60 protein-coding genes and 1 pseudogene (1 of these 61 only partly in view) are annotated in these 57,671 nt (G+C 37.3%); 25 read left to right on the top strand and 36 right to left on the bottom strand.

What is annotated here, in order from left to right:
- From ACP3VS_RS14885 to ACP3VS_RS14870, 4 genes are all read right to left on the bottom strand, one after another.
- A protein-coding gene (locus tag ACP3VS_RS14885; RefSeq protein ID WP_031416970.1) for a peptidoglycan D,D-transpeptidase FtsI family protein crosses the window boundary here: on the bottom strand, window positions 1–1,206 show its 5' portion. Its footprint begins 999 nt before the window's first position; only the first 1,206 of its 2,205 coding nucleotides appear in the window; its start codon is at window positions 1,204–1,206; its stop codon lies beyond the left edge, outside the window.
- 239 nt (window positions 1,207–1,445) lie between these two features.
- Complete coding sequence (locus ACP3VS_RS14880; RefSeq protein WP_012295184.1) at window positions 1,446–2,051, bottom strand: superoxide dismutase; 606 nt, start codon at window positions 2,049–2,051, stop codon at window positions 1,446–1,448.
- A gap of 174 nt (window positions 2,052–2,225) precedes the next feature.
- Window positions 2,226–2,705, bottom strand: coding sequence for a DUF456 domain-containing protein (locus ACP3VS_RS14875; RefSeq protein WP_012295185.1), 480 nt, complete (start codon window positions 2,703–2,705; stop codon window positions 2,226–2,228).
- Between the two features lie 67 nt (window positions 2,706–2,772).
- Window positions 2,773–4,404, bottom strand: coding sequence for a Na/Pi cotransporter family protein (locus ACP3VS_RS14870; RefSeq protein WP_031416973.1), 1,632 nt, complete (start codon window positions 4,402–4,404; stop codon window positions 2,773–2,775).
- Window positions 4,405–4,598: 194 nt separating this feature from the next.
- Here ACP3VS_RS14870 and ACP3VS_RS14865 point away from each other — a divergent pair, with 194 nt between their 5' ends.
- From ACP3VS_RS14865 to ACP3VS_RS14850, 4 genes are all read left to right on the top strand, one after another.
- Window positions 4,599–5,117 carry a DUF1189 family protein gene (locus ACP3VS_RS14865; RefSeq protein ID WP_008178344.1) on the top strand — a complete coding sequence of 173 codons (519 nt, stop codon included), beginning with the start codon at window positions 4,599–4,601 and terminating at the stop codon, window positions 5,115–5,117.
- Between the two features lie 52 nt (window positions 5,118–5,169).
- Window positions 5,170–5,511, top strand: a complete 342-nt coding sequence (locus ACP3VS_RS14860; protein WP_012295188.1) for a hypothetical protein — start codon at window positions 5,170–5,172, stop codon at window positions 5,509–5,511.
- Between the two features lie 97 nt (window positions 5,512–5,608).
- Window positions 5,609–6,724 carry a flavodoxin-dependent (E)-4-hydroxy-3-methylbut-2-enyl-diphosphate synthase gene (gene ispG, locus ACP3VS_RS14855; protein ID WP_012295189.1) on the top strand — a complete coding sequence of 372 codons (1,116 nt, stop codon included), beginning with the start codon at window positions 5,609–5,611 and terminating at the stop codon, window positions 6,722–6,724.
- Between the two features lie 12 nt (window positions 6,725–6,736).
- On the top strand, window positions 6,737–7,309 hold the full coding sequence (locus tag ACP3VS_RS14850) for a 5' nucleotidase, NT5C type (RefSeq protein WP_012295190.1): 573 nt from the start codon (window positions 6,737–6,739) through the stop codon (window positions 7,307–7,309).
- Window positions 7,310–7,432: 123 nt separating this feature from the next.
- On the opposite strand, the gene ACP3VS_RS14845 is transcribed toward ACP3VS_RS14850, so the two are convergent.
- The gene (locus tag ACP3VS_RS14845; RefSeq protein WP_257216265.1) at window positions 7,433–7,564 is read right to left on the bottom strand and encodes a hypothetical protein; all 132 of its coding nucleotides are present in this window, start codon (window positions 7,562–7,564) and stop codon (window positions 7,433–7,435) included.
- A gap of 195 nt (window positions 7,565–7,759) precedes the next feature.
- Here ACP3VS_RS14845 and ACP3VS_RS14840 point away from each other — a divergent pair, with 195 nt between their 5' ends.
- From ACP3VS_RS14840 to ACP3VS_RS14815, 6 genes are all read left to right on the top strand, one after another.
- A complete protein-coding gene (locus tag ACP3VS_RS14840; protein WP_206700956.1) occupies window positions 7,760–8,251 on the top strand; it encodes a hypothetical protein in 492 nt (163 codons plus the stop codon).
- A gap of 141 nt (window positions 8,252–8,392) precedes the next feature.
- The gene (locus tag ACP3VS_RS14835; RefSeq protein ID WP_306552461.1) at window positions 8,393–8,797 is read left to right on the top strand and encodes a MerR family transcriptional regulator; all 405 of its coding nucleotides are present in this window, start codon (window positions 8,393–8,395) and stop codon (window positions 8,795–8,797) included.
- A 32-nt stretch (window positions 8,798–8,829) separates the two neighbouring features.
- Entirely contained in the window at window positions 8,830–10,170 is a 1,341-nt protein-coding gene (locus ACP3VS_RS14830) for a hemolysin family protein (protein WP_036162133.1), read from the top strand.
- 99 nt (window positions 10,171–10,269) lie between these two features.
- On the top strand, window positions 10,270–10,674 hold the full coding sequence (locus ACP3VS_RS14825; RefSeq protein WP_008178358.1) for a hypothetical protein: 405 nt from the start codon (window positions 10,270–10,272) through the stop codon (window positions 10,672–10,674).
- Window positions 10,675–10,802: 128 nt separating this feature from the next.
- Window positions 10,803–11,252 (top strand): helix-turn-helix transcriptional regulator, encoded by a 450-nt coding sequence (locus ACP3VS_RS14820; RefSeq protein WP_426389098.1) that lies wholly within the window; start codon window positions 10,803–10,805, stop codon window positions 11,250–11,252.
- A gap of 269 nt (window positions 11,253–11,521) precedes the next feature.
- Window positions 11,522–12,256, top strand: coding sequence for a metallophosphoesterase (locus tag ACP3VS_RS14815; protein ID WP_281487046.1), 735 nt, complete (start codon window positions 11,522–11,524; stop codon window positions 12,254–12,256).
- A gap of 16 nt (window positions 12,257–12,272) precedes the next feature.
- Here the strand turns inward: ACP3VS_RS14815 and cyoE are convergent, their stop codons facing one another.
- The 5 genes from cyoE to ACP3VS_RS14790 form a co-directional block, all read right to left on the bottom strand.
- Window positions 12,273–13,223, bottom strand: a complete 951-nt coding sequence (gene cyoE, locus ACP3VS_RS14810; RefSeq protein WP_036162134.1) for a heme o synthase — start codon at window positions 13,221–13,223, stop codon at window positions 12,273–12,275.
- A 278-nt stretch (window positions 13,224–13,501) separates the two neighbouring features.
- Entirely contained in the window at window positions 13,502–14,155 is a 654-nt protein-coding gene (locus ACP3VS_RS14805) for an alpha/beta hydrolase (RefSeq protein WP_012295197.1), read from the bottom strand.
- A 42-nt stretch (window positions 14,156–14,197) separates the two neighbouring features.
- Complete coding sequence (locus tag ACP3VS_RS14800; protein WP_426389096.1) at window positions 14,198–14,755, bottom strand: hypothetical protein; 558 nt, start codon at window positions 14,753–14,755, stop codon at window positions 14,198–14,200.
- A gap of 140 nt (window positions 14,756–14,895) precedes the next feature.
- Window positions 14,896–15,597: a tetratricopeptide repeat protein gene (locus ACP3VS_RS14795; RefSeq protein WP_197149955.1), complete on the bottom strand. Its 702-nt coding sequence runs from the start codon at window positions 15,595–15,597 to the stop codon at window positions 14,896–14,898.
- Between the two features lie 97 nt (window positions 15,598–15,694).
- Window positions 15,695–16,174, bottom strand: a complete 480-nt coding sequence (locus tag ACP3VS_RS14790; RefSeq protein WP_012295200.1) for a thioredoxin family protein — start codon at window positions 16,172–16,174, stop codon at window positions 15,695–15,697.
- Between the two features lie 193 nt (window positions 16,175–16,367).
- Here ACP3VS_RS14790 and ACP3VS_RS14785 point away from each other — a divergent pair, with 193 nt between their 5' ends.
- Window positions 16,368–18,662 (top strand): YhgE/Pip family protein, encoded by a 2,295-nt coding sequence (locus tag ACP3VS_RS14785; protein WP_426389093.1) that lies wholly within the window; start codon window positions 16,368–16,370, stop codon window positions 18,660–18,662.
- A gap of 80 nt (window positions 18,663–18,742) precedes the next feature.
- Entirely contained in the window at window positions 18,743–19,255 is a 513-nt protein-coding gene (locus tag ACP3VS_RS14780; protein WP_012295202.1) for a PCYCGC motif-containing (lipo)protein, read from the top strand.
- A 519-nt stretch (window positions 19,256–19,774) separates the two neighbouring features.
- On the opposite strand, the gene ACP3VS_RS14775 is transcribed toward ACP3VS_RS14780, so the two are convergent.
- The 8 genes from ACP3VS_RS14775 to ACP3VS_RS14740 form a co-directional block, all read right to left on the bottom strand.
- Complete coding sequence (locus ACP3VS_RS14775; protein ID WP_031416993.1) at window positions 19,775–21,814, bottom strand: cellulose biosynthesis cyclic di-GMP-binding regulatory protein BcsB; 2,040 nt, start codon at window positions 21,812–21,814, stop codon at window positions 19,775–19,777.
- Window positions 21,814–23,085 carry a glycosyltransferase family 2 protein gene (locus tag ACP3VS_RS14770; RefSeq protein ID WP_325881827.1) on the bottom strand — a complete coding sequence of 424 codons (1,272 nt, stop codon included), beginning with the start codon at window positions 23,083–23,085 and terminating at the stop codon, window positions 21,814–21,816. Before ACP3VS_RS14770 ends, ACP3VS_RS14775 begins: the two co-directional genes overlap by 1 nt.
- Window positions 23,078–23,695 carry a hypothetical protein gene (locus ACP3VS_RS14765; RefSeq protein ID WP_426389090.1) on the bottom strand — a complete coding sequence of 206 codons (618 nt, stop codon included), beginning with the start codon at window positions 23,693–23,695 and terminating at the stop codon, window positions 23,078–23,080. The genes ACP3VS_RS14770 and ACP3VS_RS14765 overlap by 8 nt, the downstream gene beginning before the upstream one ends.
- The gene (locus ACP3VS_RS14760) at window positions 23,661–24,512 is read right to left on the bottom strand and encodes a hypothetical protein (RefSeq protein WP_426389088.1); all 852 of its coding nucleotides are present in this window, start codon (window positions 24,510–24,512) and stop codon (window positions 23,661–23,663) included. Before ACP3VS_RS14760 ends, ACP3VS_RS14765 begins: the two co-directional genes overlap by 35 nt.
- Window positions 24,502–24,951 (bottom strand): diguanylate cyclase domain-containing protein, encoded by a 450-nt coding sequence (locus tag ACP3VS_RS14755; protein ID WP_426389087.1) that lies wholly within the window; start codon window positions 24,949–24,951, stop codon window positions 24,502–24,504. The genes ACP3VS_RS14760 and ACP3VS_RS14755 overlap by 11 nt, the downstream gene beginning before the upstream one ends.
- Window positions 24,952–24,959: 8 nt before the next feature.
- Window positions 24,960–25,358 carry a hypothetical protein gene (locus ACP3VS_RS14750; protein ID WP_426389085.1) on the bottom strand — a complete coding sequence of 133 codons (399 nt, stop codon included), beginning with the start codon at window positions 25,356–25,358 and terminating at the stop codon, window positions 24,960–24,962.
- Complete coding sequence (locus ACP3VS_RS14745) at window positions 25,339–26,400, bottom strand: hypothetical protein (protein ID WP_230591262.1); 1,062 nt, start codon at window positions 26,398–26,400, stop codon at window positions 25,339–25,341. Before ACP3VS_RS14745 ends, ACP3VS_RS14750 begins: the two co-directional genes overlap by 20 nt.
- Before the next feature lie 274 nt (window positions 26,401–26,674).
- Entirely contained in the window at window positions 26,675–27,211 is a 537-nt protein-coding gene (locus ACP3VS_RS14740) for a hydrolase (RefSeq protein ID WP_036164206.1), read from the bottom strand.
- A gap of 513 nt (window positions 27,212–27,724) precedes the next feature.
- Between ACP3VS_RS14740 and serC the strand changes: the two genes are divergently transcribed.
- Both serC and ACP3VS_RS14730 read left to right on the top strand, forming a co-directional pair.
- Window positions 27,725–28,813 (top strand): 3-phosphoserine/phosphohydroxythreonine transaminase, encoded by a 1,089-nt coding sequence (gene serC / locus ACP3VS_RS14735; RefSeq protein WP_012295210.1) that lies wholly within the window; start codon window positions 27,725–27,727, stop codon window positions 28,811–28,813.
- A 267-nt stretch (window positions 28,814–29,080) separates the two neighbouring features.
- A complete protein-coding gene (locus ACP3VS_RS14730; protein WP_031417000.1) occupies window positions 29,081–29,440 on the top strand; it encodes a hypothetical protein in 360 nt (119 codons plus the stop codon).
- Window positions 29,441–29,510: 70 nt separating this feature from the next.
- Here the strand turns inward: ACP3VS_RS14730 and ACP3VS_RS14725 are convergent, their stop codons facing one another.
- From ACP3VS_RS14725 to ACP3VS_RS14715, 3 genes are read right to left on the bottom strand one after another with little or no spacing between them, the layout of a single operon-like run.
- Window positions 29,511–29,939 (bottom strand): Fur family transcriptional regulator, encoded by a 429-nt coding sequence (locus tag ACP3VS_RS14725; protein ID WP_012295212.1) that lies wholly within the window; start codon window positions 29,937–29,939, stop codon window positions 29,511–29,513.
- The gene (locus ACP3VS_RS14720) at window positions 29,936–30,799 is read right to left on the bottom strand and encodes a metal ABC transporter permease (RefSeq protein ID WP_031417001.1); all 864 of its coding nucleotides are present in this window, start codon (window positions 30,797–30,799) and stop codon (window positions 29,936–29,938) included. The genes ACP3VS_RS14725 and ACP3VS_RS14720 overlap by 4 nt, the downstream gene beginning before the upstream one ends.
- A gap of 14 nt (window positions 30,800–30,813) precedes the next feature.
- Window positions 30,814–31,560, bottom strand: coding sequence for a metal ABC transporter ATP-binding protein (locus ACP3VS_RS14715; protein ID WP_012295214.1), 747 nt, complete (start codon window positions 31,558–31,560; stop codon window positions 30,814–30,816).
- A gap of 164 nt (window positions 31,561–31,724) precedes the next feature.
- Here ACP3VS_RS14715 and ACP3VS_RS14710 point away from each other — a divergent pair, with 164 nt between their 5' ends.
- Window positions 31,725–31,961, top strand: coding sequence for a Nif11 family protein (locus ACP3VS_RS14710; protein WP_012295215.1), 237 nt, complete (start codon window positions 31,725–31,727; stop codon window positions 31,959–31,961).
- A gap of 49 nt (window positions 31,962–32,010) precedes the next feature.
- Here the strand turns inward: ACP3VS_RS14710 and ACP3VS_RS14705 are convergent, their stop codons facing one another.
- Together ACP3VS_RS14705 and ACP3VS_RS14700 are read right to left on the bottom strand one after the other, a co-directional pair.
- Window positions 32,011–32,904 (bottom strand): deoxyribonuclease IV, encoded by an 894-nt coding sequence (locus ACP3VS_RS14705; RefSeq protein WP_031417006.1) that lies wholly within the window; start codon window positions 32,902–32,904, stop codon window positions 32,011–32,013.
- 12 nt (window positions 32,905–32,916) lie between these two features.
- Window positions 32,917–34,218 carry a DEAD/DEAH box helicase gene (locus tag ACP3VS_RS14700; protein WP_031417008.1) on the bottom strand — a complete coding sequence of 434 codons (1,302 nt, stop codon included), beginning with the start codon at window positions 34,216–34,218 and terminating at the stop codon, window positions 32,917–32,919.
- Between the two features lie 293 nt (window positions 34,219–34,511).
- On the opposite strand from ACP3VS_RS14700, the gene ACP3VS_RS14695 reads away from it, so the two are divergent.
- Window positions 34,512–35,567 (top strand): 2,3-butanediol dehydrogenase, encoded by a 1,056-nt coding sequence (locus ACP3VS_RS14695; RefSeq protein ID WP_031417010.1) that lies wholly within the window; start codon window positions 34,512–34,514, stop codon window positions 35,565–35,567.
- A gap of 49 nt (window positions 35,568–35,616) precedes the next feature.
- Here the strand turns inward: ACP3VS_RS14695 and kdpC are convergent, their stop codons facing one another.
- Genes kdpC through kdpA form a run of 3 tightly spaced genes read right to left on the bottom strand, consistent with a single transcriptional unit; the run spans window position 35,617 to window position 40,047 of the window.
- On the bottom strand, window positions 35,617–36,261 hold the full coding sequence (gene kdpC, locus ACP3VS_RS14690; RefSeq protein WP_031417011.1) for a potassium-transporting ATPase subunit KdpC: 645 nt from the start codon (window positions 36,259–36,261) through the stop codon (window positions 35,617–35,619).
- A 12-nt stretch (window positions 36,262–36,273) separates the two neighbouring features.
- The gene (gene kdpB, locus ACP3VS_RS14685) at window positions 36,274–38,337 is read right to left on the bottom strand and encodes a potassium-transporting ATPase subunit KdpB (protein WP_036164208.1); all 2,064 of its coding nucleotides are present in this window, start codon (window positions 38,335–38,337) and stop codon (window positions 36,274–36,276) included.
- Between the two features lie 15 nt (window positions 38,338–38,352).
- Window positions 38,353–40,047, bottom strand: a complete 1,695-nt coding sequence (kdpA, locus tag ACP3VS_RS14680) for a potassium-transporting ATPase subunit KdpA (protein WP_036162141.1) — start codon at window positions 40,045–40,047, stop codon at window positions 38,353–38,355.
- Window positions 40,048–40,414: 367 nt separating this feature from the next.
- Here kdpA and ACP3VS_RS14675 point away from each other — a divergent pair, with 367 nt between their 5' ends.
- The 4 genes from ACP3VS_RS14675 to ACP3VS_RS14660 all read left to right on the top strand — a co-directional run bounded on the left by ACP3VS_RS14675 (window position 40,415) and on the right by ACP3VS_RS14660 (window position 45,518).
- Window positions 40,415–43,102 carry a sensor histidine kinase gene (locus ACP3VS_RS14675; RefSeq protein ID WP_197149946.1) on the top strand — a complete coding sequence of 896 codons (2,688 nt, stop codon included), beginning with the start codon at window positions 40,415–40,417 and terminating at the stop codon, window positions 43,100–43,102.
- A gap of 8 nt (window positions 43,103–43,110) precedes the next feature.
- Complete coding sequence (locus ACP3VS_RS14670) at window positions 43,111–43,815, top strand: response regulator (RefSeq protein WP_012295223.1); 705 nt, start codon at window positions 43,111–43,113, stop codon at window positions 43,813–43,815.
- Between the two features lie 153 nt (window positions 43,816–43,968).
- Window positions 43,969–44,472 carry a VrrA/YqfQ family protein gene (gene vrrA / locus ACP3VS_RS14665; RefSeq protein ID WP_036162144.1) on the top strand — a complete coding sequence of 168 codons (504 nt, stop codon included), beginning with the start codon at window positions 43,969–43,971 and terminating at the stop codon, window positions 44,470–44,472.
- 74 nt (window positions 44,473–44,546) lie between these two features.
- Window positions 44,547–45,518 (top strand): 4-hydroxy-3-methylbut-2-enyl diphosphate reductase, encoded by a 972-nt coding sequence (locus tag ACP3VS_RS14660; RefSeq protein ID WP_012295225.1) that lies wholly within the window; start codon window positions 44,547–44,549, stop codon window positions 45,516–45,518.
- Window positions 45,519–45,565: 47 nt separating this feature from the next.
- Here the strand turns inward: ACP3VS_RS14660 and ACP3VS_RS14655 are convergent, their stop codons facing one another.
- Window positions 45,566–46,267: a response regulator gene (locus ACP3VS_RS14655; protein WP_012295226.1), complete on the bottom strand. Its 702-nt coding sequence runs from the start codon at window positions 46,265–46,267 to the stop codon at window positions 45,566–45,568.
- 27 nt (window positions 46,268–46,294) lie between these two features.
- Complete coding sequence (locus ACP3VS_RS14650; protein ID WP_031417016.1) at window positions 46,295–47,875, bottom strand: sensor histidine kinase; 1,581 nt, start codon at window positions 47,873–47,875, stop codon at window positions 46,295–46,297.
- Between the two features lie 112 nt (window positions 47,876–47,987).
- On the opposite strand from ACP3VS_RS14650, the gene ACP3VS_RS14645 reads away from it, so the two are divergent.
- From ACP3VS_RS14645 to ACP3VS_RS14635, 3 genes are all read left to right on the top strand, one after another.
- Window positions 47,988–49,037 (top strand): TRAP transporter substrate-binding protein, encoded by a 1,050-nt coding sequence (locus ACP3VS_RS14645; protein WP_031417018.1) that lies wholly within the window; start codon window positions 47,988–47,990, stop codon window positions 49,035–49,037.
- A 264-nt stretch (window positions 49,038–49,301) separates the two neighbouring features.
- Window positions 49,302–50,561, top strand: a complete 1,260-nt coding sequence (locus ACP3VS_RS14640; RefSeq protein WP_012295229.1) for a dicarboxylate/amino acid:cation symporter — start codon at window positions 49,302–49,304, stop codon at window positions 50,559–50,561.
- A gap of 384 nt (window positions 50,562–50,945) precedes the next feature.
- Entirely contained in the window at window positions 50,946–51,482 is a 537-nt protein-coding gene (locus tag ACP3VS_RS14635) for a tubby C-terminal domain-like protein (RefSeq protein WP_012295231.1), read from the top strand.
- A 66-nt stretch (window positions 51,483–51,548) separates the two neighbouring features.
- Here the strand turns inward: ACP3VS_RS14635 and ACP3VS_RS14630 are convergent, their stop codons facing one another.
- Complete coding sequence (locus tag ACP3VS_RS14630; RefSeq protein WP_012295232.1) at window positions 51,549–52,172, bottom strand: hypothetical protein; 624 nt, start codon at window positions 52,170–52,172, stop codon at window positions 51,549–51,551.
- A gap of 229 nt (window positions 52,173–52,401) precedes the next feature.
- Between ACP3VS_RS14630 and ACP3VS_RS14625 the strand changes: the two genes are divergently transcribed.
- Entirely contained in the window at window positions 52,402–52,581 is a 180-nt protein-coding gene (locus ACP3VS_RS14625) for a hypothetical protein (RefSeq protein ID WP_012295233.1), read from the top strand.
- Window positions 52,582–52,690: 109 nt separating this feature from the next.
- Here the strand turns inward: ACP3VS_RS14625 and ACP3VS_RS14620 are convergent, their stop codons facing one another.
- On the bottom strand, window positions 52,691–53,230 hold the full coding sequence (locus tag ACP3VS_RS14620) for an NADPH-dependent FMN reductase (RefSeq protein WP_012295234.1): 540 nt from the start codon (window positions 53,228–53,230) through the stop codon (window positions 52,691–52,693).
- 225 nt (window positions 53,231–53,455) lie between these two features.
- Window positions 53,456–53,704 carry a DUF2164 domain-containing protein gene (locus ACP3VS_RS14615; protein WP_012295235.1) on the bottom strand — a complete coding sequence of 83 codons (249 nt, stop codon included), beginning with the start codon at window positions 53,702–53,704 and terminating at the stop codon, window positions 53,456–53,458.
- 126 nt (window positions 53,705–53,830) lie between these two features.
- Between ACP3VS_RS14615 and ACP3VS_RS14610 the strand changes: the two are divergent.
- A pseudogene (locus tag ACP3VS_RS14610) lies at window positions 53,831–54,110 on the top strand (IS3 family transposase); the annotation flags it as partial.
- Between the two features lie 59 nt (window positions 54,111–54,169).
- On the opposite strand, the gene ACP3VS_RS14605 reads toward ACP3VS_RS14610, so the two are convergent.
- From ACP3VS_RS14605 to ACP3VS_RS14585, 5 genes are all read right to left on the bottom strand, one after another.
- On the bottom strand, window positions 54,170–54,394 hold the full coding sequence (locus ACP3VS_RS14605) for a hypothetical protein (protein ID WP_012295236.1): 225 nt from the start codon (window positions 54,392–54,394) through the stop codon (window positions 54,170–54,172).
- A 15-nt stretch (window positions 54,395–54,409) separates the two neighbouring features.
- Window positions 54,410–55,531, bottom strand: a complete 1,122-nt coding sequence (locus ACP3VS_RS14600) for a Nif3-like dinuclear metal center hexameric protein (RefSeq protein ID WP_036164220.1) — start codon at window positions 55,529–55,531, stop codon at window positions 54,410–54,412.
- On the bottom strand, window positions 55,532–56,224 hold the full coding sequence (locus tag ACP3VS_RS14595) for a tRNA (adenine(22)-N(1))-methyltransferase (protein ID WP_031417022.1): 693 nt from the start codon (window positions 56,222–56,224) through the stop codon (window positions 55,532–55,534).
- A gap of 164 nt (window positions 56,225–56,388) precedes the next feature.
- The gene (gene cccA, locus ACP3VS_RS14590; RefSeq protein ID WP_012295240.1) at window positions 56,389–56,748 is read right to left on the bottom strand and encodes a cytochrome c550; all 360 of its coding nucleotides are present in this window, start codon (window positions 56,746–56,748) and stop codon (window positions 56,389–56,391) included.
- A 312-nt stretch (window positions 56,749–57,060) separates the two neighbouring features.
- A complete protein-coding gene (locus ACP3VS_RS14585) occupies window positions 57,061–57,624 on the bottom strand; it encodes a hypothetical protein (protein ID WP_036162150.1) in 564 nt (187 codons plus the stop codon).
- Window positions 57,625–57,671: the final 47 nt, after the last annotated feature.

The raw sequence follows: 57,671 nt of genomic DNA, 5'->3' as shown, positions 1-57,671 counted from the left end.
TGCCTCATAAGCTGTCGTAAATGTTCCGTATCCATAATCAACAATTTCACTTTTCCCCGTCTCAGGGTTTTTTTCTATTTTCTTACCAACCATAGATAGGACATCCCCTGTATGAGGGTCCATCATAATTAAAAAGGCACGATCTAATAAATACGATCCAGGAAGAGCTTTTAAATTAAGCAGTTCTTCTTCTACAATCTTCTCAGTTTCAGCCTGTAGCTCACTATCCAGTGATAAAACTAAATCTTTACCTGGCTCACCTTCATAAGTTGTAATAGTATCGACTACCTGCCCTTTTTTATTGGTAATATTTTTGACAACTGTTTTTTGACCTTGGAGTAGTTCTTCATACTGCGCCTCAATATAACTTTCCCCTACTCGATCATTTCGTGAATAATCTCGGGCTAAATAATAATTCAGCTTTTCTTTTGGTATCCCTTTTGTTGGGACAGTTGTACGACCAAGAATCGATAGAGAAGATAGTTTTACGCGTTTCCAATCTGTTGTTGTGTTAACTCCTGGTAGTTCCGTTAAACGCTCGGAGACACGTGCAAATTCATCTGCCGAAACATTTTCACTTTTTATAATTTGAGGTGATAAATTATAACCAGATGTCATCTCCCTAAAGATTGCTAATACTTCTAAATCTTTCTCTGACAATTGCAATAGCTCTTCATTGGTAATGCGTTCACGTACTAGTTTATCAACCTCTGCATTGATTTGACTTGTCGTAATATTTTCTTTCGCTCGAATTTTAGCTTCTTCTGCCTTTGTCACTTTTTCGTAGGCCGCGTCATGATTTTTGATAATCCAAAAATCTTGTTTATCACGCAATGTGACACGATTTGTTGGTTGTTCAATTAATTGTGCCAGCTTTTCAGCTATATTTAGCATTTCATCTGTTGTAGTCGTTTGCATTTTCGTATACGTAATCGCATTTTCTGGGTGATTATCTACTAAAATACGACCGTAACGATCATACATTCTACCCCGAGGCACACTCGTATTGACAGGAACTTCTTCTGTACTCTCTAAAAGTCGTACATACTCTTCCCCTTTCACGATTTGCATATACCCCAGTCTAAAAATCAACATTGAAAATACGATAAATATTGCAAAGAAAAGGATATTCATACGAAATGTTAAATTAGAGTGATGTTTTGCTTTAACACTCGCTGCGCGATTTTTCCCTGGTGCTTTGCGCATATGTATTCCCCTCCTTATCTTTTTTCATTTCAATACACGATACTTAGTATACCATTCGTAGGTTTGACAGGAAAGCATGCACTTGACAATTATTACGGAAAACATCATTTATTTGACGGTATCAAAAGTGGAAAGGTTGCCCTATTTGTTCTATCCATTTCTTTTTCATTTTTATCCAACAAAAAAAGGCTATACCTTAGTGATTTCTCACCTTAGCATAGCCATTTACTATTCAATCATTATTTAGCAGCTTGGAATTTAGCTTCTACTACATCCCAGTTTACTACGTTCCAGAAAGCACCAATATAATCTGGACGACGGTTTTGGTAGTTTAAGTAGTATGCATGCTCCCAAACATCAAGGCCTAGAATTGGTTTTTTACCTTCCATTACTGGAGAGTCTTGGTTTGGAGTTGACGTAACAGCAACTGAGTCACCATCCACGATTAACCATGCCCAACCTGAACCGAAGCGAGTTGTAGCAGCTTTTGCAAATTCTTCTTTGAAAGCATCGAAAGAACCGAATTTCGCATCAATTGCTTTTGCAACTTCGCCAACTGGAGTATTAGAACCGCCTGGAGCGATTACTTCCCAGAATAGTGTATGGTTAGCATGTCCGCCACCGTTGTTGCGTACAGCAGTTTGTTTGTCAGCTGGAAGAGCGTCAAGGTTTGCGATTAAGTCGTTAATGTCTTTTTCTGCAAATTCAGTACCTTCTACTGCTGCGTTTAAGTTAGTTACATAAGTATTGTGGTGTTTAGAATGGTGAATTTCCATAGTTTTTGCATCGATATGTGGCTCTAATGCGTCGTAAGCGTAAGTTAATTGTGGTAATTCGTAAGCCATTGTTAAGTTCCTCCCTAAAATAAGAAATATTTAGTACATCAATAGATTATCAAAATTGGTCAAACCATTCAATGAAAAATACTTCATTTAGAAGATTTCAGCCTTTTGACTGAAAAACCAATACGTTAACTATCTTACCCATTAGCTTGATTCATTAAACCCCACTCGTAGACATTAAATCGCGAAGAAAAATACAATAATCATCACAATTTGAATGACAGCCTTTGCAATAGTAGAAGTTAAAAACCCTACTAACGAACCAACACCACTTTTCACAGCCTCACTAAATGTTCGTTTCTCCACAATTAATTCGGCTATGACAGCCCCTAAAAATGGGCCAATTAATATTCCAGCCACAGGAATGACGAATGGGCCAAATAATAATCCAATGGTGCTTCCCCACATTCCTGCGCTAGAGCCACCAAACTTTTTAATGCCAAATGCATTTGCCAATGTATCTGCGCCAAATAACAGCACTACAAATAATATTTCAATAATCCAGAACCACCAGCTTAACTCTGCGAAGGAGAAAAATAAGCCATATAGTAGGAATCCTCCGACTAAAAATAAGACACCTGGAATGATCGGATAGACTAAACCAACAAATGAAATAATAAAGCAGGCTACTACTAAAATCCAGCCAACAACTTCCATAAAATTTCTCTCCTTTTATCGTACGTTGTCTTTCATACGGACAAACAAAGTGAAAAGTTTCACTTTGTTAATGGCGTATACCCAAAATAGAGTCTGCAATATTGACCGCATGGTCACCAATACGTTCCAGGTTACTTACAATGTCCATATAGACAATCCCAGCCGCCCCACTGCATTCATTCGTATTCAGACGTGCAATATGTTTCTGACGAAGTTTATCCTCCATATCGTCAATCAAGCTTTCTAGCTCCGTCACCTCTTGAGCTAAACTTAAGCTAGCTGTATCCAAGGCCTCTATACTTTTACGGACAGCCTCAATGGCTAAACTAAACATGCCAATTAAATCTTGTCGTGCCGATTTACTTAGGGTCACTTCATGATGGTCCTTGTATTGTAAAAGCTCTAAGATATTTTCAAAGTGATCACCAATTCGTTCGAAATCTCGTACATTTGTTAATAGTGTATGATGTCTTACTGAGTCTGCACGAGAAAGGGGCTGCTTAGACACCATCACTAAATAATCGGTAATTTCATTATCTAAATGATTAAGGCCAGCCTCTAATTGTAAAACTGTAGGAATATGTTCGGCTTCCCCTGATTTCATATAGAGAAATGTTTCTTCTAAGCCTCGTAAAGCATGTTCACCCATTCGTAATACTTCCTCTTTAGCTTGACCAAGTGCAATTGCTGGGGAGGAATCAATAAAAGATGGATCTAAATGCTTTGTTGTGACATTGATATGACCATCATGTCCTGGTATCAATTTCGTTACTAATGCTGCCAATCCTGCAATAAATGGAAGTTGAATCATCATATTAAGTACATTGAATGAGCCATGGGCAATTGCAATTTGCATACGAGGCTCTAAATGAAATAATTCGCTGACCCATTGAACATAATGCATAAATGGGGTAAAAAAAATCATGAAAATAATCGTACCGATCACATTGAAGAGTACATGTGCTGCGGCTGCCCGTTTCGCATAAATAGAAGCGCCCAGTGACGCTAATACCGCCGTAATCGTCGTTCCGATGTTTTCTCCAAATAAAATCGGTAAGGCATTGTTCAAACCAATCAAATGCTCAGCATATAAGCCTTGAAGCACACCGACTGTGGCCGTAGAGCTTTGTACAAGCAAGGTAAAAACGGTACCTAAAAATATACCTAAAATGGGTTGATTACTTAAATGAAGCGTGAGCGATGCAAAATCTGCCAGTTGATGTAGTGACTGCATACTTGCACTCATTAGCTCTAGCCCTAAAAATAAGCCACCAAAGCCAAACAAAATTTGACCAATATGTTGGTATGTTGCCCTTTTGAGGAAAAATAAAAAGCCTGCCCCGATTGCTAACAAGGGATAAAAATAGATACCGATATCAATGCCAATAATAAATGCTGTAATGGTTGTACCAATATTTGCTCCCATAATTACGCCGATTGCTTGACGTAACGTTAAAAATCCGGCACTCACTAACCCTACAGTGATGACTGTCGTTGCAGAACTTGACTGAATGCAAATGGTTACAAATATGCCTACTAAGACTCCCATGATCGGGTTAGTTGTAAAGCGATTTAACCATTCACGTAATCGATCATCCGCTGATTTCTGAAGCCCATCACCCATAAATTTAATGGAAAATAAAAAGACTCCTAACCCACCTAAAAACTGAAAGAGTATGCTTTGCCAATCTATTGTCAATTATTTTCGCTCCAATTCCTACGTCTCTACTACTCTAATTCTAATCTTTAATTGATTACAAACAAAAAGTAAAGAAATCCTTTAACTTCTTTACATAATGTTAACATTTTATCATTAAGTGTCCCTTCATTCATGCTTCTTTCATACCCTATGCTCTTTGAACATGTTAATATATTGATTGGAGGAGATATAGTATGAAACACTCACAGCTATTTATCGATAGTCTTATTCATCCTAAAAAACTAGCAGCCTATCGTTTACTACCTATCGGAAAAGTTATTCAATATACTTTTCTGCTCATTACCCTTGTAACCGTATTCTCTTTAGGTAGATTTGCAGCAGGTATGTCTGTTGATACGATTGATATGAATAGTTTAAATGGTTTAACTGAATACATAGATGGCATTAAATGGCTCTTATATCCATTCACATTCTTAATGCTTTTTGTCTTTACAACCATGCTGATTTTTGCCCAAATTGCTCTCTATGCTTTAGCCGGTTTATTTATTTTAAAAGTCATGAAACGTCGTGGTGAATACCGTCATATTTGGCGCACAACAACTTTTGCCATCACGTGGGCAACATTATTGTCGATGCTAGCAGAATATTTACCGATTAACAGTACAATTATCTCTGTTTTTTCTTTATTACTGACTATTGTTCTATTAATTGTGGCCTTTACAAAATATCCTAAACAACCAATATCAAAATAATGTGCATGAATCCCCCCTCTTCTAAATATAGTGTAGAAAAGGAGGGGTTTTTTTGCGGGCATTCATCTTAACAGCTATCATTATTGTCATTGCTTTTGTCGTGAAGGTAGATTTAACTGAGGGATCGATCCCACTTGCAGCTTTACAAACAAAAAGTACTAATAGCCAATGTGTACAGCAACGTGAGCCAAATTATATCACCGTACAAACTATTGAAGGAGATACTATTCATAGTTTATTTGCCTTACACCCTGCAAAAGTTCCCATGACATTCCCAGAACGCTTACAATTATTTTACAACTTAAACCCACACTTACAATTACAGGAATTAATTCCTGGTGGAAATATTAAGCTTCCTCTTACGTTTGAATTCGAAAACAAATGTGGAAAATGAAAAGTTAACGTTTCTTCCTTGTCCTTATTTTCTTACACTGCTAAAATAAATGACAGTGACGGCTGAAAATAGTGGCCCGAAAAGGAGAGAAAGTTAAATGAGTGAAATTTGTCACCGTTCAAATACACGTCCTGTACGTGTCGGTAACTTAACAATTGGTGGTAGTAATGAATTATTCATTCAAAGTATGTGTACAACAAAAACACATGATGTAGAAGCAACAGTGGCAGAAATTCTTCGACTTGAAGAAGCAGGCTGTCAAATAGTTCGTGTTGCAGTTCCAGATGAGCGTGCTGCAGATGCAATTGCCGAAATCAAAAAACGTATCCATATTCCATTAGTAGCTGATATTCATTTTGACTATAGATTAGCATTAAAAGCCATTGAAAATGGTATCGATAAAGTACGTATTAACCCTGGTAATATTGGTCGTAAAGAGAAAGTGGAGGCTGTCGTGAATGCAGCTAAAGCAAAAGGTATCCCCATTCGTATTGGGGTAAATGCTGGTTCATTAGAGCGTCATATTTTAGAAAAATACGGCTATCCTACTGCTGATGGTATGGTTGAATCTGCACTTCACCATATTAAAATTTTAGAAGACTTGGACTTCCACGATATTATTGTATCGATGAAGGCATCTGACGTAAATCTTGCCATTGAAGCCTATGAAAAAGCTGCTAAGGCCTTTAATTATCCGCTACATTTAGGTATTACAGAATCAGGAACACTATTTGCTGGTACTGTAAAATCAGCGGCTGGACTTGGTGCCATCCTATCAAAAGGAATTGGTAACACGTTACGTATTTCACTTTCAGCAGACCCTGTTGAGGAAATCAAAGTAGCACGTGAACTATTAAAATCTTTTGGTCTAGCTTCTAATATGGCAACACTAATCTCTTGTCCAACATGTGGGCGCATTGAGATTGATTTAATTTCCATTGCTAATGAAGTAGAAGAATATATTTCTAAATTGAATGTACCTTTAAAAGTAGCGGTGTTAGGCTGTGCGGTAAACGGTCCTGGTGAAGCACGTGAAGCGGATATCGGTATTGCGGGTGCGCGTGGTGAAGGCTTGTTATTCATGAAAGGGAAAACTGTTCGTAAAGTTCCTGAAGAAACAATGGTTGAAGAGTTGAAAAAAGAAATTGATAAATTAGCGGCAGAGATGGAAGAAAAGCGCGCAGCAGAAGAAGTACAAAAAGCGAATGCCTAAGGAGGTACTAGCATGAAAAAGCCCCGCTTTGGTATTGATATTGATGGGACTGTAACATGTCCAAGTACACTCATACCACATATTAATAAACAATATAACGTAAATATTACGCTTGATGATGTTTGTGAGTATGATTTTTTATCGGCCTTTCCTCACCCTGTAGATCGAAGTGCCTTTAATACATGGTTTAAAGAAAATGAGCCTTATATGTACGAAGTGTCAGAAGTAGCAAAAGATGCAAAAAATATTCTAACTGCCTGGCAAAATACGTTTGAGCTCTATTATATATCGGCACGAGGCGAAAATGTAGCAGACATTACAGTAAATTGGTTTGAAAATCAGGCGATTCCTTATGACCATATCGAACTTTTAGGCAGCCATGATAAGTTAGCGGTTGCTAAAAAGCATCATGTAGATGCTTTCTTTGAGGATAAGCATGATAATGCAGTGATGCTGGCAGAGGAGCTAAAAATACCTGTCGTGTTGTTTGATACGCCCTATAACCGTCTTGCTGTTCCTGACAATGTAGTAAGGGTGTATAACTGGCAAGAAGCCAATCAATTCATCACAAATTATTTCAAATAAAATAAAGGAGAGTCGTGTTCAAATAAAGAACACGACTCTTTTATGTGCCTCCTACGATTGGCATAGTTTTGAGCAACCGCCGTTCAAACAAGCTTGTTTGACGGTAGGTCTGCTTATTTTACTCTATACTTCCAAAATTCCCCGTATCCAACGCTCCACAAAGTTTTCAAAGGTAATCCCATAATTATCGTAGACGGCATGATAAACAAAATAAGTTCCTAAACGATCAAGCATTTCATCATTAATTTTCATCACAAACCGCTCCCTTTCTCCTTGGTTTTTACCAAATTTCCATACTTCTATACTTCCCAAATGACGAACAATCGAGTGGAGGTCGCATCGTTGCAAAACCGTCACAATCTACCGCTTTCATGCCCTTTCTTCGTATTTTTCTTTTCGATAAGATAGTAGTAACAACTTGCTAGACTGGAGGGACTACTTGTGAAATGGATGACAAAATTAGCTTGTATGACTTGCATCTGCGCACTACTGACAGGCTGTGGTGGTCGATTATCAGAAATCAAAGATGCAGCTTCTGGCATCAATACAGCGGCAAACTCCGCGGCTAGTGCAGTTAGTCGAGATGTTCATGCCATACGCGCTATAGACATTAACTATAAAGAAACAACTTTTACGGTTAATGACCTATTTAAAACTATTTTACGTGACATACGCTGGGATTATGACCCTGAAAAAAATGAGCTTCATGTGAGAGGCACTTGGCAACCCCCACTATTTTCTGATCAACAATGGAATGATGAGTTGAAAGAAAAGCTTGCTGAGTCAGGCATTGTATACGTTACATGTAAAATTATTGATGATAAAATTGATAGCTCTCAAACTACAATCACAGTTATTTTTAATAATGAAAATCTCCTACAAAAAAATGGAGAAGAAGCACTTCATCACCTATATGATACCTATTTAATTTCAACACACTAAAAACGTTTCTGCCAAGAAGACTGGCAGAAGCTTTTTTTATAATAAGTCTTACAATTTTGAAATATTAGGTGCTTTCATTTGAATAAAATAAAACCATCACGTTATAATCAAAGTACAACGTGATGGTTTGGAGGTGTTTGCATTGGGACAGAAAAATTAAAAATTGGCGAGCTTGCTGAAAAAACTGGCATTACAAAACGAACAATCGATTATTATACAAACATAGGCTTATTGGTTGCAGAACGCTCTGCAACAAATTATCGATACTATGATCCCGTCATGATTGAACGACTTCAATTCATTGAACAGCGCAAACAACAAGGGCTTTCACTCGTGGAAATCCAACAGGAATTAAACATCACACCCTATGAAGAAATCGATGTACAAATGCTTCGTTTGAAAATGCAAGATTTAGAGCATGATGTAGCTTCTCTGCTAGAACAAATGAACAAGCAAGATGATAAAAAAATTGAAACCATAAAAAAAAATGTTTCGCCTGAAAGCATTGCATTAATGCAATCCTTACTTTTACTTATTCATAATTAGGAGGTGACGTTCTGTTTTTACAGAACGACTATTTGGATACCATAATAAACTTATCGATTTTTACCATTTTAATAGCTTTAACAGGTTTTTTCGTGGCAACAGAATTTGCCATTGTAAAGGTTCGTTCCTCAAGACTTGATCAGCTTATTGCAGAGGGCCATAAAAAAGCCATTGCTGCCAAGCAAGTGGTCAATCATTTAGATGAATATTTATCTGCCTGTCAATTAGGGATTACAGTAACAGCTCTTGGTATCGGTATGGTTGGTGAAAAAACGTTTGAATTTATGCTGCACCCTCTTTTCGAAATGATCGGTATTTCAGATAAATATATGACCATCTTTACCATTGGTACAGCCTTTGCAATCGCTACATTTTTACATGTCGTTGTCGGTGAATTAGCCCCGAAAACAGCAGCTATTCAAAAAGCAGAAACAATTACCCTTCTTTTCGCAAAGCCAATCATGTTTTTCTACAAAATCATGTACCCATTCATTTGGTTCTTGAACGGCTCTGCACGCGTTTTGATTGGTTTATTCGGTATGAAGCCTGCAAGTGAGCATGAGCTTTCCCATACGGAGGAAGAACTACGACTATTACTGTCTGAAAGCTTTAAAAGTGGTGAAATCAATAAAACAGAGCTTAAATATGTAAATAACGTCTTTGAGTTTGACGAACGTATTGCTCGTGAAATCATGGTTCCTCGAACAGAAATTGTTGGGATTGAACGAAATGACTCGTTTACAACTATCATCCATCATTTTGCCGCTGAAAAATATACACGTTACCCTATTTATGAGGGCGACCGTGACAATATTTTAGGGTTTATCAATGCCAAGGAATTGTTTACGCACGGTTTACTTGAACAGCTTACAGATGAGACATTAGTCATCGAAGATTTTATTAATCCAGTTATTCGAGTGATTGAAACAATCCCTATTCAAGAATTACTTGTACGAATGCAAAAAGAACGTATTCATATGGCTATTTTAATGGATGAATATGGTGGGACATCTGGTCTGGTAACTGTTGAAGATATTTTAGAAGAGATTGTTGGTGAAATTCGAGATGAATTTGACGATGATGAAATTGCAGATATTCGAAAAATCACAGAAAACCATTATATATTAAATGCTAAAATGCTTGTTGAAGATGTTGAAAATCTACTAAATATAACATTAGAATCTGAGGAAGTTGAAACTTTAGGTGGCTGGTTCTTATCTGTGAATAATGGCATAAAAGCATCTACTAATATTGAGCTTGCCTCTTATATCTTCAGTATCTATGAACAACAAGGACATCAGATACATTATATCGAGGTTCGACCTCTACGAATTAGTGCACCGACACCTGTCATTACAAAGGCACAGCTATAGCCCTATTATCTTAAAACCATATTTTCTCCATTCCATTATTAGCCATTTCAAGCTATAATGAATATAGGAATATGATTCTAGTTTCAGGGGGCTATACACATGACATTGTTTAAACTATATCATTCAGATGGTATACACATTATTACAGACGTAAAAAAACATAAAACAAATATTGAATTAAAAACAATTACAGGTGAAGTATTATATATTATCGTCGTAACAGATGAAAACTACACAGTGTACGACGATCGTTTTGCAGGTGCCTCTAAGCAGTTAAATTCTGTAGAAGCATTTGATATTGATGGCAGTTTCCGTAGCCTAGATTTCGATAATATGCGCGCTTTATTTAAAGAAGCCTTTACAAAGCTATTACAACAAATCGCTGAGTGCGTCCAAAGTAAAGACGAGCTAGTTGATATTGACACACTCCGCCATAAAGTAAGTGCACAAATAAAAGGCATCCATTTTCGTGTCATTTCTGATACGAAAAAATATGAAATTTAACCTCTCACAGACTGTTTATTTTGGACAGTCTGTTTTCTTTTCCCGTTCCTCTCTAGTGGAAACAAAAACACGCTTCTTGACTTTCATGTATAATGGGACATAACAATCTGAAAAAAGGGGTGTTTAGAATGAATCGTGAACAATTAATCACACTCATTTCAGAAAAACTGAAATTAATCCGTACTGAAAGAGCTTTTACTCAGGATCAAATGAGTGACTTACTTGGACTATCCAAAAAAACACTTGTCCAAATTGAAAAGGGGCGTATACAGGCTGGATGGACAACTACTGTTGCCGTATGTACTTTGTTTCGTGACAGTACGATTTTGCAGCATGAACTAGGTGGAGATCCATTAGAGGTAGTGGATTTAATCGTTAATAATGGAACATTACAGCCTAAAGATAAAACAATGGGTGGATACATATGGTGGAAAAATATACATGAGCAAGGAGGGTTTCGACTACAACAAAATATCATTAGCCTTCATTTCCGCATTTTAGACAACAATAATTTTCGTTTAATCTCAACATTTGATGAACAAATAGCAAAACAAGCATGGGAAAAGCTACAGATGTAACTCTACCGCCATCTACTAGACTCTAGCATAACAGTAGAAGCAGCATTCTTGCTTCTGCTGTTAGTTGTTTGTTTGCCCTCCTCCCCCTCTCACACCCATACACTATAGACAAATATATAAAGCAAAGAAATGACTTGCCATATGATAGAGAGAATGAATTCTGTGAAATTTCTATGAAGGATAGATAGTTGAAGCTAGGAAGATCGAAATTTGCAGAAATATTTCCTATACTTAATAGTAACCGCTGTGATATTGAAAGGATGGCATACATGAATAGAATTCTAGCAATAAGTGATATACACGGAGAATTAGCGCTTTTTGAAGAATTATTATTAAAAGCAAGCTATAATCCAGAAGAAGATCAACTTTTTTTACTGGGTGATTACATCGACAGAGGCCCTGCTTCTAGCGGCGTGTTAAATTTAGTGAGTGAATTACAAGAAAAAGGAGCACGAGTTCTCCTTGGCAACCACGAGGCGATCATGCTTAATGCATGTCGTTCAGGTCTTGCTAAACCATGGAACCATTGGGTAGGACTTTGTGGTGGAGATGCAACATTGGCAAGCTATGGTTACCAGCTAAGCGATTTTGAGGATGCTATTGCTACCCAAACATTGCCTAACTTTATCAAAACGCTGCCAAAGCTAGAGGAACATTTACAATTAATTGAAAACTTCGAAACATACATTGAATTAGAGGATGCTATATTTGTACATGGCGGAGTTGTACCAGGCGTTGCGATGGCAGAAACAGACCCCATGCAATTACTGTGGATTCGAGAAGAATTTCATGCAGGCTATGAAGGAGATAAAACCGTTATCTTTGGACATACACCTACGTATAGGCTTCACCAAAATCCAACAGATTACAGTGTCTACTTTGGTGAAAACAATATTATCGGTATTGATGGTGGTGCTGTATTTGGTGGCCAATTACACGTATTTGAATGGCCCAGTCGTCAAATAATATCGGTCGAACATAAAAAACCAACAAGTGACGATTAACTTGTTGGTTTTTCCATTAATATAACTTGAAGATAACACCTACTAAAGAGTACACAATAACTGTTGTGAATAATATGGTCATATGGAACAGTGAGAAAACAAACATTTTGGTTGCCCACTTCACTTGATCTTTATTACTATGATAGCCATATATACTCATTACTAGCCATGCAATACTTAATAGTAATGCAACGAGCATAATTCCCACACTTAGGGAACCAAATAAAAAGCTTGATAGAATTAATAAAATTAGATAGAAATTTGTTTGATAATACGTACGGCGCATACCTTTAACAACAGGAAGCATCGGCACGCTTGCTGCTTCATAATCTACACGTTTGCGAATTGCAATGGCATAAAAATGTGGCATTTGCCAAATAACCATAACAAAAAATAAACCTAGTATTGCAGGGTGTGTAATATCTGTCGATACGGCAGACCAGCCAATTAATGGCGGAACAGCACCACTTATACTACCAATTTCTGTATTATAAATCGTACGACGTTTTGTCCACATTGTATAAGGGACTACATATAAAAATACTCCGAGCAAACCAAATGCCGCTGCTAATGGTGACGCAAGCGCCAATACAGCTAAGCCGATGATTAACATAACTATCGCTAATGATAGAGTCGATTTTGCTGACATTTCCCCAGTGACGGTCGGTCTGCTTTGCGTACGAGGCATGATTGCATCGATATCACGGTCATACACATTATTAAAGGCCCCTGCTGCTCCAATGACAAGGGCAGAACCAACTGTCGAAAAAATCATTTCTGGTATATTGTCTATGAACGTCATTTTATTTTTGTACATCCCTAGCGTTAAACCAGCCCACATTGGTATTAAATTGGATTTGATAATTCCTGTTTTGACTGTTTGCGCTAAAATAGTAGAGCGGGACGATTTCCCTCGTGGTTTTGCGGAGGATTGCGGTTTCTGCTCCGAGTTCAGATTTTGTTCCATTTATCTTAATTCCTTTTCTCCATAATTTCGACACGCCACAATCGATAGAAAGCGACAAAATTTGCATCTAGCACATCAAATTATTATTTTACCCCTTTTAGATCTGTTCTGTCTCTAAGTTCACATAAAGTACATGTTTTTATCTAGTAAAGCACGCTCATTCACAACATCTTCTATGATACCACCGACTGGCATGAATTTGAACCTTCTTGCTCGATTCTTATCATTACTATTCAGGAAAAGAAAAAAGCCGAGGCAGAATTTTGCCCCGGTTTCTATTATTGAAGATCTCCTTGAAGTTGCTGGGCCAAAAACGCCACTAGATCACGCATATTATCAGGTGTTACTCCATGCCCATCTGGATATTGCTTAAATGTCACAGTTGCACCAAATTGTTCGAAAACCTCTTTACTTTCCATTCCCCATTGCGACGGAATAACATAATCATAATCGCCATGGGAAATAAAGGCTTGTAAATGTTCAACGGAGCGAATAGAATATTCCTCTGTTACAAATTTAGGTGTATAGCCACTTAATGCGACAATGCCTGTCACTAAATTTCCCATCACAAAGGCTAATGATTGTGCTAGCACAGCCCCCTGACTAAAGCCTAATAAAAATACTTTATGAGGATCCACTTGATATTCATCAATTGCCTCTAATATAAATCGTTGCAATGCCACTAATACTTTATCAAAGATGGCACGATCTGGTTGTCCTACCTCTTGAATAGTGAAAAAAGCATACCCTGGTTTTTGTGTAATGGGTCCACGCAAACTAAATATATGACATTGTTCTTGAAAGTCCTGTACTAATTGTGGTAAGTCCTCTTCATTACTCCCCATCCCATGCAATAAAAAAATAGCTGGGTATTTTTTTGTAGTATCCATATTTGTAGGTGGTGTATGCTTAAAAGTAAATGGTGTATTCATATCTTCAAATTCCCTTCACAGTAAATCTTTGTAACAATGAAGCTACAGTAATTTTGTTTTATTGATTAATCCATCTGTATGGTAGGCAATATATCCATTGACAACACGAATGGTCTCTAGTGGATTTGCGTCAAAAAGTACTTGGGATTGCTCAGGTGTGGACACAAGAACCGTTAATAAATCCATACGCATAGAATGACCAGAAGAGCTATATGCATAGTCGTAGATAATTGCTTCCTCTGTCAGGCCCTCTGTCTCATATTGTTGATGGAACAATTCCTTTACAGTATCCATTTGCTCTGCAACTTGTTGTCGGATACGCATCTGATGCATCAATAATTCCTCTTCTAAAGTTGAGGGCTTCAACCACTTTTTAGCCTCTAGCATGTTCAGAAATTCTTGCTCCCATGCCTGTTCATTCTCAGTAAAGTAGAGCATATTGATCATTAGCATGTCCCAAAAATCAACGGCCGTAGCTGCTGAATTTCGTTGCATTGCAATAGTTTCTTTAAAGTGTTCTTCTACCTTTGTAATATTCATATGTCGAACTAAATGATTACATACGTTTTCAATAAACTTATTTGCCACTTCTTGTGCCATAAAAAATCCGTCCTTTATACTACAAATCATTTTTTCCTATCTTATCATACCATGATTGTGAAATATGGCAACGAAGCCCTCTCTATAGTCATTTTCACAAAAGGATGTCTCCGTTTGTATAGGAAGACATCCTCAATGAACTACGAGAAAACATAGCTATCCATAGTATTCATAGTGTTTTGAATGGCAGCTTTCAATGATTGTTGATGTTCACCACAGGAAGCCAATGCCTCCTCCAAAGCGATTGCAGCATTCGCCATAAACGGTGCCATTTGCAAATCCTTGGCCAATTGAATAAGAACTAATGCCTTATTCCATTTCCAACGAGGGTTTGTTGGATCTAAATTGATCGCCTGTTCCAAATAACCAAGCACATCAAAAGGCATCCATCCAAAGCGGTGCATCGTCTGGCCCGTTATCCCCCAATATACGGCCTTATTTGGATTTTCTTTAACGGCTTGTTGAAAGCAATGTACACTTTCATTGTATTGATGAGCAAATAAAAACAACTCTCCTTGCGTAAAGAAGGATTGAGCTTTTTCATTAGCTGTTCCTGTCTTTGCCACTTCTTCTAATTGCTTAATATTGTCTGCAAATGCTTCTTCAACTTTGATTGATCGTATTTCTACAACCTTATCGGATTCTGGATAGCTTTCGTCCGCACGTTCTACATGCTGCATTTCTTCATAAAGAGTTGGCTTTGGATAATGAGCGAAATCATACTCTTCTAATAAAGCTATATATTTCTGCGCGTATGCTTTTTCCTTTTCATTTGTCACCATTTTTGCCGCCTCATAACATTTCATTAGTTCGCCATTGTAAAAATAATCATCCATTGACATTAAAAATCCCCTCCAGTGTATAACTATTCAGTATTTTTAGTATACACTACAACATAAAAAGAGACTGATCAAAATTTTGATACAGTCTCTTTTAGTGCTATTTTTTTAACACTACCGTGTTTAAGAAGTTGCGTAAGTCCTCTTCTTTAAGTGCCCCTACAAAACGGTTCACTTCTTTTCCATCTTCAAAACGGATAAACGTTGGTGTTGCTTCAATATGATATTTATCCCATAGATCTTCATATTCATAGACGTTCAATTGAGCAATGTCGACACCCAGTTCATCTGCAATTGGCATTAACTCAGGAGTAAATGCTTGACAGTGTACACAAATCGGGCTGAAGAAATAGGCATTGACAGGTTCACCTGCTTTAATTTTTGCCTCTAATTCGTCTGGTAACATAATGTTTTGATAGTTTTTGTCATCTAATTGATCAATTGTTTCTTGTTTAAGCTTTTTATCGCCATAAGGGTTGTTTGCGCTTTCTAGTTTACTTTTGTTTGAGACATTGGTAAGTACAATGATTGCTGCAAATAATACAACAATAACAGAACCAATAATTAATAATTTTTTCACTAGAATAGTGACCTCCTTTTTTACACTAAAATCCTAATTTTAGTGTATCCGGATTGATTATAAAGTGTTTTGAAAACCTAGTAAACTAATTCGCCTTTAAAAAAAGAAATTTCACATTTATAACATAATTTTAAGTATATTTGGGAACATACATATTGAGAGCTCGTGCAAAATTTGAATGTGGGGTGATTATATGAAAAATTCGTTTCAGCATGTATTTCAAATTTACACGAAGGATATCCGGAATATTGTCACAAACTGGGTCGTAGCTGTCATTGTAGGCGGATTGATTTTTCTTCCTTCACTCTATGCCTGGCTAAATATCTATGCCTCTATGGACCCATATGCCCACACATCCAATATGAAAATCGCGATTGTTAACGAGGATACAGGAACCACCGTTCGAAATGAAGCGATTAATGTTGGCAATGAAGTCATCGAAAATTTAAAAACCAATGAAAGCTTTACTTGGGAGCTTGATAACGAAAAGCAAGCTATGGAGCATTTGAAAAATGGAGATTATTTTGCCATGATTGTTATTCCTAGTGACTTTTCACAAAAGCTCACCTCCATTCTAACAGATCAACCGACAAAAGCTCATATTGATTATTATGTAAATGAAAAAAAGAATCCAATTGCTCCCAAAATTACAAGTAAAGGAGCAAGTGTCCTCACCCAGCAGGTATCTAGTGAATTTGTATCGACGGTGAATGGTACGTTATTCTCCATTTTTAATACCATTGGTCTCGAAATGGAACGTGACATTCCTGACTTTCGAAAATTTGAAAACTATGTCTTTACCATAGAGCAGCATTTACCTGATATCAATTCATTTTTAGGTCAGGCTTCCCTTGAAGGGAAGGAGGCCGATCAATTACTCAATCGTGCGCTTACACAAATTCCACAAGTGGAACAATTAACAACGAATGGTTTAACTACCATTCAAAAAGGTCTAAATCTTGTGAACGAAGCAGATGCTCTGTTTAATGAACTATCTCCTCTTATCAAAAAGGATGTACAAACTGTTCAAAATATTGCACAGCACTTCACAGATATGATAAACAAGCTCAATAGTATTGATCTTGATTCAAGCTCTATCGCCCAAACAAAAGAAGCACTAAAAAATCAATTGTCGACGTCCAAAGAAAATATAGCACATAGTATCCAAACACTTGAGGCACTGCAGAAGTTGATTCAAGCAGATACTTTAACCCGAAATCAGTTACAGGATTCCTTAGACAATATCATCACATCCTTACAGCAAAGTAATGCCCAAGATAATCAGCAAATTATAAAGCAACTTACTGGCATCCGTGATGCCTTGCAAAATAATCCGAGCTTTACCGATTCAACTTTAAACGCCTTAAAAGATCTGCAACAACTAAACACTTTACATGCAGATATCCTTACAAAAATTGAACAATTACAGCCAATTGATAAAGAAGTTATTCAACAAGACATTATAGCGATTCAGAAGATGGCACAAAATGCCACGGCTAATTTGCAAAAGTTTTTGGTCTACTATAACGATCATCTGGAGCCACAAATCCGCTCAACATTGTCTAGTGCTAAAAGTACATTATCAAGCGCATCTTCCATGTTGACGGATGTAAAACAATTCATACCCCAGGCAACTGATAAATTGACACAAGCAAAAAATACGTTAGGAACGGCTAATAATGCGCTACAAAAAATTCAAGGAGAGTTCCCTACGCTGAGTACAAAAATCAAAGACTTAGCCACTAAACTTCGAACTTTAGAAAGTGAAGCTGATATTTCTGAGATTGTGCAATTATTAAAGAATGACGTCAATGCCGAGCGTGATTTCTTTGAAGAGCCCATTAAACTAAAGGAACATCGAATATTCCCTATTGCAAACTACGGAACAGCGATGACACCATTTTACACAGTGCTGTCCATCTGGGTCGGTTGTTTATTATTAATTTCACTATTATCCGTAAATCTTCATGAGAACTCACCTTATAGTATTCGTGAAATTTATTTTGGTCGCTTACTAACATTTGCAACTTTTTCTATTATTCAGACCCTTATTATTACAATTGGTGATACTTTTTTAGTTGACGGCTCTATTCAGGCACCCACTTATTTTATCTTGTTTGGACTTTTGATTAGCGTAGTATTTGTAACAGTTGTGTATACATTAGTCTCAGTCTTTGGAAATGTTGGAAAGGCTTTAGCGATTGTCATGCTTGTTTTACAAATTGCGGGCTCTGGTGGAACATATCCTGTTGAATTACTGCCAAGGTTCTTCCAAATTATTAACCCATTTTTACCTTTTACGTATGCAATTGAAATGATGCGTGAGGCTGTGGGAGGCATTATTTGGTCAACGGTATGGATAGATCTCCTTTTCTTAGTTGGTTTCTGGTTTGTCTTTATCCTATTCGGCTTTTTCTTAAAAAAGTTACTGAGCGAAAAAATAGAACATTTTATGAACAAAACACGCGGGCTAGATATATTTCATTGAGCTTCAACTAGGCTTCATGTAAATGTTTATGAGAACGATGTTATAATGGAAGTATTGTAAACATGTAGGAGGCGCTATCGTTGAAGAAAAGGGTTTCTATTTTTATTGTTTTGGCGTTAATGTTATTAAGTGCTTGTGGAGAAAATACGAAAAATGTTGAAAATGAACATGTAGCTACAGAGGGGGAAGCGTCCCACGAAGGGGATAGTCATGCTTCAGGTGATATTCAGGAAGAAACAGCTTCAGCAAACGTTCTTCCATCGTTTTTAGAGGATAAACAAGAAAATATTCGCTTAGTGTATCAAGTCGCTGGACAATCTACAGAAATTCTTGAATGGATGCCATGTTATTGTGGATGTGGTGAATCTTCTGGCCACAAAAGTAATTTAAACTGCTTTATTCAGGAAAAACGTGAGGATGGATCCATCGTCTGGGATGATCATGGCACTCGTTGTTTAGTCTGTTTAGAAATTGCTGTACAGTCAGCTAAAATGCATCAGGATGGCAAGAGTCTAAAAGAAATTCGCCAGTTTATTGATGAGACTTATAAAGAAGGCTATGCAAAACCAACACCAACTGATATGCCAGCATAAAAAAAGCAACGTCCATCGAGAAATTCACTCTCGATGGATTTTGTCATTTTTTCTTTCTTTTTTATTTCCGATATTCGGTAAATCACTGTCGATTTCAATATACGCTTCGAGCATAGTTGCTCTTCTTAAGCTATTTGCCATATTTTCTTTCAATTCATGGCAGCAAAAGTAAGCATCCATCGCCTGCATGGACAATTTGTAAGGAAGATAAATGAAAAATCTATAGCAGCTTCGAGTTTTCGCACTAAATAATCTTTGGGAACTCTTTGATCCACCGTTAACAGTTCTAATTGTTCACATTCATTGATTGGATAATTCGTCATTATGGGTGATTGGAACGAAGGGCGGCGACTCCTGCTGGAAAGTCTAAATCCTGGACTGAGCGGATGTTTTCTGTGCAAAAGCAAAGCGGTAGTGGAAATCAACGGCTTTACTTCATTTAAAAAAAAAAGACTGTAGGCAATCTCAAAATTCAATGAGTTTGACTATAGTCTGACGCAAAGTCGCTTAACCTCGCTTTTATTGTTTCACTTGATTTTTCTTTCTTTTCCGAAGGCTGACATATAAAATCACTGCAATGATCATTATTAATCCTACAAATTCTGCAATTAGGATAAATGAAATTTCTCCTTTTTTATCCGTTTTTACATCATTTTTATTAACGTTTTGATTTACTGCTACGACAAACTGTCCTTCTTTTGTTTCAATCGCTGCACCTGCTTGCGAATCAGTCTCTTTCAGGTGTGCAAAAAAGTCCCCTTTTACAGAAGCATTCTCTAACGTTTGAATCCACAATAACGGCCGCTTTTTCTGCCAGAAGTTCCTAGTCATATAAGCATATTGTCCAATTGCCTCAGGTAAAAAGCCTTGTTGGATTAACTGCTCCGATGAATGTGGAATATGGGTACCATTTTTGGAAAGCCATTTGAGCTGCTTCATGTCCCCCATGAAAATGACCGCATGCTTTTGTAAATCTTCTTCTGTGACGTCTTTGTCATTCATAAGCGTGATGTTAGCCATTTTACCATTCATCATTAATGCTTTATACATTGATACCATCGTGACATCATCCATGCTTTCATTATCAGGAACCACCATTAATGTATGATCATGAAAGGAATTCGGAAAATCACGTAGAGTAAAGGTCGGTTCAGCTACATCTTTAGTAATAGATAAAGTACTATCACTATCTATATATAACCAATAACGTTCATTCGTCGTTTCACATGGATCCTCTAATTGAAAGCCTGTTACTTCGAACTGAATATCTGTCATGGATTGTTGATTAAGAACATTGGTTTGAATAGGTAGTAAAGCTTCATACATATCTGTAGTAGTTTGCTTTATCTTTCGTACATCTACCGAGTGTGGGACATTATTAATATAAGCAATCAATTCAAGTTTCCGATCGTCATCTTCATAATGGTCCGGTATACTGGCTGATTTCTTTAATATTAATCGCATGACCGCTTCTTTATTAGCCTCTAATTGTGGCAAGGAAACATAATAACGCGGGGTCATCGTTAATTGACTAGACAATGTTTGGCTTTCAAAGCCAAACTGCTTAAAGGAAATCGTTGTATCTGAAGTGCTGTCTATTTTCGGTAAATCTTTAATAGCTAATGTATTTCCGATTAATTGCTCGGATAATCTAGACTCTGTTAAAAAGGATAATCGTTCCTCAATCGCTTTAGCACTCTTAGAAGTCACAGCCAAAATAGGGAGCCGGCGATTGGAATCTGTATTTAGTAATTCCTGTATAGATAATGTCATGGTGTCGTCACTAACATTGATTTTAGCTAATACATTTTTAATTAAGCTTGTACTAAATTCCTGTTGTGAGCCTACGATAACAATAGGACCAGACACTTGATTGACCGCATCTTCCCGTTGTATCTGTACATTCGTATCACCATGCTCCGATAAATAAGCAGCGAGCTGGTATCCACTATTTAAAGTCGCTCCAGAAGCTTTCTTTGGTAAAATAACTGTTGTTTCATATCCCTCATAGCCCAAAAATGCAGTTGGATAATTAGCTAAGGTCCATGCAGGGTTCTCCTCGCTAAAGGCGGAAATGGAAGATAGGATATCGATACGTAACCAATTACCTGCATTACCAGGTGGCACACAAATACCTTCTTTTAAAATCCCATAAAAACTTGCAGTAATCTTGTGAGTCCCTTTTAATAAAGCCTCTTTCGGAAGATTTACCACAATGTTTTGCTTGAGCGAATCGGCTTTTAATGGCACCGATATAATCGCTACATCATCCACTTTTACGGTAAAGGAGGATGGTGCTATAAGTAGCTCTGAATGTTGAATTTGAAAGGTTACCTGCTGGCCATTTTGTTTCACATCATCTACTAGATTATAATAAAAATCTCTCGACGAAGAAGGTCCCTGTAATTCAATGGGCTGTGATAATAATGGCTTGTTTTGCTTCTGATTACCTTCTATTGCCATTGTATTATCATCTACGGTAATGGTAGCCGCAACAGCGTCGTTTGTAAAACATAAAAAGCCTATAAAAGTAAGTAGATAGAAAAATTTGGCTCTCATTATTCCGCTCCTTTATCTGTTTGCTTTGAAAATCGTTCAGTTTTATACCATTGCACTTCTTGTCCGGTAAACATGCGCTTTATTTCTAAAAATAATGACCATACGACTAATACGATCCACATTTGAGAATAAGTAAAATACATAAGAATGACATATAAAAAATTCTTTTTATTCATTTCAGTTTTTTCAATACTTAAAGTAATCATTACTTCTCCTAGAAATAGTAAAAAGGCTAGTACCCATAAAACAAGAGCAATATCACCTACGGTTAAACCAATGTCATAAAATAAATTAATAACAAATAAAGCATTGGATAAAATAACGCCAAAGAAAAATAAGAAATATGTGAAGAAGAAGTAAAATAAATCAAATATAATACTTTTTCTTTTTAAGGTGAAAAATTGGCTTAAAAACTTCAGAACCACATATTGATTGCCCCTTGCCCACCTTGTTCGTTGTTTCCACCAAACTTTTAATGTCTCTGGCTCCTGCTCCCAAGTAATAGCTTTTGGGAAAAATCGAATATGATAGCCTAAATTATAGACACGGATGGTCAGCTCAGTGTCCTCTGCTAATGCTTTGACATCCCATCCACCTAACTGCTCTAAAACTGTACGGCGGATTGCAAAATTAGTACCAGGAATGGTCGCTACTTTAAACCACTTCCAACGACCTCCCTGAGCCATCCACTGGAAGCAAATCGTCTCTATATTAATAAACCTTGTCAACCATGTTTCAGCCGCATTGATGACACGAAACTTCCCTACAGTTGCAGCAGCTTTAGGGTCATTCATGAGACCCATTACTAAATACCAAACTGCCATGCGTTCAGGTGTATTATCGGCATCATAGACCACTACAATGTCTCCTGTCGAATCCGCTAACGCAGAATTTAATGCCGAGGATTTACCCTTCCCTTTGTTCGGCTCCACGGTTTCAATGACTCGCATAAATGGAAACTTTTCAGCATACTGCAAGGCAATATTTCCAGTTTCATCAGAGGAATTATCATTAATAACAATCACCTCTAATTTATCTTTTGGATAATACAAACGAGACATAGCCCGTAAAGTTTGCTCAATTACGAGTGCTTCATTATGAGCAGGAATAAAAACACTGACAGAGGGTACATCGGTCATTTTTTTAGACCATTCATCGATCGGTTTTTCAAAAAAACGAAAATGTAAATAGCCTCCCTCCATTAAAAACATATGGTAGAGCAGCATAATCCAAATGAGGAAAAGTGAAATAAAAAATAAAAGATTAGCCAGTTGTCTTCCTCTCCTCAAATAATCTCTTACGCAATGTGATTCGTAAACGTAAGGTGCTTATAAAAAATAATGTAACAAACAAAGAAACAATAAGGACAAGTACCCATAAAATTAATTCGAATGGCCGTTCATCGAATACAATTTTTAAACGCTCTGTTTTAGAAAAAGTTAGGTCAATGGTCTGTTCACCATCTTTATGTTGGACGATTGTAACATTCTCTGACTTTACTTGTTGGTTTGTTTGTCGGAAATTCATGAGTTCTAGCTGAGGATGCCCTTTTAGCACATCAACGAGTTCTTGAACATAGGATGCATTTACATAAGCAGGGTATTGAATGCCAATCATTGAACTGGGAACCTGTAATAAATAATCTATTTTTTGTTTCACAGTATACAAAGGATTGATGTCTGTATCAGAAATGGTTCCCACTGTCATTGGATAAATGGTCCGGTTGTCCATTTGTTTAATATAGAAGGATTGACCTTCTTCCTCGATACTTCCTTTAAATAGGCTACTCTCTTCACGGCTTATCGCCGGATAAATTTTCCGGAGTGCTAAATATTCAAGACTTTTTTCAGGTGATGTAGAGGAAGAAAGGATAACCTTCAATTTGTAGCTTTTGTAAATAACTTAATAATTTTTTATTATCATGTAAATAATATATATTTTTTTCAAATTTATCCAATAATATAGGTGTTACCTCAAGAGCAATAGGCACACTATTTCTAGTGAATTCCTTTACTACCTTTTCTAACTTTTTCACATCTGTTTTCATATTAATATCTGATAGTACAATAAAAGCAGGATGTGACTGAGGCTTGGGTAATTGCAGCAAGTCACCCATAACACTAGGCCATTGATATTGTAAAGTCCCTCTATTGACAAAATCTCCGATATAAGCCCAATTGTTCTTTTTAACGATGAAAGGATACGATTCATTCATGGAAGAAGCCCTATTCATGACTTCGAAATCAGCAGATGGTAGGACACTTTTCCATTTCACAGGATTGTCTAAACTCTCTCCCCCAATTGTTCGTAGCTCCACTATTTGACCTTGCTGCCATTTAGCAAAGGGACTGAATTGAAGAGCATTCTCACCAATTAGAATCGCAGAACCCTGAAAACGATTCACCGCTGCTAGAGCCTTTCCAGGAATAGCTGTTGGATAAGCATTTAAAATAACCAGGCGTTTATATCGTTGTAGCATCTGTTCATCTATTTCTTCAATCGCTAAAACATCCACGGACGTATATACTTGAAGCATTTCTTGCAATGTCATTACATCAAGATTTGGTTGTTGAGTACTTGTAACAAAGATTAATGCTATATCTTTGTCATCTTGGACAGCAAATACAGTCTCACTTGATATGAAAGTATAAAAACAAAGCATTCCAATGGAGAACCATAAGTTGTATTTAGAGCGCACTTGTTTTCATCTCTCTTTCTAATTCTGTTAAAAAATCTTCAAATGTTGCTTCCATCAATGGATGATAGGTAATAAAGCTTGTTTTATAATTAAGTGTTACCCATTTGCCATTGACCAATTGATGGTTTTTTAATGCTTGATCTAGTTTGTCATAAATAACTTCCATATGCTGTTCTGTTGTATCGATTAATAGCAAACCTATATGGTTTTCACGAAAACGAAACTTTTTATCAGTTTGTCTGACCGTTTGTTGAATTCGTTGTGAAAGCTGTTGCCATAAATGCTGTACCTCTTTCGCACCATACAGCTTTTGGAATTTATCATAATTTTCAAGCTTTAAAATCATAAAGACAAACGTATGTTTATGTCGGTCTGACCTACGCATTTCTTCATTGACACTTATACGCATTCTCGTTTCATTATCAAATCCTGTTTCCACATCAATGGCTACATAATTTCTAACATCGTCTTGCAGTTTTTTAAATAGTTTCTCTGTTCTCTCATTAATTCATGCACCTTACCAGCACAAAGAATGAGGATCAATAGCAGAATCCCATAAGCGAAAAACATTTGCATGGAAAAAGTAGTGTTTAGAAAAATGACGGCTCCTGCTATTCCTGTATATAGTAATGTAGAGCCCGTTATAAAAATAAAGATAAGGCTACTAACAAGCCCAAATACAGTCCCCCTCCAAAGGGTAAGTACAATGAGAATCATTAAAAAAATATATAATAATATGCCTTCAGCATCCTGACGGAGTAAAAAATAAGCTGGTATTTGTAACAATAAAATGAGTATCGTTCCATAAAGCAAAATAGCTCTATTTCTATTCATTGTGGTACGCATTTTTTACCTCCCTTTCTGCTAATAGTGGTAGCAAATTATCAAAACTATGCGTTAACTTTGTATTTTTATCGACATAACCTGATGAAGGATCTTTTAGTGCTATCATCTTCTCCATGAACTGCTGAGCTAATTGCTGTTCATTTAACGCCAGCATATATCTTGCTGCCATGGCATAAACAGCGGGCGATTCAAAGGTAACGGTCGGTTGATTTGTTTGAGCACTATAACGACCATAGAGTCTGCCATCTCTTTTCAAAAGCTTTAACAGCCAGTTTTTAAATGGAATTGTGTCCCCATCCATCGAAGCAAGATGATAGGCTGTATATAATTGATCAATCATATGCAATTCCTCGTCGAACACATAACTTTTGGAGGAAAGGTCAAAATATTTTGGGAAAAATCCTGCCTCAGCTATAGGAGCATTTTGTAAAATATCTAACTGATATTGAACTTGTTGTGGAGATAATAGGTCATGCTGTTCCATCTTCTGAAAAGCAGAAGGCATAATATAGCTTATGGTTAAAGTAGTTGCTTTATCATGACTGCTGACATCCACAAAATCGACAAACAGCTCTTGATTCATCCCATACTGAACCAAATTTTCTCCAATTTTTTTACCCAATTGTTCATAATCTGAATCATGCCACTTCTCACTTGCATCTAGTAACACTCGAATAATACGTAAATCATCGATTAGTGCATTCACAGAAGCTTTTTTAGTATCTTCTAATCGCCATACAATAAAGTCATTTGACAAAAAATACAATTTCAATACATCAACCTGTTCATCAAAACGTGCATGATCACCTTTTTCTACTAGATAAGCAAGCCATAGCCCAACCGATTCAGATAAAAATACATCCTTTTGGTTAGCTAAATCTGTGCGTAACAATCCTTTTTCATTCATTAAATCTTCAATGACAAATTGTTCCGTCTGCGAAATTGCGGGTTCTTTTTGTAATGCTACCTCATTTCCATTACAGCTTATTAAAAGAAAAACAACACTAGTTATTAAAAAAAACCATTTTAAAATTTTTATCATTGTCATCTTCCTCATTAAGAGTTATTTTTCTATAATGAAACCAGATTTTATCATGTAGTATACTACAATTAGAATGGCTAAGATTTTATATGAGTAGAATCATACTTTAAATATACTCTAAAAAAAAAATGCCCAAACGAGGTCTATAGACCCATCAGGCATTACACAATTATTCTACAAAAACTATATTTTTTTAATTTCCTTTTTAAAGCAAGATTGTAAATTGTCATTCCTATTATTTTTGATACAGACCAATGGGTACAACTTATTGGTATCATTTCACAAGCTGTAAGATTGTTTTAAAATGTTCATGGTCTGCTCGTTGCAAAAGTTCATATAAAATCATTTCCATACTCGTTGGATAAATACCTAGGGCACTCATTTTAGCTAATCCGACTTCCTTATTGGCCTTTGTTCGTGAAGAAACAGCATCTACCACTACTTCAACTTCAAATCCTTGTTCTTTCAGTTGTCTAGCTGTTTGGTATACGCAAATATGCGTTTCAATGCCCGTAACAATAAATTGAGAACGTCCACTTTCCTTTATTGCTTTCACAAATTCGTCTTCTTCCCATGCACTAAAAGCCATCTTAGCAATAGCTTGTCCTTGTAAATGTTGTGCTATATCGAGTGCCGTACCGCCTAAACGACTTGGGTTTTGTTCTAGCCATAGAACAGGGACTTTCAGTGCTTCCATTGCTTGTATCAGCTTAGCAATATTGGCAATCGTTGCTTCACTTTCATCAACAATCGTTGCTAGCTTTCCCTGCACATCTATGACTACTAAACAAGCATTTTCTACTGTAAACATTATGAACACCCCTTTACTATTCTCAATCTATTATACAAAAACTTACTAGGTAATGGGTTAATTTCATACATTTTCATGCATCGTCTTCATAAATAATCGTTTTATTTTCTAGTCTATCCTTTTCTATAACTCCAACAAGAATGACTTTTTCTACAGATACAAAATCCGAACATTAAACCGTTCGCAATCGACTGAATTTATTTTAATTACGAAAATTCTAACTTTATTACCTATGAAATTATACTTTTTGTTCGTATTTGAATTAAAAACGTCTGTTAATTGTGTACATTTTGTTGCGAGGCTGTCGCTATTCTGCTCAAATATTAAGAATTTTATTTTTTCTCTTGAAAATTAAGTTATAATCCAGTAAAGTTCTGTTATCCCGCTTTAATGGTCCTATTTGCTAATGATTGTTCTTAGACGATTAAAGCCCGATCAGTACAGTGTATATTCAGCAGTTCATAGCCACTGGATAAAATTTCACATATTAACCAAACAAGGAGTGTACCCACTTTGACACAACGTGCATACAATTTCAACGCAGGTCCATCTGCTCTGCCCCAAGAAGTATTAGAAAAAGCTCAACAACAATTAGTAGACTTCCGTGACTCAGGTATGTCGATTATGGAAATGAGCCATCGTAGTGCCATTTTCGATGAAGTACATAACGAAGCTATCGCCTTATTGAAAAAGCTATATGCAATACCTGAAAATTACGAGGTGCTATTTTTACAAGGGGGGGCTAGCCTCCAATTTACAATGGTGCCAATGAACTTCCTATCTACTGACCAAAAAGCAAGTTATGTATTATCAGGCTCTTGGTCTGAGAAGGCATTCAAGGAGGCTAAATTTTTCGGTACACCTGTGGAGGCTGCTAGCACGAAAGACAACCAATACCGCAATATTCCTGCCCTAGCAGACATTCAGTTCGATGAAGATGATGCCTATGTGCACATCACTTCTAATAATACTATTTACGGTACACAGTGGAGAGATTATCCAGATACGGGAAATGTACCATTAGTTGCCGATATGTCTAGTGATATTCTTTCTAAACCAATTGATATTCAGAAATTTGGACTTATTTATGCAGGTGCTCAAAAAAACCTAGGTCCTTCAGGTGTTACAGTTGTTATTATACGCAAAGATCTTCTTGAAAAAGCAAATAAAAGTATTCCAACAATGCTTAAATATACAACACATGCTGATAGTAATTCTTTATATAATACACCACCTACATTTGGTATCTATATGCTAGGCGAAGTGTTGAAATGGGTAGAATCTAATGGTGGAGTCACTGCAGTTGAGAAGCGCAATGAATTAAAGGCTAAAGTTATTTATGATGCGATTGACAATAGCAACGGCTTCTATAAAGGCCATGCCACTCCAGAGAGCCGTTCACTTATGAATATTACATTCCGTGTAGCCGATGAGGAGCTTGAAAAACAATTCCTAGCGGAAGCAAAAGCAGCTGGCTTTGTAGGGCTAAATGGCCATCGTTCTGTAGGTGGCTGTCGTGCGTCAACTTATAATGCTGTGCCATTAGAGGCTTGTGAAGCTTTAAGAGACTTTATGGTCGATTTCCAACAAAAACATCAATAATGTTATGAAAAATGACGATGAGTTACGTTTCTGTAATGACTCGTCTTTTTTTTGTTTCCAATGATAATCTATCCCCATACAAATATCATTATTAGATTTTTATAGCAAAATTTACTTTTAGGACTTTGCACAATGCCAAAGTTTTAGAGAAAAATATAGATTTTTATGCGGACTATCGGACAGATTACCAGCCTCTATCTATTTACTAAACATAGATTATTACTGTAAGGATACTCTTACGAACATAGAGGAAGGGAGGTCTGAACGATGGAGGATAGACGATATACAACACAGATGAACTGGCAAGGTTGTAAATGTCCAAAAAAGGAAGAGAAATGTTGTCCACGAAAAGAAGAAAAATGCCCTTGTCAAAAAGAAGAAAAATGTACACCGAAAATGAGCAGCAATTGTAGAGGCTGTATTTGTCAGCAATTAAGAAAATTAGAGCTAGCTACTACACTAGACATCTTCTTATCTGGAGGTATTAGCTTCTTAGGTGTGACTTTCATTTCTTTCGATCCAAGAAATTGCTGTGCTTACTTCCTTGAGCCAGGTGCGGCTGCTGCTTCACCTTTAATTGTAGACTGTAATAAAATTGTTGCGATTCGTAGAGTAGCAGTAGCTTAATAAAATTAGAGAGGGTACATTCCTATAAGGAACAACCCTCTCTTTTACATAAAAAAACTCTGTCCATTTTTTAAGGTGACAGAGTTTCTTGCTTACAGTCCGGGCATTTCCCATATATTTCAAACTTATGATTTTCAATTTCATAGTCAGGTAGTTTTTCTCCTAACATTTCCATCGGACAAAGATTGAGCTCTTTTACATTTCCACAATCCATACAAATAAAATGATGGTGATGATGTGCGGATTCACAGTGCATTCGGAAATTACGTTCTCCAGATAGCTCTGTTTCCTCTAAAATCCCTAACTTCACAAATGTAGCAAGGTTGCGGTAAATGGTATCAAAACTCATTCCCGGAAAATCCTTCTTTAAAACATCCAATAAATCACGGGCGGTTAGATATTTATCTGTTGCTGCAAACATATCTAATATTAACTCCCGCTTATCTGTTTTTTTAAAACCATTTTCTTTTAAAATTTCCCACGCTCTTGAAACATTCATTGTGCTACCTCCCCTTGCTTCGCAGCCATTTTAAATGCTACTTTCTTTCCAAGAATCACAAGTAGCAATATTAAAATCGAAGTGACAACAATTGTACCTCCCGGCGCTAAATCCAAATAAAACGCACTAATCAGACCGATTAATACAGCCGTTTCACCAAAAACAATAGCATAAAAGATAGTTTGCTTAAAGCCTTTTGCTAATCGCATAGCTGCTGCAACCGGTAACGTCATTAATGATGATACAAGTAAAATACCTACAATGCGCATACTTGCAGCAATGACAAGGGCAGTCACAATCATAAACAATAGATGCACCCATCGTGCTGGAAGGCCGCTTGCTTTTGCATACTCTTCATCAAAGGATAAAACAAATAATTCTTTAAAAAATAAAAACAAAAAGAGGATGACGACAGCAGCAATTCCAATCACTACCCAAAGATCTTGGCGGGATACAGCTGATACTGAGCCAAACAGATAACTCATTAAATCTGTGCTAAAGCCGCTGGCAAGCGATATAAAGATAGCGCTTATACCTATACCGCCTGACATAATGATGGGTATAGCTAACTCCTCATAGTGCTTATATAAACGTCTTAGACGCTCAATTAAAATAGAACCACTAACAGACGCTAAAATCCCTAGATAAATAGGGTTGAGCAACGCTAAGGCGGTCACAGATTGGCTAATATATAAGCTCCCTGCTATTCCAGCAAGTGTGACATGTGACAAAGCATCGGCAATAAGCGATAGCCTTCGTACTACAATAAAAACGCCTAATAGTGGGGCAAGTATGCCAATTAATAATCCAGAGAAAAAGGCGTTTTGTAAAAATTCATAATGTAAAATTGCTTCAATCATTGTGCCTTCTCCTTCTAATGAATCTTTCTCACAGAATGGCCATACCAAGCATCTAGCGCACCCTGGGAAATATTATCAAATTCATTTTTGTAGCCATGGAAGTGAATCGTTTGATTTAAACAAGCCACATGGCTAATGCGATTAGATACGGTATCGACATCATGTGTGACAAGAATCATTGTAATTCCCTGTTCCCGATTTAATTTCGCCAGCATATCATAAAATGACTGCACGTTCTCGTGATCAATACCAACAGTCGGTTCATCTAAAATAAGTAATTTGGGATCACTGACTAAAGCTCTCGCAATAAACACTCGTTGCTGTTGTCCACCTGATAATTCACCAATATTACGATGTTCAAATGCATCCATACCAACTGCCTTTAACGCTTCTTGAACTTTTCCTTTAGCTTCTCGTCCAGGTCTTTTAAATAGCCCTAATTTTTTCGTTAATCCACTTTTCACGACCTCTTGCACGGTTGCTGGGAATCCTGAATTAAAGGCATTGGATTTTTGTGAAACATAACCGATCCATTCTCGATGTTTAAACGTTGCACTTGGTTCACCAAAAAGCTTTATTTCTCCCGAAAGAGGCTTCAATAAACCTAAAAGGATTTTTAATAACGTTGATTTCCCCGAACCGTTTGGGCCGAGTAGCGCTAAAAAATCGCCCTCTTCTACACGAAAGGAAATATTTTTTAAAACTTGTGTATAGTCATATTGAAATGACACATTTTCAATGTCAATTAATGTTGTTTTCATGCATGATCGCTTCTTTCTAATTCAAAATCATTACGATTTACAAGTTGTAAGTATATAGGAAAGTGCAGTTTTTGTAAAGAAAAGAAGATGTCTACTCTTTTTGAATGAGGAAATGGCGACCGTTTAAAGCATTTGATTAACCATATCATAAAGGAGGATTGACTTTGAGTATTCAATTTTTACAGCAATTGGCACAAAGCACGGATAAGGAAATTGTCGCGATTGCTCGTGAAGAGGGCTTTGACATTACAACTTCTGAAGTAAAAAAACTTCGGCCTTATTTGGAGCAATTCTCATTTTCCTGGCTTTTTTTAGGCATTCCTAAAGATATTTTAGTTGAAGTGGAGGCTGTTTTAGGAAGAAAGCGCTCTCGTCAGCTAATCGCACTTTTTACAAAATAACGTAATAAGGCCCAACATCAGCACTGTGGCTGGATGTTGGGCTTCTTTGTTAGCCTTTTAAAGCCTCGATAAGCTCAGGCTTAAATGTACTGCTGCGCAGCATATCAATTTCAGCTTTGTATGGAGCTGATTTTGATTTGGCATCACTAGCAAGTGGAACGAATGGTGTTTCTAAAATTTTAGGAATCGCCATTAATTGTGGATGGTGCACAACATAGTTCAAGGCATCAAAACCAATGTGACCAAAGCCGATATTTTCGTGACGGTCTTTAGCAGCGCCTCGCACATTTTTTGAATCATTAATGTGCAGAACTTTGATGCGATCAACACCTATTAATTTATCAAATTCGTTGAGAACACCATCGAAATCCTCGACAATGTTATAGCCAGCATCGTGTGTATGACAAGTATCAAAGCATACAGAAAGACGTTCGTTATGAGTGACACCGTCTATGATTTTAGCTAACTCTTCAAAGGAACGGCCACATTCTGTTCCTTTCCCTGCCATTGTTTCTAATGCAATTTGGACGGGATAATCTTGCGACAATACTTCATTTAAGCCTTCAATAATTTTGGCAATCCCTGCATCTGCCCCAGCACCCACATGTGCACCAGGATGCAAGACAATTTGTGTTGCCTCTAATGCTGCTGTACGTTCAATTTCCGACTGTAAAAAATCTACACCGAGTCGAAAAGTTTCTGGTTTTTCCGTATTGCCAATATTGATGATATAAGGAGCATGAACAACAATATTAGTCATGCCATGCTCTTTCATATGAAGGAGACCATTCATAATGTTCAGATCGGCAATCGCTTTCCGACGTGTGTTTTGTGGCGCTCCTGTATAGATCATAAATGTATTAGCTCCGTACGATAATGCCTCTTTACTAGAGCCAAGTAACATTTCTTTCCCACTCATCGAAACATGTGAGCCAAGTAGCATGTAAAAGCCCCCTTATTTTTTTCCTCTCGCTTTTAAGCGGCGTTCGCGTTTTTTAATTTTTTCCATTTCCCATTTCATATTACGCTTATAGCCTGGTTTCACCTTTTTAGGTTTACGCACCAACGCCTTCGCTTTCACATCTATTTCATTCTCTTGTTTAACACGATTTTTACGGGCATGACGCTCTTTTAACTCAGACCATTCTCCATTTTTAACGTCCATTTGCACAAATGGAATACCCATTTTTTCCACACGTACTACTGCATCCTCTTCAGATGGCTCAAATAATGTAATGGCTGTTCCTTTATTACCTGCACGAGCAGTACGTCCTACACGGTGAATAAAGAACTCTAAATCCTCAGGGATTTCATAGTTAATGACATGAGAAATTCCTTGAATATCAATTCCACGTGCCGCCAAATCTGTTGCAACAATATATTGATATTCGAGATCACGAATTTGCTTCATCATTTTCTTACGATCACGTGGGCTTAAATCACCATGGATTTGTCCACAACGGATACCATGCTCATTTAAATAACCAGCAACATGCTCAGCCGATTTACGTGTATTTGTAAAAATAACAGCCAAAAATGGATTGATGCCTTCAATGACTTCTAATAAACGTTTATTACGTGATTTAGAACGAACAGGTACAAGCATAAAATCAATGCCCTCTGCCACAGGTCGTTTATCGTTCATGTGTACATGGACAGGTGCGTCCATATATTTTTTTAAGAAAGGCTGTAGCTTTTCTGGGATTGTTGCTGAAAATACGAACATTTCAAGTTTCTCTGGCATTTGAGATGCAAATCCATCAATTTCCTCAATAAAGCCCATATCGAAAGCTAAATCTGCTTCATCAACAACTAGAATTGGTGCCGTATGCACAAATAACGCTTGTGCTGAAACAAGGTCACGAATACGTCCAGGTGTTCCAACAACAATTTGAGGTTGCGTTTTTAACTTATCAATAGAGCGTTGTTTGTCCGTACCCCCAATAAAAAGTTTTGCCTGTATAGCTGTTCCTTCTATTAATTGATTCAATGCATCATAAATTTGCTGTGCCAGCTCACGTGTAGGAGAAGTAATAACGGCCTGTACTTCCTGTTTCTCTACATCAATACGTTGAACAATCGGAATTAAAAAACTATGTGTTTTCCCTGTTCCTGTATGTGCCTGTCCAATGGCACTCTTCCCTTTTAATATTAATGGAATAATTTCTTTTTGAATTGGTGTCGGTTCTGTAAAGCCAAGTTCTGCAATGGCGTCCTGCAAAAATGGCTGAAAATTATAATCAGTATATTTTGACATCATTCGTTCCTCCTAACATCTTTTTTCATTGTACCATGATTCGAACTTTAAGGTATATTTACATCCTATTCTTACAAGCATAAACATAATTTTATCGTTTTATGATCACCGTAACAAAGCCCTTATCAAAGGTACTTGAAATACGGAGAATATGCAATCAAAAAAGCGCTGTATCAATACTCGAAAAAGCTGGGTATATGTAAATTTTATGTCAATTTATAGGGAGCTAATGATTAGCATTATTCCCACATGTTATGATAGAGCTGTAAGATATTATAGGAGGTTGATAGATGATGAAAGCAGCAAGATGGTATAAAGCAAAAGACATCCGTGTAGAAAATATTGATGAACCAGTCATTGCACCTGGAAAAGTAAAAATTAAAGTACATTGGACAGGAATTTGTGGTAGTGATTTACATGAATACGCAGCTGGTCCAATCTTTATTCCTGTGGAGCAACCTCACTATGTAAGTAAAGATATCGCGCCAATTGTAATGGGACATGAATTCTCAGGCGAAGTAGTTGAAATTGGTGATGGTGTAACATCCGTAAAAGTTGGAGATCCTGTCGTAGTTGAACCGATTCTTTCCTGTGGCGAATGTGCTGCCTGTAAAAAAGGTAAATATAATATTTGTAAGCATTTAGGCTTCCACGGTCTTTCAGGCGGTGGTGGTGGATTCTCTGAATTTACAATGGTAGACGAAAAATTGGTTCACAAAATGCCCGAAGGACTTTCCTACGAGCAAGGCGCATTGGTCGAACCTGCAGCGGTAGCCCTACACGCAGTACGCCAAAGTAAATTAAAAGCAGGCGATAAAGCAGCTGTCTTTGGAACAGGTCCAATCGGGCTTCTTGTCATTGAAGCGTTACGTGCTGCAGGCGCGTCAGAGATATATGCCGTAGAGCTTTCAGCAGAGCGTGCCGCTAAAGCATTAGAACTAGGTGCTACAGCAGTGATTAATCCTAAAGAGGAGGACGCGGTAGCTCGTCTACATGAATTAACAAATGGTGGCGTTGATGTAGCATTTGAAGTAACAGGTGTTCCAGTAGTATTACAGCAAGCTATAGATTCCACAACTTTTGAAGGTGAAACCATTATTGTTTCTATTTGGGAAACTGACGCATCTATTCTGCCAAACAATATCGTACTAACTGAGCGTTCTGTTAAAGGTATTATTGCTTATCGCGATATTTTCCCAGCAGTGATGGAATTAATGAAGCAAGGTTACTTCCCTGCTGATAAACTTGTAACAAAACGTATAGCTCTTGAAGAGGTCGTAACAGAGGGCTTTGAGGCATTAATGAAAGAGCGAAACCATATTAAAATCCTTGTTAATTCACAAGCTTAATATATAGAAAGACAGGTGGAGAAGCTTTCTCTACCTGTCTTTCATTTTTTTAATCCTTAGTACTCTCCATTTTTTTCATAATATCTATATTCGCCATAAGGAAGTTCACCTTATGTTCTCCCAATACTCCAAATGTACGTTTTTCTATATTTGCCTCTATAATTTTATTAATGTCTTCCTTAGAAAGCCCACTTGCTTGGGCAATTCGATCCACCTGTATTTGTGCTGCCTTCACACTAATATGGGGGTCCAACCCTGAACCTGAGGCAGTCATTAGATCCGATGGTATATCTTGCCGTTGTACGGTTGGATTTGCAAGTAAAAACCTCTCGATATCCCCCTCTATTCGTTTCTTCAATTCTGGATTGGTTGGTGCATAGTTAAATGTACCTGAGCTTACACCACTATAGTTCACCTGGTCATTGTCATCAGGTAGCGTATCCTCTGTCGTATAAACATTATAGTTAACGGATGAGACACGCCCCCAGAAATATTCTGGAGCGGTAAAGCTTTGACCAATTAATACAGAACCAACCGCTTGATCGTCCATTTCTATTAAACTGCCATTTGCTTTGTGAGGAAACACCCCTTGAGCTAAGGCTGTCACGGCAAACGGATATATTAAACCACATATAATGAACATGGTTATTGTCACAAATAATGCCTGCTTGGAGTTCTCAATAATTTTTCGCATACAGCTTCCTCCCTATAATCCAACTATACGAAATAGTGGTCCTACTAGTAGATCAATGATCTTAATGCCAATAAAGGGGGCTATTATTCCACCCATACCATACACAAGTAAATTTTTATTTAATAATTTTGCAGCACTCATTGGCTTATACTTTACCCCTCTCATGGCAATTGGAATAAGCAATGGAATAATGATTGCATTAAAAATCAAGGCAGAAATAATGGCACTTGTAGGTGAATTGAGATTCATAATATTTAGTGCCTTCATCTCAGGCACAGCGACCATTAGCATAGCTGGAATAATGGCAAAATATTTTGCGATATCATTTGCAATACTAAATGTGGTTAAGGCACCGCGAGTCATTAGCAATTGCTTGCCAATTTCTACAACTTCAATAATTTTAGTTGGATTTGAATCTAAATCTACCATATTCGCAGCTTCCTTTGCTGCATTTGTTCCTGAATTCATAGCAAGCCCTACATTCGCCTGTGCCAGTGCAGGCGCATCATTCGTCCCATCACCAGTCATAGCTACAACCTTACCCTGTGCCTGCTCATCTTTAATCACTTGAATTTTATCCTCAGGCTTACTTTCTGCAATAAAGCTATCTACTCCTGCTTCCTTTGCAATAGCTGCAGCAGTAAGTGGATTATCTCCCGTACACATAACCGTTTTAATCCCCATTGCACGAAGCTGGTCAAATCGCTCCTTCAGTCCAGCCTTGACGACATCCTTTAAGTAAATTACGCCTAGAATTTTATCATTTAACGCTACTAACAGTGGTGTCCCCCCAACAGAAGAGACTTGTTGAACCAATTGATCTAAATTGCTAGGAATGCTATGCCCAGCTTTCATACTTTCTTTTTTGATCGTATCAGAGGCTCCTTTTCGAACTTTTGTGCCATCGACTTTATCTAAACCACTCATGCGTGTCTGTGCTGTAAATGGAACATGCTTACTTGACTTAATAATCATTTCTTCACCGTCTGAATTGACCCCTAATTCGCAGGCCAGTGATAAAATAGATTTCCCCTCTGGTGTATCGTCTGTTAGTGAACTAAGCCATGCAGCTTGAATTAAATCCTGACTTTCCACTCCTTTAACGGGTAGAAACTCAGCCGCCATACGATTTCCATAAGTGATCGTTCCTGTTTTATCTAAGATTAACGTATCCACATCTCCACATGCCTCTACCGCTCTGCCAGACATCGCTATAACATTAAATTGTGTTACGCGGTCCATTCCTGCAATACCAATCGCCGATAATAATCCACCAATCGTTGTCGGTATTAAACAAACGGTCAGGGCAATTAGCGTAGCGATAGAAATCGGTACATTTAAATAAGTTGTCATAGGATATAGTGACACCACAACCAAAAGGAAGATAATTGTTAAACTTACTAGAAGTGTATTGAGTGCTATTTCATTTGGCGTTTTCTTTCGACTGGCTCCTTCAATAAGCGTTATCATTTTATCTAAAAATGATTCACCAGGCATGGAAGTGATTTCAATCATCAGCCAATCACTTGTTACCGTCGTCCCCCCCGTCACTGACGAGAAATCTCCTCCCCGTTCTTTCACTACAGGAGCTGATTCACCAGTAATTGCGGATTCATCTACAGTAGCAATTCCATCAATGACTTCACCATCATTAGGAATGATCTCTCCAGCTTGAACTAATACAATATCTCCTTTTTTTAATTCATGGGCCAATTTAAAAATTTCAGAACCATCATGAAGCAAAACACGTGCCTGTGTCACTGTCTTTGTTTTTTTTAATGTTTGAACCTGTGCTTTCCCTCTCCCTTCTGCAATCGACTCTGCTAAATTTGCAAATAGAATCGTAACAAAAAGGATAATAGCTACAATCCCATTATATAATCGTGCATGTTCTCCCCCCTCATCACCAAACAAATTTGGAAAAAGAACTAACAGTAACACAAACAAAAACCCTACCTCTACGACAAACATAACAGGATTTTTCAGCATATATAGGGGGCTAAATTTTTTAAAAGCTTCTATTAATGCTCTTTTTAGTATGATGCCAGTCATAAAACTTTTTCTTACTGTTTCCATATGTGTCTCTCCTCATTAAGAATAAAGTTGTAAATGCTCGGTAATTGGACCAAGTGCTAAAGCTGGTAAAAAGGTCAGCGCACCAATCATCAAAACAATAGCAACTAGTAAAAAAGTAAAGGTAGTCGTATCCGTTTTTAATGTTCCTACTGAATCACTATGCCTTACTTTATTAGCAAGTAAAGAGGCTATAGCTAATTGAATAATGATGGTTAAATAACGACCAAAGAACATAGCCAGCCCTGTAGTTACATTCCAAAATGTTGAATTATCCGCTAACCCTTCGAAGCCAGAGCCGTTGTTGGCTGAGGCGGAGGCGAATTCATATAGTACTTGTGATAATCCATGTGCCCCTGGATTCGTTATTCCAACTATTCCAGATGGTGTCGCAACCGCAAGTGCTGAAAATAGCAAGATAATAGCAGGATGAATTAGAATACAAAGAGCAATTAACTTCATTTCTTTTTCTTCAATTTTTTTACCTAAAAACTGTGGAGATCGACCAATCATTAAACAGGCAATGAAAATGGTAAGTAAAACATACATCATCATGTTCATCAGGCCAACTCCTTTACCACCGAACACAACATTGAGCATCATATTAAACATAGGCACTAGACCACCAAGTGGCGTTAATGTATCATGCATGTTGTTAATTGACCCTGTAGTAAATGCGGTCGTAACGGTCGTAAATAATGCTGATTGCGCTACTCCAAAGCGCATTTCTTTGCCTTCCATACTCCCAAGCTCCTGCGTAATGCCGAGTTCACTAATGAATGGATTACCTGCCTTCTCTGCTATGTACACAGTCACTAATCCCACGAGGAACAATATACTCATCGCAGTAAAAATAGCTAGCCCCTGTTTTCCAAAAATAGTTTTCTTTTTTCTGTAGGCGACCATCAGACTAAAAGCAACGACACATGCCCCTGGTAATAACATCATAGATAATATCTCTACTATATTTGATAGAACAGTTGGATTTTCAAAAGGTGTGGTTGAATTTGCTCCATTAAAACCGCCACCATTTGTCCCTATATGCTTAATAGATTCAAGAGAAGCAATAGGTCCAAGTGCAATATCTTGTAACTTGCCCTCTATTGTTTGTACTGTTTGATTGCCCTCAATGGTTTGTGGTGATCCTTGTGATACTAAAATAAGAGCCACAACAATGGAAAAAGGCATTAAAATGCGAGTAATAACACGAACAAAATCGACAAAAAAATTACCTATCGTATCTGTTTTAGCAACCAATCTACGACAGAAAGCCATACAAGCTGCATAACCAGTAGCTGCTGATGTAAACATCATAAAAGTAATGACTAGCATCTGTGATAAATAACTGAGTCCAGATTCACCACTATAATGTTGAAGATTTGTATTCGTTATAAAGGAAATAATCGTGTTAAATGAAAGGGTAGCTTCCATGTTGTTAATGTTATTTGGATTTAAAACTAGTAATGCTTGAATGCGTAGAATGATATACCCTACAAACACCATCATGGCATTTGAAATAATTAATGAAAGTACATATTCTTTGCCCGTCATATTAACGCGTTTAATGCCGCAAACTTTATAAATTGCTGCATCGACTTTATCTAATAGAGGATCGAGCCATGTTTTTTGTTGCAACGTTACCCGATATAAATAATGACCCGTTAAGATAACGAGCGGTAAATAAATTATGAATACGATGGCTATTTGCCACATATTGTGTCCCCCCTGCCTTTAATAATCTTCTGGATAAAGTAATGCATGCCCTAAATAACCAAACAGAAATACGAGTACAACTCCCATAAAAATCCACATTTGCTATCCTCCTCATGACTCTTCTACTAGTTTGTAGCACCATACTGTTAACGCTAAAACGCAAGCGAAGCTTATAATCAATAAGCCCATCATAAAAAAATCCATCAATCGTAACACCCCTTCTCCTTAAGGATGCTCTCATCATACTGACTTTCAAATTAATGTAGTGTTAGGAAATCTTCTTTTCTATTAAGAAAGGATAAAGAAGTAAAATCTTTACACTTTCTTTATGAAAGTTAAGGCTATAATACAAATGAGGTGAAAGAGGATGGAAAATACACGTCCAACTCCAGAGATGTTTCTTGCGAGGCTTCAACAGGAGGAACATTCTATAGGGAAATTAAAAATCTTTCTCGGCTATGCTGCTGGGGTAGGTAAAACTTACGCTATGTTGGATGCGGCACATCAGGCGAAAAAACTCGGTAAAGATGTAGTGGTTGGCTATGTGGAACCGCACCCTCGTCCAGAAACGTTAGCATTACTAGAAGGACTTGAGCAAATCCCTACAAAGAAAATAACCTATAAGGGGAAAATTTTTCAGGAATTAGATATAGATGCGGTATTGCAGCGCAAACCAGAAATTGTCCTGATTGATGAATTGGCCCATTCTAATGTTCCAACAATGCGACACAAGAAGCGTTTTGGAGATGTTGAAGAACTACTTGCTAAAGGAATTCATGTTTTTACAACTGTAAATATTCAACATATTGAAAGTCTTCATGATTTAGTGGAAGAAATCACTGAGATTAAAGTGCGGGAGCGTATTCCTGATTATTTAATCGATCAAGCCGCGCAAATAAAGGTTGTCGACATTGAACCAGACGAATTAATTCAACGTCTGCAAGATGGGAAGGTATATGTCAAACAACAGGCAGAGAAAGCTTTAGATTCATTTTTCCGTAAGCAAAATTTAGTATCGCTACGGGAAATCGCATTACGGCGAACAGCCGATACCATCAACTATCAACAATTAAACAGTAATGAATCTGTCAGAAACTATGTACAAATCGAAGAACACTTACTTGTAGGTATAAGTAGTTCTCCTACAAATGCAAAAGTGATTCGGACTACTGCAAGACTTGCTCAAGCATTACATGGCAAATTTACCGCTCTTTATGTTCAAAACATGCAGGCGCATGAAAGAAATCATGCTGATTCTGAACGCCTACAACAGTATATCAAGCTAGTAGAACAGCTTGGCGGTCATGTTGTCATTGTTCAAGAGGATGACATAGCTGCAGCCCTTGCCAACTATGCTCAAATTAGTGGTGTTACTAAACTTGTCATCGGTCGATCAAGTATGAGAAAAAAATGGTGGCAGCCTAACGCGAAAATTAGTGACCGTCTGAATGAATATGTGCCCAACTTATCTATACACATAGTACCTGATCAAGAAAATGAACAATTTTACTTTCCTCGTATAAAAAATAAACTGGCATTTGAATGGCTGGATCTTTTTAAAATGTTTATTGTATTTAGCGTAATATCCATAGTTGGCTTATATTTATATTCAATTGGTATTAGTGAGCCAAATATTATAACCATTTATATTCTAGGTGTTCTCATTCTTGCTATTTGGTCATCAGGTTGGCTCATGAGCATCATTAGTTCCATCGTTGCTGTCTTACTTTTTAATTATTTTTTTACTGAACCACGGTTTTCATTTGATGCGTATCATCGTGACTATCCTATGACTTTTTTTATCATGTTTCTTTCTGGAGTAATTACAAGTAGCTTAACGAAGAAGATCAAGGAGCAAACGATTATAGCTATACGGAAATCTTATCGAATGGAAGTACTCCTTGAAACAAATCGTAGACTCCAACATGCGAAGTCAATTGAGGAAATTATTACGGAAGGTATGTCTCAAATTGTCAAATTAGTAGAAAAACCTGTGCAATTTTTTGAAATAGACAATCGGGTAATTGGGAAATCTACTTTTTTTCGTAACGACAAAATATCTACGATTGAAAATCAAAAAATAGCTACGCTTTTCAATAACCCAAACGAGCATGGCGTTGTGAACTGGGTGACGAATAATAAGCATGTAGCGGGTGTATCTACGGATATATTTCCTGAAGTACATGCTTACTATATACCCGTTATTTCTAATGGAAATGTTAGGGGGGTGATTGGTATTGCACTGTCTAAACTACTACCATTACCTGCATTTGAACGCAATATTTTACACGCTATCATTAATGATTTTTCATTCGCGATGGATAAATGGTATTTACAGAAGCTCCATGAAGAAGTAGCGCGAGAAGCTGAAATGGAACAGATGCGTGCTAACCTTTTACGGGCAATATCCCATGACCTTCGAACACCACTCACTGCTATTTCTGGAAATGCGGATATCTTACTGAACAACGCACCATTAATACCCGACATTGAAAAAAACAAATTGTATGAGGATATTTTTAATAATTCGAAATGGCTTGTACAAATGGTAGAAAACTTATTAGCTGTTTCTAGGCTAGAGGATGGACAATTTGCTTTAGAAATGCAGTTGGAATTAGTAGAAGATATCATTCAGGAGGCTCTTTCCCATGTTGTTCACCAAAACAGTTCACATAAAATATCTTATCAAATAGAACCAGAATTTTTGCTAAGCCTAATGGATGCTAGATTGATGATACAGGTTTTCATCAATATCATCGATAATGCATTGACTTACACCCCTCCAGGCAGTGATATAACTATTTTGGTGAAGGAATGTGATGGTTTAGTAAACTTCAGTATTTCAGATAATGGACCAGGAATTGATGATTCCTTAAAAAGTAGCTTGTTTGAGCCGTTTACAACTGGCAAGGTACAACGCAGTGATAGTAGACGAGGGCTCGGTTTAGGCTTAGCACTGTGTCAAACCATTTTAAAATTACATGGTAGTCAGATAACTGTTTCTGATAATAAACCTCAAGGAACCATTTTTAACTTTTCACTGAAAAAGGAGTAAGAAATTTGATGAATAAACGAATTCTTGTAGTAGAAGATGATGTGGCCATTGCCAATTTAATTAAAATGACATTAGCTACCCAGCATTATGAATTCGACATTGCCCAAGATGGGAACAGCGCACTTCAAAAGGCTATTACCATGAAACCAGATGTTTATATTTTAGATTTAGGACTACCGGACATAGATGGTGTAGAGCTTATTACAAAAATTAGAAGTTGGACGCAAACGCCCATTATTGTCGTCAGTGCGCGCGGAGAAGAATATGACAAAATTAACGCTCTGGATGCAGGTGCAGATGATTATGTCACAAAGCCATTCAGTGTGGAAGAATTATTAGCAAGAATTCGTGTTGCCTTAAGAAGAGCAGCGTATGAATATCCACCTGAACAGGAAAATGCAACTTTTACCAATGGCTATCTTCAAATTAATTACGTAGATCAAACGGTATTAGTGAATGGAAAGGAAATACATGTCACACCTATTGAATATAAACTTTTAGTTGTTTTATCCAAGCATGTTGGGAAAGTTTTAACCCATAATTTTATTTTAAAGGAAATCTGGCACAACGCTCTGCAATCAGATATTCCAAGTTTACGAGTGTTTATGGCGACACTTCGAAAAAAGATAGAAGATGACCCAGCACAGCCTAAACTAATACAGACACATGTGCGAGTCGGCTATCGAATGCTTCGCTATCATGAAGATGAATAAGATAGGAGAATTGTAGCAGAAGGCTTATTCGCCCTTCTGCTCTTTCATGGATGAATTCGTCTTATAAATTATCGCACCCTCCCATTAGCCTCTGCATATCATAGCTATAATCAGGTATGTCATCAATGAAAAACAAGTAGAAAGGAGATCATTATGGTATTTCGACCACCTTATCCATACCCTATGTATCCCGGTGGCATGAGAATGCCCATGCCAACACCACCACAGATGTCACCGCAGTCCTTTTTCCCGCCTGGAGGCTTCCCTGCTCAACCACGAATTCCAGGCGGCTTTCCAATGGCAAATGGAATAGGTTCCTTTGGAGGACAAATGCCGATGCCACCTGTGCAAGAACCATCTAAAATCGGTTCATTCTTACAACAAGCAAACAGTCTATTTAATTCCGCTAAAACTTATACACCATATATCCAACAAGCGATGCCAATGGTTAAAAATATACCGTCCTTATTAAAACTATATAAAGGATTCCAAGGACTACCTTCGACGGGAGGCGGAGCGGCTGGCGCTGATCGTGGAGGCAGTGAAAGCAAGGCTGCTGCTGGAAATAAACGATCAGCGAGGCAAAATACATCAGCATCATTTTCGCCTCCTGAACCAATTCCATCTAAACCACGTATTTTCCAGCCACCCATGTAAATGAACGTTTCTTTGTATTCGCCGCCCCTGTCCGTTATAATGTAGATAGGTAAAGCTTGAAAGGAGTCACAACCATGCAAGTATTAAAAATTAATCCACGTGGCTATTGCTACGGTGTTGTTGATGCGATGGTCATCGCACGAAACGCCGCACTCGATAAAACATTACCAAGACCTATCTACATTTTAGGAATGATTGTCCATAATAAACATGTCACAGACGCGTTCGAAGAAGATGGTATCATCACTTTAGACGGCGATAATCGCTTAGAAATTATCGAACAAGTTGAATCTGGTACTGTGATTTTCACAGCACATGGTGTTTCACCTGAAATTCGTGACATTGCGAAGCGTAAAGGCCTAGTGTCCATTGATGCTACATGTCCTGATGTAACAGTTACCCACGATTTAATTCGTGAAAAATCTGCAGAAGGCTATGATATTATTTATATTGGGAAAAAAGGACATCCGGAACCTGAGGGTGCCATTGGCGTTGCACCTGATCATGTCCATTTAGTTCAATCTTCCAATGATATTGATTCGTTAAATTTAACGAATGATAAGTTGCTTGTCACAAATCAAACGACAATGAGCCAATGGGATGTTGCCCATTTAATGGATAGTTTAAAAGAAAAGTTCCCACATATTGAGGTACACAAAGAGATTTGTTTAGCTACTCAAGTCCGTCAAGAAGCTGTCGCTCAGCAGGCAGGAGAAGCGGATCTATTGATTGTTGTAGGCGACCCTAAATCGAATAACTCCAATCGTTTAACGCAAGTTTCTGTTGAAATCGCTGGAACACCTTCCTATCGTATTGCGGACGTTTCAGAGCTTAAAATAGATTGGTTAAAAGGAATTAATAAAGTTGCTGTTACAGCAGGAGCTTCAACACCAACACCTATTGTCAAAGAGGTCATTTCATTCTTGGATCAATTTGATGAAAATGATCCATCCACACATGTTATCAAACGTACGGTGACATTAGATAAAATTCTACCGAAGATTAAAACACCTAAACCAGTCGATAAGATTATGCCCCATAAATGACGATAAAAAAATCCTGATTGTTATTATCACAATCAGGATTTTTTTCTTTATTTACTAAAATAATAGTTTATCGGACGACCAATTCCACCATAATGGACATCCATCGTAATTTTTTCCTGTTTCTCTAAATAATCTAAATATCTTCTAGCTGTAACTCGGGCAATCCCGACCCCACTCGCTACATCTTCTGCTGATGCGCCATCTACCGATTGCAAAAAGTGCACCACCTTATCAAGGGTTGTACGATTAAAGCCTTTCGGAAGGTTTTTTTCTGTTTGTAACAAGATAGTCTGTTCCAAAGGTTTTTGCCCATCGCGATAATGGAATAATTGATCCAATTCGCCTTGTGTTAGCTCGCGTTCCGTTTGCGTTTGTTTTTTAAAGTGTAAATAATTTTCTAGGGTCCCTTTGACACGTTCAAAGGAAAAGGGTTTCATAATATAATCAAAGACACCTAGGTGTAGTACTTGTTTCACCGTGTCCATATCATTCGCAGCCGTAACAGTGATGACATCTACTGGTAAGTCCAGCTCGCGTATTTTACGTAAACTAGTGATGCCATCTTGCTCCGGCATAAATATATCCATAAATACTAAGTCAGGCTGATGTTGACGAATTTGCGTAACCCCATCTAAGCCATTTGATGCTTGTCCAATCACTTGAAATTGATCTACCTTTTCAATAAATTGTCGATTTACCTCACGCACCATTGGATCATCCTCAATTAATAATACCTTAATTTTTACCACTATCAGCCCTCCATTCCAAATTAATGCTTACGCATAGTAAAACGTTATTAAAAAACTAGTCCCTTTATTTGGTTCACTGATGACTTCGATATCACCTTGTCCTTTTTCAACAATCTCTTTTATTAAAAATAGCCCTATGCCTCGGTAATTTTTCTCTTTTGTTGAATAGCCATTGTCAAAAATATGACTCTTGATCTCATCTGTCATGCCAACACCATTATCCGTCACAAGAATGGCTAATACATCCTCATCCTCATCGACAGAAACATGAATGACCTTCTCCTCCACCTGAGTATCCCTTAATGCATCAAAGGCATTTTCTATTAAATTCCCAAATAGAATGACGAAATCATGATGATCTAAATTAGGTGGAAAGGATGTTAAGCGACTTTCACGGTCAATTTCCAATCGAATCCCTTGTTCTTTGGCATAGGAAATTTTACTAAGCAATAGCCCTGAAATATTTTCATTTTTAATGCGTTCATTTAAAAAGTTAGTAATTTCATCATGTTCTTCCTTTACCTGTGTCAAGTAGGATAATGCCTGATCATGATGTCCAAGTTGTAAAAGCCCAGCTATCGTATGCAATTTATTTTTATGCTCATGAGTTTGAACACGAAGCGCTTGGACAAATGCTCGTACTCCTGTCAGTTCTTCAGCAAGCCTTTTCACTTCTGTACGATCTTTAAACATAGCCACTGCTCCCACAGTTTCTCCATTTACCTGTATGGGGATACGATTACTCATAATACTATGATCATTTATATATAGCTCACGGTTAAATAGTGGCTGATCAAGCTCTAAAATTTCAGGTAGCCTTGTATCCGGTAGGACGTGAAATATTTTCTGACCAATTAATTTGGATGGCTTTTCGTGAACCCCGAGTATTACACAGGCTTTCTCGTTAAAAATGGTAATGGTCAAATCATTATCGATGGCAATAATACCTTCATGCATCGCATTAAAGGTTTCCGTTCGTTCAACATACATTTTGGCAATTTCATGGGGCTCTAATCCAAACATTTGCTTTTTCATATGAAGCCCTAATGTTCGCGCACCCCATACGCTAAAGATTAGTGATAATAGTAACGTAATGATAAGCTCGGTCTGCATCGATTGCAGTAATTCCGCCACCGTCAAAACACTATATCCAACGACCGTAACACCAATTTGTTGTCCTTGATTGTTCATGATTGGTACAAACGCGCGAACCATGTTACCATGCTCCCCATGCGCGATTGATGTATAATAATGTTCAGAAAAAGCGGCATTTAAATCAGCCGATTGCGAAATGCTTCCAAGTTCCTCCCTGTTAGGGTGAGAATATTTCCGTCTTTTCGTATCCAAAACAACAATATATTGAGCACCATTTATATCTCGGATTTCTTCAACTACAGGGTTAATATGTTGTATGGCCATTTCCATGTTTTCATGGGCAATATAGGTTTTGATTTCGGGAAGCTGCGAGACTGTTTTAGCGACTAGTAACGCTTGGTCACTAAGCTTGCTCTTTTGCTCATTCATTACATATCCCAACAAAAAAGTACCACCAATACTAAAGGAAAGCATAAGAATAAAAAAAGTTAGCGACATAATTTTTCTTTGCATCGATAACTTCTGAAATTTCAAGATGCTCGCCTCCCCCCTACTATATTTTAGCTTACTCCATATGTTAGAATAACAAAAACAATAGAAAATACGAATTAATTGGGTGTATTCAATGAAAAAATTTATTATTGGAACGATTGTAACTGTCTTAATTTTAGTGATCACTATTAGTGTTCAACAAGGTTTACTTTTTGCTAAGCCGCTTCCCTACGATGATGAGCAGAAGGGATTAGACACACAGATTACCATCCATTTAAGTCATGTAGTAGCTGAAAATACGCCAAAAGGACAGGCTGCCAATAAATTTGCTGAATTAGTAGAAGAAAAGACAAAAGGGAAGGTCAAAGTACATGTTTACTCCAATTCCTCTTTATTTAATGATGAAAATGAGTTTCAAGCTTTGCAAAAGGGAGAAGTCGAAATGATTATCCCTACCTTTTCTAAAATGACCACGTATGTACCGAATTGGCAAGTTCTTGACTTACCCTACCTGTTTAATACAAATGAAGAAGTACAAGAAGTTCTGACAGGAATGATAGGTGATCAATTATTAAACGAGCTAGAAGCTATTCATATTAAAGGACTCGGCTTTTGGTACAACGGCTTTAAACATCTAACCTCTGTTGATCACCCCATTCATACATTTGAAGATTTACAGGGTTTACGCATCCGCACAATGCCTAGCAAAACATTGGAAAAGCAATTTGAAGTATTGAAAGCAACACCTATCCCGATTTCCTTTAGTGAGGTTTATACAGACCTAGAGAAACATGCCATTGATGCACAGGAAAATACAGCGTCAAATATTTATTCAAAAGGCTTCTACAAGGTTCAAAAACATATGACCATCACACAGCATGGTATTTTAGGATATGCGGTATTAATGAATGAAAACTTTTGGGATTCCTTACCCGTGAAAATTCAACATCAATTAGTGGAGGCTATGAAGGAAACAACAGATTGGCAGTTTGAACAGGCTGCCCGTATGAATGAACAAGATATGTTAAAGCTCAAACAGCAAGATGATTTTGATGTTTCTACAATGAGTCTCAAGGAAAGACAGCGCTTTAAGGAGCAACTCGCCCCTGTCTATGATTTTTATAGGGCTCAACTACAAAATGATTCCATTTTGACGGAGATTGAAAAAATTGTTGCACCCTAATACTTTTGTTCATTAATGATAGATCCTTACTTTTCGTAGGGATCTTTTCTTTTGTATTATAATAGATTCCTAAAAATCAAAACTACTATAAAACAGCTTAAAACCATTGCTATTACTGCATTTACCATCCCTATCATTGAAAAATGAACAAAATGAACAATAGAAACATTACGGTCATAAAAACTATTGTCGGAAAATTTCAGCTATGATAACGACATGAAAGCGTTCACACAATCTTCATAGATGTTGTAGGGGGAGAATTATATGCGTATAAATTTCAAAAACTTAACAGTACAAGTATTGATTGCTATTGTACTAGGAATTATAGTAGGTGCTACGTTCCCAGAATTTGGAGCAAAGCTAAAAATATTAGCGGATATATTTATTAAACTTATTAAAATGTTAATAGCACCAATTATCTTCTTAACAGTTGTAATTGGAATTGGTAGTATGGGAGATGTCAAAAAGGTAGGGAAAATTGGGGGAAAAGCCTTAATCTATTTTGAAATTGTTTCCACATTTGCCTTAGCGATTGGACTTATAGTTGTCAATATTGTAAAACCAGGTAAAGGTTTTAATACGGAAGCTGCCAATGGAGCAGATGTCTCTCAATATACAGACGCGGCGGCGGCAGAGCACGGTCTGGGTGCATTTATTATGCAAATTATCCCTGATAATGTTGTGGGTGCTCTCGCAAATGGTGAATTATTACCTGTCTTATTCTCAGCCGTATTATTTGGTTTAGCAGCAGCAGCGATTGGAGAACCAGCTAAACCAGTTATTAAATTTTTTGAGCAAGTTGCGGATATCTTCTTTAAAATCGTTAATATGGTCATGAAAGTTTCTCCTATTGGCGCATTTGGTGCCATGAGTTATACAATCGGAAACTTTGGACTTAAATCTCTTGGCAACTTAGGATTTTTAATGCTATCCGTCTATATCACAATGTTTATTTTTATCGTTGTTATTATAGGGGCCATTACACGCTACTTTGGATTTAGTATTTTTAAATTTATTAAATACATTAAAGATGAAATTTTCATCGTGATTGGTACATCTTCTTCTGAATCAGCATTGCCTTCCATGATGCGTAAATTAGAAAACTACGGCTGTTCTAAACAAGTTGTGGGACTAGTTATACCAACAGGTTATTCGTTTAACTTAGATGGAACATCCATATACTTATCGATGGCAGCTATATTTATTGCCCAAGCTTACGGGGTTGATTTAGATATTTGGCATCAAATCACATTACTAGCCATTCTAATGCTTACATCTAAAGGGGCTGCTGGCGTAACCGGCTCTGGGTTTATCACACTTGCTGCTACATTAGCGGCATTCCCGATGATTCCCGTAGAAGGGATTGCATTATTAATCGGGGTTGACCGATTCATGTCCGAAGCCCGAGCTGTTACCAATCTAATTGGTAATGGTGTGGCGACAGTGGTCGTTTCAAAAATGGAGAAGGAATTTGACACAGAGCAGGAAAAGCGGGCTCTCTCAGGTCAAATCGCGCAATCTTAAATAGTTAAAAAGGCTACTGAAAGCGAGATACTTGTCTCTCTTTAGTAGCCTTTTATATAGTCCATTTTTAGAAATTCATAGACACCACCATTTCCTTGCATATAGGTATGGTCATCATGCTAAAATAAGCAACTAATTCGTGTTTTGTTGTGACAGCAAAAATAGAATTCCCTCTTATATTCGTATTGAGAAATGCTTGTAAATCCTCCTGATCAGCCTTCATATCATAGAAAGAATAGTCGCCATTATAATGCCAGTTATAGGCAATATCTTCGCTTGTTCTTGTGTAATTGTTTGAAATCGATAGTTCAAAACTTCCCCTTCTGTCATTTTGTGAAACCTCCTGGATGACCTACTCGTATATATAATGAATGGAGGTTCTTTATGGCAACATTTACACTTACCTATCCAAAGGGCTTTAAAAGCTTTTCCGCTATTCCAATTATGAATGAACACAACGAAACAGTGTGTATGCTTCAAAAAGTAGAACGTTCTTCTACTGGAAAAGTTTTAAACGCCGTATTATTAGTCGCGACACAGCAAACTTTACCCTATCGTTATGAAACACGTACAACTCTAGGTGCCCCGCTTTTTCAAGTACAATCTACTCTATTAACAAAAGGGGTTAGTCATCAGCTCGTTATGCCTGATGGTAGCATCATACCGATTGTCCGAAAAACAGTTCAATTATTAGAATCCTCTTACACCTTTACAATGGACAACTTGGCATTTCGTTTTGAGAAGGATTTTACTTCTACCGCCTATTTATATTGTAATGATGTGAAAATTGCGAGTGCAAGCCCAATAGAGACTGAGCTCATACGGACGGGACTTATGTTTAAACTTTTCCAAGCTGACGACATGCACTTTGTTGCACTACTGGCAACACTCTATCAAGCTCTATTTGCCATGAATAATTAATGTAGATTCCCATAAATAAATTACCTAGCAAAAAAGAAGGCATCTAGATTATAGTCTCGATGCTTTTCAATTAATTTTTTCTCGTTCCTCATTTAGTATATGAATGATATAGGAATCACTTTGATTCACATTTGTTTGGACAATCTTTTTTACTGCCCCTTCCATCTTAGTCGCTAATTGAAGTGCCTCCTCATTGTCACCATTTATAGTTGTTTGAATCGTAATGGTTGTACGATTCTCTAGTATTAAGTATTCATATACATCAAATGCCTGTAACCCTTTAATTAAATCTTCGATTAATAGATTAATATCATTGCCTATCGTTTTATTACCATCGAGCAAAGTAGTAAATTCCCATCTTTCAAAAACAATGGAATAATCCTTTAATGCCGAAGTTTTTAAAGCGCTTTTAGCAATAGCCTCCATGTCTTTTTTAACCGACTGTACATACTCTTCTCCTCCTACAATTTGGATGACCAATTCCTTGTCCGCAGTTGTTTTAACATCAATACCAACGTATTTTTCAAGGAGCTTATCTTTCAATAGTGATAAACTCAGCTCTTCTTTCGTAATAATTGGACCTTTCTCGATATTCGCTTCCACAGGCTTGCCATCTACATATTTATTAAACAGGATGATGATCGCGATAATGACCAGCATTAATCCTGTAACGACTCCAATCCGTTTCACATGAAATCCCCCCTGTTAGGAAGGTATGAACTCTGCAAATACAATATTCACCGTTTTCTATCACTGTTTTATAGTTACTATGCTATGGACCATTTCTGGTATTGCTAAATTTCTCTCACATATTCCGGAACACGAAATAAATTTGCTATGTTTTGTCCTTTCTGTGTCATGATTCTAAAATAGGAGTACACTAAAGGGGTAGTAATTCTATATTTTTGGAGGGTTTTATATGGATGCAAAAGCAGCGGAAATTAAAAATATTATGACCTTGAATCTACTCGTACAAATTTTAAAAGAACGTGGCATTATGACGGATAAGGAATTAAAGGAACGTCTCTCAAATACGGTCAAGCTATCCTCTATGGATGCAGATTTGAAAGAAAAGGTTATCGAAGAAATCGAACATTAATAGGAAAAAACAACCGCTTCCATGCTGTGAATATAGCTGAAAGCGGCTGTCTATATGATTGTTTTAAATAAAACGAATGTATACGTTTAAGATACCTATTGCCTCAAAATTAAGAACGAATTGTTTTTAAAGCTGTTGACCAAGGAATTAGCTGATCTAACATTTGATGGACGGAATCTGCCTGCACCTCTTTTGGCTTAAAGACCGAGCCGTTTTCAAAATCAGTAAATAAAGATAAAGCAGGATGAACTCGCACATCGGCAACTAGTAATTCTCCTAGAATCCCTCGTAAATGCTCCGCAGCACGTGCTCCTCCAACTGAACCATAGGAAACGATACCTGCGGCTTTATTGTTCCATTCTACTCGTAAAAAGTCTAATGCATTTTTTAGTGCACCTGTGATTGAATGGTTATACTCAGCCACAATAAAGACAAAGCCGTCACATGCGGCTACTTTCTCTGACCATATAGCTACTCCAGAAGTATCTCCTCCCGGCTCACCAAGAAACGGTAATTTAAAATCAGCGATATCAATTATTTCATATTCCGCATCACGACGTTTTTCAGCAACTTCCTTTACCCACGCTCCAACTTGTGGGCTAACACGACCTTCTCGCGTACTTCCTAAAATAATACCGATTTTTAACATATGATCCTCCTCGTTTTCCCATTCATTTTGTGTGAATCATCGTCATTCCCTGTACGCCAAACAACACTCGTAACCATTTTGGTCAGGTACATACAGTATTATTCATGACCTTTATGTTGTAGTCGCTAGTAATATTTTGAATTAAATAATCTTTAATTCAAAATTAAATTACCATATTTCTTTATTTTCTGTCAATTATTAAAATTTGAGGCTTTTTTTACTAGCTTACTTTAATTTAATGGGCTGCTCCAGTGCCTCTAATTCTTCTTCCATGGAGGTAAATTGTCTTTCCACTACATATTTTGCGTCAGATACTGCTGCGTTATAAATATATGGGGCGATATTTTCCTTGATAAAATCTAACACACGTTCTGCTTCAAATTCAGTAATATCTTCATCACGATGAGTATAGAAAAATCGCTGAATATCAGCTAGAATCATTTCTTGCTGCTCTTTAGATAAACGAATAAACAAGGCCTATCTCTCCATTTCTACTAATTGATTTCATGCTCATCTTATCATTTTCTATCTATTCTTTGCATACAAAAAGGCTGAACACTACCTAGTGAACTGACCCCCTTCGGGTTAGCAAGGTTATCTTTACACAGCTATCAGGGGTCGGTTTATACTTCAGCAGCGTACCAACAAGCAATCCAAGCAAAGGGCATTACCATGAGCATGTCCTGTAAAGGAACGCCCGCTGATAATACCCCCATTGAATCGTTTCATGCGACACTCAAAGCAGAAACGTTTTATCTCGACAGATTAACTCGAACTACAACGCATTGTAGTTCAAACCGTAAGAGATTATAACAATACTCAAATTCAATTGAAATTAAACAACCAGTCTCCAATTAATGATCGGAAACTGGTTGGGTGATGCTTTTTTGAGACTGTCTTACTTATGAGGTTCAGTCCCTAGTAATGTTCAACCTTTTATTATTGTTTACATTCAAATGAATAACTCGTGGAAAGGAAGTTTTTTTCCTTTGATATAATGGCTTGACCGCCATCATCTTCACATTGTTCGGTCATGGCATCCATTTTCTTTTCATTCATCATATTCGTCATAATCGTCATGCCTATACCAAAAACAGCGATAAATAAACCGATTATAATCCACAGTTTACCAGCCTTATTGCCAGCAGGTCTTTCATTAGTCACATCTATTCCCCTCGCTTACACAAATAAAAATGGTTCTGTATTGATTGTTGATTGTACAAATTCAACCTCATATTTTTTATCCGCACATAGCTTCGTCATTTTTTCCGCTACTCCTGCAATCATCACTTTTTCGACATGATGACCTGGATCGACAATTTGCAGATCTATTGCTTGGGCATCCTGTGCTGTATGGAAGTACATATCTCCCGTTAAAAAAACATCTGCCCCTGCACGTTTTGCTGCATAAATATATTTATTACCATCTCCACCAACAAGTGCAATCTTCTTAATCTTTGACTGTAAATCACCTACGACACGAACCGCTGGAACCTGTAGCTGCTGCTTCACGTACTCTGCGAATTGATGTAAGGTCATTTCCTTAGATAAGTAACCTACACGCCCTAATCCCATACTATTCGTTTGCTGATCAAGTCGAATTACATCATAGGCTGGCTCTTCATAAGGATGGCTAATAAGCATGGCCTTTAAAACGCGGTTTTTGATGGATTCAGGAAATACGACTTCTACCTTAACTTCCTCTTCAACATGTAATTCACCAATAGTGCCAACGAATGGATTTGCACCTGCTAACGCCCGGAAACGTCCTTCTCCGGCAGTTGTATAACTACATGCTTCATATTCTCCAATGCGCCCTGCTCCAGCTTTTGCTAGCGTCTCGCGTAAATCCTCAGCATTTGCAGACGGGATAAAAACAGCAAGCTTTAAAAGATGTTCTGAGTAAGTTTCTTCTAGTATCGTACGGTCCTGTAGCTGAAGGGCATCTGCAAGTAAATCATTGACTCCACCTTCAGCTACATCTAAATTTGTATGCGCCGCATAAACAGCGATATCATGTTTTATAAGCTTTTCATATAATCGCCCTGCTGGATGGTCTGTACGAATATTTGCGAGACGTCTAAAAATAGGAGGATGATGAGCAATGATTAGCTCACATCCTTTTTCAATGGCCTCATTCGCAACAGCTTCATTGACATCTAAAGTGACTAATACTTTGCTAACAGGTTTATTGAGTGTACCAATCGCTAAACCAATAGGATCATTCTCCATGCAAGCCAGTTTTTTAGGTGACCATGATTCGAACACTTGAATAATTTCTTGACCGTTTACCGTCTTCATTTACAAAACTCCTTCTACTAATTGAATAAGAGCCAATAACTCTGCACGTTTTTCTTCAATTTCAGGTGTTTGTTCTGCATCTTTTATGGATAGTAATACACGTTGCCAATTTTCTTTTTCACGCGTCCATTTTTTTACAAACGCTGGTGCTTTACGTGTGCTTAGTTTTGGACCAAATAAAATCTCTGCTGTCGAAAGCTCCATTTGTGCCCTTTGCAACACAAGAATTTCATAGATTTTATCATCTTCCTCTAAAATCTCTTCATCGAGAATAGCCCAATTATGTGCTAAAGCCCATTCACGGATCACCTTGGCATGAATATTGGGTTGTAAAATAAGACGTGTAACACCTTGCAGCTTTTCAGGATGCTTCTCTAAAATAGAGACAATTAAGGGACCGCCCATTCCTGCAATCGTTACTGTATCCACATGGTCAGTTAATTCTATTGCGGCTAATCCATCTGCGAGACGTACCGTAATTTCATGGTGTAATCCTTCTTTTTGTACTTGTCCCACTGCGGATTCATAGGGCCCAGCTACTACCTCCCCAGCTATCGCTGAAGAAGCTACTCCCTGATGAATTAAATAGCAGGGTAGATAGGCATGGTCACTACCTATATCCGCTACTACCGCTCCTGTGGGAACAAATTTTGCTACAGTTTCTAATCGTTTCGAAAGTTTTTGTGCGTTCATTTTATACCGCCTACCTTAAATAGAGTCCATTACTAGTATGGAGGATGTCGTGAAAAAAAACAAATGGAGTTGTCTCACAATACTCATGTGGACAACCCCATTTCATGATTTTTTGCATTTAAAAAGTAGCTGTACTATTTCAGTACAGCTACTTGTCAGTCATACTATTCTAAAGTAGAAATGTATTCAGCAATAGCTTTTGCTTCTGCTTCAGTTTTCATGTTTGGTTGCATCGGAGTACCTTCGATACCCTTTGTTAAAACCTCAACGATACGGGCTTCATCTAAGCCATGTAGGTTTGGACCCATACTACCAGTTAAATCACCACCGTGACAACCGATACAAGATTGTACTAGTGCTGCACCGTCAGCATTTGCGTCTGTAGTTTCTGTAGTTTCGCCACCGCCCTCTTGTTCAGCAGCAATTTCTTTCTTGTTATCTGCACCTTGTAAAGACATGAAGAAAATAAGACCAATACCAAATGCCAGAATTAAGATGTAAGGAACGACTGGATTGTTTTTCATAAGTTTCCCCTCCTCATTTTAAGTCTACTTCTATTATAATATAGAATCAGTCAACATCTAATATTGTACTTCATTAACAAAGAAACGAAAAGCCCTATTCGCTAAGTTTTCCTTTGTTTGTAACAAATTCGACATTTCTGTATCTATTGGATAAAATATGTCTTGCAAACACCAAATTTTGGTCAATTTCATAGCTTTTTTTTCATACTGTTATCATACCCGTTGCATACATTCATATACTAAAAAAATAAAAAATCTGCACACCATGGAAGTAGTGTGCAAATGTCAATCATTTATAAGTGCAAAAAATTACTATAAATTTATGATATAGTAGCCAATCAGTGCTAGTAATCCTAAAACACCGGAGACCGTGAAATAAAGGAGCTTCATTTTAATACCTGACCAAAGCCAAATAAGACAGTTGGCGGCAATCAAGCAAAATAAAACGATATTATCTCCACTAAAATATGTAGTACACAAACGTATAGACATACTAAATAATAGGATAGCGGCAAGTAAATGATATATAGGAGCTAGTAGATGTTTCTTTTGCGCCATTTGAAACGCAACGATAAATAATATACATGCACTAATACCTATGACAACGGTTAAAATCAATGTGAATGATTTTATTGTAAAATAGATTGCCAAAACAGCTATTATGGCGATACATAGACTTGCTATCAGAAGTATCATTTTTCTTTTTTCAGATGGTAAAATCGCTTGTTTAGGATCTTGCACAGGTTCTAACTCCTCTATATCAGCCCCCTCTGTATAAAGAGCTGCTAAGAAGTCACAATAGTGCTCTGGTAATAGTTTATTTTGCTTCCAAAACAGAATTTCATTGAGAATAATTTTTTTCCGGGGATTCGTCATAATGTTAGCTCCAAACATTGCTTAATAATGGTTGTATTACAATTTTA

The organism is Lysinibacillus sp. VIII_CA (assembly GCF_049943995.1).
Taxonomy (GTDB): Bacteria; Bacillota; Bacilli; order Bacillales_A; family Planococcaceae; genus Lysinibacillus; species Lysinibacillus pinottii.
This window is presented reverse-complemented; position numbering and strand designations above follow the sequence as displayed.

Excerpts from the sequence above, each read along its gene's own strand:
- ACP3VS_RS14880 (WP_012295184.1), bottom strand. The coding sequence starts at position 2,051 with ATGGCTTACGAATTACCACAATTAACTTACGCTTACGACGCATTAGAG.
- ACP3VS_RS14875 (WP_012295185.1), bottom strand. The coding sequence starts at position 2,705 with ATGGAAGTTGTTGGCTGGATTTTAGTAGTAGCCTGCTTTATTATTTCA.
- ACP3VS_RS14865 (WP_008178344.1), top strand. The coding sequence starts at position 4,599 with ATGAAACACTCACAGCTATTTATCGATAGTCTTATTCATCCTAAAAAA.
- ispG (WP_012295189.1), top strand. The coding sequence starts at position 5,609 with ATGAGTGAAATTTGTCACCGTTCAAATACACGTCCTGTACGTGTCGGT.
- ACP3VS_RS14850 (WP_012295190.1), top strand. The coding sequence starts at position 6,737 with ATGAAAAAGCCCCGCTTTGGTATTGATATTGATGGGACTGTAACATGT.
- ACP3VS_RS14840 (WP_206700956.1), top strand. The coding sequence starts at position 7,760 with ATGACAAAATTAGCTTGTATGACTTGCATCTGCGCACTACTGACAGGC.
- ACP3VS_RS14825 (WP_008178358.1), top strand. The coding sequence starts at position 10,270 with ATGACATTGTTTAAACTATATCATTCAGATGGTATACACATTATTACA.
- ACP3VS_RS14820 (WP_426389098.1), top strand. The coding sequence starts at position 10,803 with ATGAATCGTGAACAATTAATCACACTCATTTCAGAAAAACTGAAATTA.
- ACP3VS_RS14815 (WP_281487046.1), top strand. The coding sequence starts at position 11,522 with ATGAATAGAATTCTAGCAATAAGTGATATACACGGAGAATTAGCGCTT.
- cyoE (WP_036162134.1), bottom strand. The coding sequence starts at position 13,223 with ATGGAACAAAATCTGAACTCGGAGCAGAAACCGCAATCCTCCGCAAAA.
- ACP3VS_RS14805 (WP_012295197.1), bottom strand. The coding sequence starts at position 14,155 with ATGAATACACCATTTACTTTTAAGCATACACCACCTACAAATATGGAT.
- ACP3VS_RS14800 (WP_426389096.1), bottom strand. The coding sequence starts at position 14,755 with ATGGCACAAGAAGTGGCAAATAAGTTTATTGAAAACGTATGTAATCAT.
- ACP3VS_RS14795 (WP_197149955.1), bottom strand. The coding sequence starts at position 15,597 with ATGTCAATGGATGATTATTTTTACAATGGCGAACTAATGAAATGTTAT.
- ACP3VS_RS14785 (WP_426389093.1), top strand. The coding sequence starts at position 16,368 with ATGAAAAATTCGTTTCAGCATGTATTTCAAATTTACACGAAGGATATC.
- ACP3VS_RS14775 (WP_031416993.1), bottom strand. The coding sequence starts at position 21,814 with ATGAGAGCCAAATTTTTCTATCTACTTACTTTTATAGGCTTTTTATGT.
- ACP3VS_RS14750 (WP_426389085.1), bottom strand. The coding sequence starts at position 25,358 with ATGCGTACCACAATGAATAGAAATAGAGCTATTTTGCTTTATGGAACG.
- ACP3VS_RS14745 (WP_230591262.1), bottom strand. The coding sequence starts at position 26,400 with ATGATAAAAATTTTAAAATGGTTTTTTTTAATAACTAGTGTTGTTTTT.
- ACP3VS_RS14740 (WP_036164206.1), bottom strand. The coding sequence starts at position 27,211 with ATGTTTACAGTAGAAAATGCTTGTTTAGTAGTCATAGATGTGCAGGGA.
- ACP3VS_RS14730 (WP_031417000.1), top strand. The coding sequence starts at position 29,081 with ATGGAGGATAGACGATATACAACACAGATGAACTGGCAAGGTTGTAAA.
- ACP3VS_RS14725 (WP_012295212.1), bottom strand. The coding sequence starts at position 29,939 with ATGAATGTTTCAAGAGCGTGGGAAATTTTAAAAGAAAATGGTTTTAAA.
- ACP3VS_RS14720 (WP_031417001.1), bottom strand. The coding sequence starts at position 30,799 with ATGATTGAAGCAATTTTACATTATGAATTTTTACAAAACGCCTTTTTC.
- ACP3VS_RS14715 (WP_012295214.1), bottom strand. The coding sequence starts at position 31,560 with ATGAAAACAACATTAATTGACATTGAAAATGTGTCATTTCAATATGAC.
- ACP3VS_RS14705 (WP_031417006.1), bottom strand. The coding sequence starts at position 32,904 with ATGCTACTTGGCTCACATGTTTCGATGAGTGGGAAAGAAATGTTACTT.
- ACP3VS_RS14700 (WP_031417008.1), bottom strand. The coding sequence starts at position 34,218 with ATGTCAAAATATACTGATTATAATTTTCAGCCATTTTTGCAGGACGCC.
- ACP3VS_RS14695 (WP_031417010.1), top strand. The coding sequence starts at position 34,512 with ATGAAAGCAGCAAGATGGTATAAAGCAAAAGACATCCGTGTAGAAAAT.
- kdpC (WP_031417011.1), bottom strand. The coding sequence starts at position 36,261 with ATGCGAAAAATTATTGAGAACTCCAAGCAGGCATTATTTGTGACAATA.
- kdpB (WP_036164208.1), bottom strand. The coding sequence starts at position 38,337 with ATGGAAACAGTAAGAAAAAGTTTTATGACTGGCATCATACTAAAAAGA.
- kdpA (WP_036162141.1), bottom strand. The coding sequence starts at position 40,047 with ATGTGGCAAATAGCCATCGTATTCATAATTTATTTACCGCTCGTTATC.
- ACP3VS_RS14675 (WP_197149946.1), top strand. The coding sequence starts at position 40,415 with ATGGAAAATACACGTCCAACTCCAGAGATGTTTCTTGCGAGGCTTCAA.
- ACP3VS_RS14670 (WP_012295223.1), top strand. The coding sequence starts at position 43,111 with ATGAATAAACGAATTCTTGTAGTAGAAGATGATGTGGCCATTGCCAAT.
- vrrA (WP_036162144.1), top strand. The coding sequence starts at position 43,969 with ATGGTATTTCGACCACCTTATCCATACCCTATGTATCCCGGTGGCATG.
- ACP3VS_RS14660 (WP_012295225.1), top strand. The coding sequence starts at position 44,547 with ATGCAAGTATTAAAAATTAATCCACGTGGCTATTGCTACGGTGTTGTT.
- ACP3VS_RS14650 (WP_031417016.1), bottom strand. The coding sequence starts at position 47,875 with ATGCAAAGAAAAATTATGTCGCTAACTTTTTTTATTCTTATGCTTTCC.
- ACP3VS_RS14645 (WP_031417018.1), top strand. The coding sequence starts at position 47,988 with ATGAAAAAATTTATTATTGGAACGATTGTAACTGTCTTAATTTTAGTG.
- ACP3VS_RS14640 (WP_012295229.1), top strand. The coding sequence starts at position 49,302 with ATGCGTATAAATTTCAAAAACTTAACAGTACAAGTATTGATTGCTATT.
- ACP3VS_RS14635 (WP_012295231.1), top strand. The coding sequence starts at position 50,946 with ATGGCAACATTTACACTTACCTATCCAAAGGGCTTTAAAAGCTTTTCC.
- ACP3VS_RS14625 (WP_012295233.1), top strand. The coding sequence starts at position 52,402 with ATGGATGCAAAAGCAGCGGAAATTAAAAATATTATGACCTTGAATCTA.
- ACP3VS_RS14620 (WP_012295234.1), bottom strand. The coding sequence starts at position 53,230 with ATGTTAAAAATCGGTATTATTTTAGGAAGTACGCGAGAAGGTCGTGTT.
- ACP3VS_RS14600 (WP_036164220.1), bottom strand. The coding sequence starts at position 55,531 with ATGAAGACGGTAAACGGTCAAGAAATTATTCAAGTGTTCGAATCATGG.
- ACP3VS_RS14595 (WP_031417022.1), bottom strand. The coding sequence starts at position 56,224 with ATGAACGCACAAAAACTTTCGAAACGATTAGAAACTGTAGCAAAATTT.
- cccA (WP_012295240.1), bottom strand. The coding sequence starts at position 56,748 with ATGAAAAACAATCCAGTCGTTCCTTACATCTTAATTCTGGCATTTGGT.
- ACP3VS_RS14585 (WP_036162150.1), bottom strand. The coding sequence starts at position 57,624 with ATGACGAATCCCCGGAAAAAAATTATTCTCAATGAAATTCTGTTTTGG.